The sequence below is a fragment of the Rhodococcus sp. BP-332 genome (assembly GCF_019836065.1).
Taxonomy (GTDB): Bacteria; Actinomycetota; Actinomycetes; order Mycobacteriales; family Mycobacteriaceae; genus Rhodococcoides.
Map to the genome: position 1 here is coordinate 514,940 of NZ_JABUEC010000002.1, position 56,029 is coordinate 570,968.

The window sequence follows — 56,029 nt, forward strand, 5'->3', positions numbered from 1 at the left end:
GCCGTCCTGGCGGAGCGGGTCGGCGTTCCGTCGGCCGCGCTGTTCGTCGCGCTCGCCGTGGCGACGGTGTTCGCGTTGTGCGGGTGGGGCCCGGGGAAGGTTCCGCGCACCGCGTCGATGGGCGCGCAGGCCGTGCTCGGCGTCGAGATCGGCACCCTGCTCGATCGGGACACGATGTCCTCGCTGGGGTCCGACTGGATCTGGGTGGTGGTCGTCTCGCTCGGCACCCTGGTGCTGTCCATCGCGGCCGGCGCTCTCCTCGGACTGCATCGTGACCTCGACGCCACCACCGGCGCCCTCGCACTCGTGGCCGGGGGTGCGTCCGGCATGGTCGCGATCGCCCGTGATCTGGGCGGCGACGAGCGGGTGGTCGCCGTGGTGCAGTACGTCCGGGTGCTGCTGGTCACCGCGTCGCTACCGTTCGTCGCCACGGTGGTCTTCTCGGCGGACACCGGACAGAGCGGATCGCTCGACACCGCCTCCGCCCCGCTCTGGACGGACGCGCTCTTCATCGCGGTGTGCCTGCTGGTGGGCATCCCGCTGGGCCGACTGATCCGCCTGCCCGCGCCCGCCCTGCTCGGACCGTTGCTGATCTCCGGTGCCGCGGACCTGCTGGGGTGGACGGGCGACGCCGGCGTGCCGTTTCTGCTGCTCCAGCTCGTCTACATCGTCATCGGGTGGCAGGCCGGCCTGCAGTTCACCCTCGACAGCCTGAAGTCCATCGGCCGCATCATCCCGTGGGCAGTACTGCTGATCATCGCCATCGCGGTGGGCTGCGCGCTGCTCGGCCTGATCCTGGTGGGCACCACCGGTATCACCCCGTACGAGGCCTACCTCGCCACGACGCCGGGCGGTATCTACGCGGTGCTCGCGCTGGCGGCGGCGAGCAGCGTGAACGTGACCTTCGTCGTGGCGGCCCAGGTGCTCCGGGTGTTCATGATGCTGCTGGTGGTCCCGCTGTTCACCCGGGCACGCGGGCGCGGCTAGCCGTTCGCGTCCTGCACGAGCCGCGCGACGACATCGGGTGTCAGGGTTCCGTCGCCGAAGGCCACCATGCGGGCGAGCGGGACGCTCGACAGGAAGACTGCCGTCTCCGGGTTGCCCATCATCGCCTGTGCCACCGACGGTCCGTCGCCGTCCTCGATGGCCGTCCGCAGCAGGTCACCGCCGCGCGGATCGTCCAGCCACTCGGTGACGGTCGACTCGGCCGTCAACGGCAGGCGGACGTCGTCGCCCGTCACGGAGACGATCGCGACGCTCCGGAGATCGCGCGACGATGCCGCCGCGGCCACGACGTACTCGCCCGGCGCCACGATCCAGGACGACACCCGGGTGTCCCAGTACGCCAGGTCGGCACGCCGGACGGTGAGAGTCACGGTCTCGGTCGCACCCGCGGCGATCTCGACCGACTCGAACGCCGCGAGCTCACGCGGAACACGGTGCGCGTCCTCGTCGGGCGCGGACACGTAGATCTGCACGACCTCCCGGCCGTCCCGGTTCCCGGTGTTGGTCACCGGCACCGTGACGTCGATGCCGTGCTCCCCCACCGTCGCGGTCACGTCGCCGTACTCGAACGTCGTGTACGACAGGCCCCACCCGAAGGGGTACGACACGTCGGTCTCGCGCGCATCGAAGCCGCGGTAGCCCACGTGGATGCCCTCGCCGTAGCGGACGACCCCGTGCTCACCGGGGAAGTCCAGGTAGGACGGGTGGTCCTCGAGCCGGAGCGGAACGGTCTCGGCGAGCCGTCCCGACGGGTTCACGACGCCGAACAGCACGTCGGCGATCGCTCCGCCGCCGGCCTGTCCCAGCAGCCACGTCTCGAGGATCGCGGGGACGTCGGTGTCCCACGGCGACGTCAGGACCACGCCGCCGTTCGACAGCACCACCACGGTGTTCTCGTTCACCGCGCGCACTCGCTCGACCAGGGCCAGATGGCCTTCCGGCAGCGCCAGCGTGGTGCGGTCCATGCCCTCGGTCTCGGGATCGTTGCCGACGAAGACGAGGGCGATGTCGTGCGTGCGAGCGAGCTCGACGGCCTCGTTCAGCAGTCCGTCGTCGGCGTCGGTCTCCTCGGTCGACGCGTGGTCGGCGTCGTACCCGGGCGCGAACGCCACCTCGCCCTGCGCGGCAGCGGTGATCGCCGACAGCGCGTCGTCCAACCGGGTCGGGGTGATCTGCGAACTACCGCCGCCCTGGTAGCGCGGGGTGCGGGCGATCTCGCCGAGCACGGCGATCGATCCGGAACCGGGCTCGAGCGGCAGCAGACCGTCGTTCTTCAGCAGGACGATCGCCCGGCTCGCGATCTCTCGGGCCAGCGCATGGTGGGCATCGTGATCGACGTCCACGGAACCGCTCGCGTCCTGCGCGCGCTCGATCAGTGCGCGCACGCGCGCCGCCGCAGTCTCGAGAGTGCCCGGATCGAGCGCACCGGACTCCGCCGCGTCGGCGACCCGCTGGTCACCGGCAGCGTCGGGTCCGGGCATCGTCAGGTCGAGGCCCGCGGCGATCGAGTCGACCCGGTCCACGACGGCGCCCCAGTCGGACACGACGGCGCCCTCGAAACCCCACTCGCCGCGCAGCACGTCCGTCAGGAGCCACCGGTTCCGCGAGGCGTGGACGCCGTTGATGCGGTTGTAGGAGCACATGACGGTCCACGGCTGCGACTGCTCCACCACACGCTGGAACGCCCGGAGGTAGATCTCGCGCAGGGTGCGTTCGTCCACCTCGGCGCTCACGCGCATGCGGTCGGTCTCCTGGCTGTTGACCGCGAAGTGCTTGAGCGAGGTGCCGACGCCCCGGCTCTGCACGCCCTGCACGTAGGCGGCGGCGAGCGTGCCCGTGAGCAACGGGTCCTCCGAGAAGTACTCGAAGTTGCGGCCACCGAGCGGGCTGCGCTTGATGTTGATGCCGGGTCCCAGCAGGACGGACACGTCCATCGACCGGGCCTCGGTGGCCAGCGCCTCTCCCATCCGCCGCAGCAGGTCGGGATCCCAGGTACTCGCGGTGGCGGTGGCCGGCGGGAAGCACGTCGCGGGTCGTCCGGAGAACATGTCGCTGTCGCTCGCCTGCATCCGCACGCCGTGCGGGCCGTCGGTCAGCGTGATCGCCGGGAGCCCGTCCTGCTGCTCGGTGCTCCAGAAGTTGCGTCCACTGGTGAGGGCTGCGAGATCGTTGCGTGGAGTCATGGCTCCATCATCGACGATCCGGCCCTCCGTGCGCCTTTCGCGCATCCGGGGACACGCGAAAGGCGCACGGGGGTCAGGCTGCGTACTTCTGCACCAGGGCGCCGACGCGCGGGAGAGCCTCGGTGACGTTCTTCTTCGCCGAGGGGCGGAGCGAGGAGTACGCCTTCTTGATGGTCGACTTGCTGGTCTCGTCGATGCGCGCGTCGGTGACGGACAGCAGCGCGTCGGACGCCTCGTCACCGTTCGCGGCGAGGAACTCACCGAACGTGCCGGTCGGCGCGGCCTGGTACCGCTGCCAGAACGGGTCGAGCTTCTCGACGAAGCTCGGCCACAGCTTGGCGACCGCATCGTCGACGACGCTGGGGCTCACCTTCTTCACGGCGCCGTATCCGCCCTTGACCGCCAGGCCGGAGGCGCCCTTCTTGTCGGAGACCTCGGCGTCGATCAGCGCGCGGACGTCCGCGCGCACGGCCGGTGCGGTGTTCTCGTCGAGGAGGGTGGTCTGCAGTGATGCCACGGGAAACAATCCTGTCGTCGGGAGTCAGGCCGGAGGCCGTTCTCTTGGTTGAGAGTCGGGCGCAAACGCCGTTCTCGGAGAAGGTTTCTGGTCGGCGCGACCCTACAACAGAGCGAGGGGATGGCACCGGGCGAGACGCTCCAGCCACCACGCCCGCCGATCGTCCGGGGCGGCGAGCTCGCGGAGTCGATCCGCATCGGGGACGACGGTGTCGACCCGCAGCCGACCGTCGACGAGTGCTCGCGGCTCGGCCACGTCGGTGACGAACAGTGCGCCGGTGCCCAGGCCGCACGCGGCACTCGACGGCAGGGCCGCCGCCGCAGCGAGTCCCGCGGACATGCCGATCGCCGAGTCGAGGGCGCTCGACACGACCACGGGGACGCCGTACTGCGCCAATTCCTCGGCGAGCCGCAGCACCGCCCGCACCCCGCCCAGCGGCGGCACCTTGACGACGGCCACGTCGGCGGCCCCGGCCCGCACCACGCGCAGCGGGTCCTCGGCTCGCCGGATGCTCTCGTCGGCGGCGATCGACACTCCGCGCACGCGTCTGCGCACCTCGGCGAGTTCCTCGACCGTCGCGCAGGGCTGCTCCGCGTACTCGAGGTCACCGTTCTCGGTGAGGGCGCGCAGGGCCGTCTCGGCCTCGTCGACCGTCCAGCCCCCGTTGGCGTCGACACGCACGGTGGGGACGAGCGCCCGGACCGCCTCGACGCGTGCGACGTCGTCGTCGAGGGTCTGGCCCTTCTCGGCGACCTTGACCTTCGCCGTGCGCGTGCCGGAATAGCGCGCGAGCACGGCGGGCACCTCGGCGGCGGGCACCGCGGGCACGGTGGCGTTGACTTCGACGTGGTCCCGCACCGGATCGGGCGCGCCCTGCCACGCCATCTCGATGCCGGCACGCAGCCACGCCGACGCCTCGGCGTCGTCGTACTCGGGGAAGGCGCCGAACTCGCCCCATCCGGCGGGTCCGGAGAACACCAGTACCTCCCGCGTCGTGATGCCGCGGAACCGGGTGCGCATGGGCAGCGACAGCACGTGGGCCGACGCGACGATCTCGTCGAGCCCGGGAGCGGGTGCCGCCGTCACTGCTGGCCGGGGAGCAACTGCACCATGAGGGCGTTGCTCTCGGCGACGAGCGTGCCGTCCTGCTTGGTCAACCGGGCCTCGATGAACGTCTTGCGGCCCTCGACCTTCGTCACGTGCCCCTCGGCGACGAGCTGCTCGTTCAACGGGGTCACGGCGCGGTAGTCGATGTGCAGGAAAGCGGTGCGGCTGATCGGGCGACCGTACGCGTGCTGGATCAGCCCGAAGAGGTCGTCGAACAGCAACGGCAGCGTGCCGCCGTGGGCTGCGCCGTTGCCGCCGAGATGGAACCGGCGGAACACACCGGTGGACCGCACGCCCTCGGCGCCGTATTTCTCGATGGTCCACGGCAGCATCAGCAGACTGCCGCGGCCCGGGAGCTCCAGCGCGCGGCCCGCCGGTGACAGACCCTCCGGCACCACGTACGGCGCCATGGTCGCAGCGAGTTTCTCCGCCTGGTCGGCGGCCAGGGCGAGCTGGTCGTCCGGCAGGTCCGTGGACACCGCGAGGTCCTGGACGGTGCGCAACGCCTCGATCAACCGGCCGTAGTCCGGCGGCGGCGTGGCCCTGGTGAACTTCGGGAATCCGCCGTGGGGGGAATCGTCGGTCATCGGACGACGGTAACGCGGAGTCCGATTCGGTCCGTCGTTAGGCTGTCGAGGGTGACCGATCAGACCTCGCCGTTCCAGCCCGAGCAGTGGACCGCGGTCCCCGGCTTCGAGGACCTGGTGGACATCACCTACCACCGCCACGTCACCGACGGCACCGTGCGCATCGCGTTCGATCGCCCCGAGGTACGCAACGCCTTCCGCCCCGGCACCGTCGACGAGCTGTACCGCACGCTCGACCACGCCCGGATGACCTCCGACGTCGGCGCCGTCCTCCTCACGGGCAACGGGCCCAGCGAGAAGGACGGCGGGTGGGCCTTCTGTTCCGGCGGCGACCAGCGCATCCGGGGGCGGTCCGGCTACCAGTACGCCAGCGGCGACACGGCCGAGACCGTGGACCGGGCGCGCGCGGGACGGCTCCACATCCTCGAGGTGCAGCGCCTGATCCGCACAATGCCCAAGGTCGTGATCTGCCTCGTCAACGGGTGGGCCGCGGGCGGCGGACACAGCCTGCACGTGGTCTGCGACCTGACTCTGGCGAGCCGGGAACACGCCCGCTTCAAGCAGACCGACGCCGACGTGGGCAGCTTCGACGGCGGATACGGCAGCGCGTACCTGGCGAAGATGGTGGGGCAGAAGTTCGCTCGCGAGATCTTCTTCCTCGGTGACACCTACACCGCCGAGGACATGCACCGGATGGGTGCTGTGAACAAGGTGGTCGATCACGCCGACCTCGAGACCGTCGCCATCGAGTGGGGGCGCACGATCAACGGCAAGTCCCCGCAGGCGCAGCGAATGCTCAAGTACGCGTTCAATCTTCAGGACGACGGGCTGGTGGGGCAGCAGCTGTTCGCGGGCGAGGCGACGCGGTTGGCCTACATGACCGACGAGGCCGTGGAGGGTCGCGACTCGTTCCTCGAGAAGCGTGAGCCGGACTGGTCTCCCTACCCCTGGTACTTCTGAGAGGCGACCGACGATGGAGGTGCTGGCGAGCCGGATCATTCTGCGGCCGAAAAACGTCGACGAGACACTGAGCTTCTATCGGGACCGGTTGCGGCTCGGCATCTTCCGCGAGTATCCCGGTGGCGTGGTGTTCTTCGCGGGGCAGTCGCTGATCGAGGTGGCCGGACACGGCGAGCCGACGGCGGGGGCGATGGCGTGGGCGACGATTCTGCTGCAGGTGCGTGACGTCGAGGCGGCGCGCGCCGAGCTCGAGGCGGCGGGCGTCGAGATCGTGCGGCCCCCGCAGACCGAGCCCTGGGGACTGACGGAGATGTGGATCGCCGACCCCGACGGCACACGCATCGTCGTGGTCGAGGTTCCGCCCGACCACCCGCAACGCCGTGGCTGATCTGACCGTCCTCCCGGTGCCCGGCGGCGACGCGGTGCTGGGTCTGCTGCCGCGACTGCGCGCCGTGCTCGACGGTACCGCCGAGCCGGTCCTGCCGGTCCCCGCCGACGACGATCGTGAGCGTCGACGCCTCGCCGACGCGCTGTCACCGGGCACTCCCGCGGAGCCGGGTACCGCGATGGTGCTCGCGACGTCCGGGTCGACGGGAACCCCGAAGGGGGCCCTGCTCGGGGCGGCCGCACTCCGGGCCAGCGCCGCCGCCACCCATGCCCGGCTGGGTGGGCCGGGACAGTGGTTGCTCGCGCTGCCGGCCCATCACATCGCCGGGATGCAGGTGGTGCTGCGCTCCCTAGCCGCCGGCCACGAACCCGCGGTGGTGGACGTGTCGACGGGATTCGACCCCGCGCACCTCGTCCGCGCGGTCGCGTCGATGAGCGGGCCCCGGCGCTACACCTCCCTCGTCCCCACCCAGATGGTGAAGGCGCTCGATCGTCCGGACGCCGTCGCGGCGCTCGCGTCCCTCGACGCCGTTCTGCTCGGCGGGGCCGCGACCCCGGCTCCCGTGCTCGACCGCGCACTCGCTGCGGGGATCACCGTGGTCCGCACCTACGGGATGAGCGAGACCTGCGGCGGGTGCGTCTACGACGGCCTTCCCCTGGACGGCGTGACCGTCGGCCTCGAGGCGGACGGCCGGGTGCGCCTCGGCGGACCCACACTGGCGAACGGTTACCGCGGAATGCCTGATCACCCGGCGTTCGCCGAGGCGGGGTGGTTCCGCACCGATGATCTCGGACGCCTGCAGGGCGACCGTCTGCAGATTCTCGGGAGGGCCGACGACGCCATCACCACGGGCGGACTCACCGTCGTACCGCGAGTGGTGGAAGACGCCGTCGCGGGGATCGACGGGGTCGCCGAGTGCGTCGTGGTCGGCGTTCCCGATCCGCGCCTGGGCGAACGGGTGGGCGCACTGGTGGTGCTGCGGCCCGGTGTCGAGCTGTCGCCGGAGTCTCTCCGGGCGGCCGTCGCCGACGCGCTCGGCCCTGCCGCGGCACCCCGGCAGGTGCTGTTCGTGGACGCGCTCCCGGCCCGCGGCCCGGGCAAGGTGGACCGCGCGGCGGCGCGAACGACCCTGGTCGCGTGTAGTCCGACCGAATGACATCTTCCCCCGCACGCCGAGGGGCGAGCCGCCCGAGACCGTGACGGTGAGTAAGGTCCTCCCGGTACATCCGGGTCGGGGGCTTGGTTGTTCGTGGGTTCGGAGGACAGTGACGATGGCGAGGCAGGCGACGGGAGCAGCTCCCGACGCGCACGACGGCTGGATCGTCGTGGAGACACTCGCCGAACCGCCCGACGGCGATGCCGGTCCCGTGGGGACCGTCGTCGCCAAGGACGGTCGGGCGAAGGACTGGACGGCGCTCTCCCGCGCGGTCGGCAGCAAGCGCATCGCGGACGCGGCGCGTGCGATGACCGCGTTCGTCGCGACCAGCGGCGAGGACGCGGCCGAGACCGTGCCGGGACTGAACGGTCCGCTGCGGGCCGTCGCGGTACCGGGTCCCCGGAAGGCCGTCCACGGTGTGATGCTGTACGCCGGTGACGATTCCGACGCACCGCCGCCCCTCGTCGTCGGCTACGACTGGTCCTCGTCACGTCGACAGTTCGCGTTCACGCCCGGCATCGCCGGCGTCACGGGCCGGGAGCCGGCATCGAAGCTCGCCGCACCGGCATTCGAGCTGTTCGACCACGCGGACGACGCCGACAGCGCGATGTATCTCCTCGTCGCACTGCTCGACGCGGAACCCGGAACCCGCTGGGACGGCACCGTGGCGCTGCGTACCCCGCGCGGTGCCCGGCCCCTGCGCAATGCGGTGCGGACGGTGCTCGACACCTCGTCCGCCGACGACGCCAGCCGGTACGTCGACACCGTGTCGCACGCGTTGGCGATCTCGCTCCGCGCGGACGAACTCGTGGTGGCCGGACCGTCGGTCGAGGCGTTCGCGCTGCGGTCGCTGACGCGCAACTCCCCCACCGCGATCGCACTCATCGACACCGAGCGCGTGCGCGTCGTCCGGTGGCTGACGGATCCGGTGGAGAACATCCTGTGGAAGGGGCAGGTCGATCAGCGCGACACCCCGCACCCCTCGGACATCGCCCGCATCGTGTCGGCCTATCGGCAGATGCACGAGTGGGCGGACCATCGCACCGAGATCCCCGGCGTGCGACTGCGCCGTGTCGACGGCGGGTGGACCGTCGTCGACCTGCGGGCGACACGTGTTCCGGGACAACGCTTCCTGATGGTGGAATTCCAACCGGTCGGATTCTCCGACGAGGACGATCCCGTCCCGCCCACCGACACCGGATACCCGGGTCGTGGGCCGCGCAGGCGGTCCAGCTGAGCCTCTTCTGGGGCTCGAGCGTGTCAGGTTCGCGGCATACCGCACCGGGCGGCGAGGCAGCGCTCGAGATCCTCGGTGACCGCCCAGGCCGTGTCGAGGTCACCGCCGAGCAGCAGTGACCGCTGGCGCAGTGTGAGCGCGCGGATGGCGCGGTCGAGTTCGACGTCCGTCATGGCCGCGACGGCGTCGTCGATCGTGGAACTGGTGATGTCGTCCATCGTTCATCCCCGGGGTGCGACAGGTGAACCGATCGAAGAACCGGTTCCGCATTCGTGTGCCACGTTCACGGCCGACGGCGACAAGCCTGTGAGAAACCCCCGAGGTCGAGGGCGCATCCGGAGTGTACGCCGGGAGCGGTGGGCCTCACAACACGACCGCGCGGGGCCGCATCGGCATGCGTAGGCAATGATCCACACATGGCGACAGCATCCCAGTGGCTCGAAGGCGCACGGCCGCGCACACTTCCGAACGCGATCGCACCGGTCGTGGCCGCGGCGGGTGCGGCAGCGGCGGCCGGCGACGTGACGTGGTGGAAGGCCCCGGTGGCACTGCTCGTGTCGGTCGCCCTCATCGTCGGCGTGAACTTCTCCAACGACTACTCCGACGGCATCCGCGGAACCGACGACGACCGCGTCGGACCGATCCGCCTCGTCGGCTCCCGGCTGGCGACGCCGTCGGCCGTCCGCGGCGCGGCCGTGGCGTGCTTCGCACTCGCTGCCGTCGCGGGGCTCGTCCTCGCCCTGACGACGGCCTGGTGGCTGGTTCTCGTCGGTGTCGTGTGCATCGCGGGAGCCTGGTACTACACGGGCGGATCGAAGCCCTACGGCTACAGCGGCCTCGGAGAGATCGCCGTCTTCGTCTTCTTCGGCCTCGTCGCCGTGCTCGGCACCCAGTTCGTGCTCACCGATCGCGTCGACCTCGTAGGACTCGCGTGCGCCGTCGCGATGGGCTGCTTCTCGAGCGCCGTCCTGGTGGCCAACAACATCCGCGACATTCCCACCGACACCGAGGCGGGCAAGCTCACCCTCGCGGTCCGGCTGGGCGACGCCCGGAGCCGCGGTCTGCACGCCGCGCTGCTCGGCGTGCCGTTCCTCGTCAGCCTGCTGCTGCTCCTGCACTCGCCGTGGGCCGTGCTGGGCGTCGTCGCCTTCCCGTTGGCCTGGCGTGCCAACGCCCCCGTCCGCACCCGGCAGCAGGGCCTCGCGCTCATTCCGGCGCTGCGCGACTCGGGTCTCGCGATGCTCGTCTGGGCGGTGGCGACCACCGTCGGCCTGCTGCTCGGATAGTCGCCGCGCGACGGATAATTCCGTTGCCGACGGTCATGATCTCCCTCTACGGTCGTCCCATGGACCCCGTGACCGAACCCGAGATCCGGGCATCGTTCGTCAACTGCTCGAAGGGCGAGGCGAAGCGCATCCCCGTCCCCACCGATCTGGACCGTCGCCCGTGGGACGACCTGGACTTCCTCGGCTGGAGCGACCCCGCGTATCCGGGCCGCAGCTTCCTCGTCGTGCCGACCGCGGATCGGCTCGTCGGAGTCGCCCTGCGTTCGGAGAGCAGTTCGCGCCGGTCTCAGATGTGCAGCATCTGCACCACCGGGCATCAGAACGGCGGTGTCACGCTGATGGTGGCCCGCAAGACCGGTGAGTCCGGCCGCCGCGGCAACACCGTCGGCACCTACCTGTGCTCGGACCTGGCCTGCTCCCTGTACGCGCGGCGGATCAAGACCCCGACGCTGGGACGGCAGTACCGCGACGACACCCCGGTCGAGGAGCGCGTCGGCAAGCTTCGCGAGACCATCACGGCACTCGTGGCGCGGCTGGACTGACCGCGGTCGGCGGCAGCCTCAGCGGCGCGCCGATCGCCGGTCCGGCACCAGTCCACCGAGAACCCAGTTGACGATGGACACGATCACCGCGCCCCAGAAGGCGGCCCCGAAACCGTCGACGGTGAGCCCGTACCCGGTGCTCTCGGTGATGGCGGCGGTGAGCAGCAGCATCAACGCGTTGATCACCAACAGGAACAGCCCGAGGGTCAGCACGATGAGGGGCAGCGACAACAACTGCACGATCGGCTTGACCAAGGCGTTGATCACGGTGAACACGGCGGCGATCCCGATCAGCACCACCAGGTCCCAGCCCTGCCCGCGCCCCGAACTCGCGATCGAGATGCCGTCCACCCAGGACGCCGCCAGCCAGATCGCGAACGCCGTGACGATCAATCTGAGCACCAGAATCATGCGCCCCATGATGGCACGGGTCGCCGCGACGGTGGTGTGTCGCGAGCCGCGCCTCCGGTGGTGTTGCATGAAGGTGTGAGTACCGCGAACCTGACCCGCGCCGAGACCGCCGACCGCGCCCGGGTGGTGTCCGACGTGCGATACGACGTGGCGCTGGACCTGACCGAGGCACGGACCCGAGCCGAGTTCGGCACCGTCACCACCGTGAGCTTCGCGGCCACCGCGTCGTCGACGTGGATGGACTTCCTCGGTGCCGGCGTGGACCGCGTGATCGTCAACGACCACGAACAGGAGGTGCAGTACGACGGTGCGCGGGTGCTGCTGCGTGATCTCGGGAGCCACAACATCGTGCGCATCCACGCCCGCGGCTGGTACAGCCGCACCGGTGAGGGCCTGCACCGATTCGTCGATCCGGCGGACGGCGAGACCTACCTCTACACGCAGTACGAGCCCGCCGACGCGCGGCGCGTCTTCGTGAACTTCGAGCAGCCGGACCTCAAGGGACCGTTCGTCTTCCGGGTGAGCGCACCGGACGAGTGGACGGTGCTGTCGAACGAGCGGGTGGAGGAGACCACCACCGACGACGCAGGGTCGTCCACCCGTGTCTTCGCCGCCACGCAGCCGATCTCCACGTACATCACGGCCGTCGTCGCGGGCCCGTACCACCGCGCCACGTCGGAGTACCGCCGCGGCGACCTCACCATCGAACTCGGCGCGTGGTGCCGTGCGTCGCTCGGCGAGCACCTCGACCACGACGACATCTTCGACGTCACGCGCGCCGGGCTCGACTTCTTCCACGATGCGTTCGAGTTCCCCTACCCCTTCGGGAAGTACGACCAGGTGTTCGTGCCCGAGTACAACCTCGGCGCCATGGAGAACCCAGGCTGCGTCACGTTCACGGAGTCGTACGTGTTCCGCAGCGCGGCCACCCGAGCGCAGTACGCACGGCGCGCGAACACGATCCTGCACGAGATGGCGCACATGTGGTTCGGCGATCTGGTGACCATGCAGTGGTGGGACGACCTGTGGCTCAAGGAGTCCCTCGCCGACTACCTGGGCGCGTACGCCTCGGTCGCGGCCACCCGGTTCACCGACGCGTGGGTGTCGTTCGCCCTGCGCCGCAAGGCCTGGGCCTACTCGCAGGACCAGCTCCCGACCACCCACCCCGTCGTCGCCGACATCGTCGACCTCGAGGCGGCCAAGCTCAACTTCGACGGCATCACCTACGCCAAGGGCGCCAGCGTGATCAAACAACTCGGGGCCTTCGTCGGTGACGAGGCCTTCTTCGAGGGCGCCCGCGCGTACTTCCGCGCTCGGGCCTTCGGGACGGCCACCCTGCGCGACCTTCTCGACGCCCTGGCCGCACCGGCCGGTCGGTCGCTCGACGACTGGTCAGCCGCCTGGCTCGAGACCACCGGCGTGTCGACCGTGCTGTACGACCGCACCAGAGGTGTTCTCACGCAGACGGATCCGCGTCCTCAGCGGTTGGACATCGCGTGCCTGTCGCCGGACGAGAACGGCCACCTCGTCGATGCGGAACCGATCTCGGTGCACATCACCGACGCGGAGACCCCGCTCGCACTGCCCGACGCCGCGGTGATCCTGCCGAACGACGGCGATCTCACGTACGCGAAGGTGCGCCTGGACGCGCGGTCGATGGAGGCGGCGATGCAGTCGCTGGACCGCATCCCCGACGACCTGCGCCGCGCGCTGGTGTGGTCCTCCTGGTGGAACGCGACGCGTGATGCCGAACTGCCTGCGCAGACGTACGTCGATCTCGCCGTCCGCTTCGCACCCACCGAGTCGCATCCGGCCGTGCTCGGATCGATTCTCGCGGACACCGCAGTCGCGGTGGAGCACTACGCCGCGGACCGGGACGGTGTCCGGCAGCGGTGGACCGCGACGACGGCCGAGCAGCTCGCCGGGGCGCCGGCCGGGTCGGACGCACAGCTCGAGTGGTTCCGGGCGTTCTCGGCCGCGGCGTCACACGAGCCGTCGCACGCCGGAAGGGTGCGCGCGTTGCTCTCCGGCGAGGACTCCGTCGACGGTCTCGAACTGGACGCCGAGCAGCGCTGGGGCCTGTGGTTCGCGCTGTCGGCGACCGGTCACACCGACGAGGCCGAGCTGGCGACGGTGCTCGAGTCCGACCGCACGGGGGCCGGTGAGGTGCAGTACGCCGCCGCGGTGGCGGCGCAGCCCGTCGCGTCGGTGAAGGAGGCGACCTGGGCCGCCCTGACCGGTTCGGACGCCCTGAGCAACGAGCGGGTGGGGGCGCTGATCCGCGGCTTCACCGCCGGACCGTCACGCACGCTGATCGAGCGCTTCGACGAGCAGTACTACGCCCTGCTGGAGACCTTCTGGCGGGAGCGGAGCATCGAGATCGCTCGACGACTCGTCATCGGGCTCTTCCCGTCGGCCGCCCACAGCGAGGACGCCGATCGCTGGCTCTCGGGTCACCCGGACGCACCCGCGGCTCTGCGACGGTGCGTGATCGAGCAGCGCGACCACCTGACCCGCGCTCTCGCCGCCCGGTCACTCTCCGCGCAGGCGTGAGTGCAGATCCTCGCGGTCGCGGCGACGCTTCTCGTCGACGGCGGCGATGTCCTCGTTGACGCGTCGGCGCAGTCCCTTGAAGAGCACGAGCGACAGGGGGAACGCGACGACCAGGGCGAACACCATGGCGATCAGCAGCGGCACGGTCACCCCGACCAGCGCGGCACCGAAGTAGATGACGGCCGCGACCACAGCGATGAGACCGAGCCGGGCGGCGGTGTAGAGGCCGAGATCGCGGACCAGTCGGCCCTTCGCCGACCCGCTCGGGGTGCTGCCGGTGGGGATGGGATCGGTCATGGACACAGATTACCGGAGCCGTTCGACGTATCCGATTTGTCCATTACCTCCCCTTTACCAACATTAGAAGAGTCGAGTACCCGGGGGTCTCGGTGCCACCATGGGCAACGGATGCGGACATACAGCCGCATTCGACCGAGATGAAGACTGTGTCCCTGGAGGATCGCGATGAGTGCACCGGCTTACACCCCCACGCAGGAGAACCTGCTCACCCCCGGCCAGGTGGCCGCACTCTTCCATGTCGATCCGAAGACCGTCACGCGCTGGGCCCACGCCGGCCGGCTCGGATCGCTCCGCACTCCCGGCGGCCACCGTCGCTTCCGCGAGTCCGAGGTCATGCAGCTCCTGACCTCGCTCACCACCGAGGCGCACCGCTGATCACGCGTCACCCCTAGAGCGCCACCCACTCGTCACCGAGTCGACCATCGGTCGCCACTCGCGGTGTTCGTGCCGGACACCAGTGCGTGCGAGCAGATTCTCAGGATCTTGCGAGCTCGACTCGAGTGCCCCGGCGCTCCGCCACGACTACGCTCGGTAGTGGAGGTGCGTGATGATCTATGTTCTGGCTCTGATCGGGCTCGTGGTCGTGATCGTGCTCCTCTGGAAGTCTTTCGGCCCCGAGACCGGGGCACCCAGAGGACGCGTCACCGGACCGGACGACGACCCGGAGTTCCTGTGGAAGATCAGGAACAACCCTGCACGTGATCGTGGCAACGGTCCCGAGCGTCCCGATGCGGGAACGCCCGGTTCCGTCGACTGAGTCCCGTCACGCGGTGCGGTGCGGTGCGGCGGACGACCGTCACCGCGTGACGTGGGGCGGGAACTCGGCGGTCATCGCTGCTGCCGTCTCGAGAAGCGACGTGCGCGTCGCCGGCGCGAGAGCGTCGAGGTCGACCTCCGCCCCCTGAGCGAGATGGTCGTCGTACGGGATCACCCGCACGGCGCGGCATCGCTGACCGAAGTGGTCGACGATCTTCGAGACGTCGATGACCTTCGACCCGGGCCGCACCATGTTGACCACTGTCAACGACTGCTCCACCAGATGCCGGTAACCGTGCGCGTCGAGCCAGTCCATCGTCGCCGATGCACTCCGCGCACCGTCCACCGATCCGCTGCTCACGATCACCAGCCCGTCGGCGCTGCGCAGGATCGCCCGCATCGCCGAGTGCAGAAGTCCCGTTCCGCAGTCGGTCAGCACGATGTTGTAGAACCGCTCCAGCACGGCCACCGTGGTCTCGTAGTCGTACGCGTCGAACGCCTCCGACATGGCCGGATCGGACTCCGACGCCAGCACTTCGAGCCGGTGGTGATTCTGGGACGTGAAGTCGCGGACCGCGCTGTACTTGTCGATGTCGCGGGCATCCTTCAGCAGGTCGCGCACCGTCTTCTCGGTCTCCAGCGGAACCCGGGAGCTCAACGTTCCGCGGTCGGGGTTCGCGTCCACGGCGATCACACGGTCGCCCCGGACCGACGAGAACGTCGATCCCAGCGCCGCCGCCACCGTGGTCTTCCCGACGCCTCCCTTGAGGCTCAGGATCGCGATGCGATGACACCCGTGCAACGGGTTGCCGACCTGACGGATCAACGCGAGCCGCCGCTGCTCCTTGGCGCTGTTGCCCACGTTCACCCGGCCACCGGTGACGTCGAAGAGCGTGCGGCGCCAGCCGCCCGTCGGTGGGGGCGGCGAGGTCCGCAGCAGCCGTGACGTCGAGAGGTCGTGCGCCGTGGGCGGTTGCATCGGCGAGGCAGGCACCTGCTGGATCGCCGGATCCGTCGGCGTCGACGCGGACGGGATCCGCCCGTCGTCCTGCGGGCCGGGCGACCACCCGTCCCAACGATCGTCCGTCACCGATTCCCCCCGGCGGTCATGTCGAGCCGACGGTCAGTTCAGACCCGCGTACGAGTGCAGACCGGAGACGACCATGTTGATGATGAAGAGATTGAACAGCATGGCGACGAAGCCCGCGACGTTGATCCACGCCGCGCGGGTGTTCCGCCAGCCCGACGTCGCCCGTGCGTGCAGGTACGCCGCGTAGACGACCCACGCGATGAAGGACACCGTCTCCTTGGGATCCCAGCCCCAGAAACGTCCCCACGCGGCCTCGGCCCAGATCGCACCGAGGATGACGCCGGCGCCGAACAGCGGGAAGCCGATGATCGTGGTCTTGTAGGCCAGGCGGTCGAGCGTGCGGGCGTCCGGAAGACGCTGGGCGAACCGGGCGAGTGCACCCGTGTTCGCGCCGTCCTCCGTGGCGGGGAAGCGCATCCGCAGCAGGAACAGCAGCGACGCGACGCCGGCCACCAGGAAGATTCCGCTGCCGATGCTGACGATGGTCACGTGGATCGGCAACCAGTACGAGCGCAGGGCCGGGACCACGGGGGCCGCGTCGGCGTAGAGGACCGTCGCCGCGAGGAACATCAGGATCATGACCGGGACGACCACGAAGATCAGCGTCGGGCGCATCTTCCGCAGCGCGATGATCGAGGTCGCCGTCGCGGCGGCCGTGGCCATCGTCACGAACTCGTACATGTTGCCGAGCGGGAACCGGTCGGTGGCGAATCCGCGCAGCACGATCGACGTGACCGTGAGCAGCAGACCGAGCACCACCAGCGCGTAGCCCATGCCGCCGTAGCGCTCGGACGCGGGACGCCGGGGCGCCTCCTCGATCCGACCGGGACCGGTGGGCCGCACGGGCGCCTTGCCCGCCGCGACGAGCTGCCGCTCGGACTTCTGCTCCGCAGCCGTGACGGTCTGCGTGGCGTACTGGGCGATGAGGAACACCGCCGCGAGCAGGTAGACACCGAACGCCGACCGGAAGGACCAGTCGCTGAACTGCGCGAGTGTGGCGTCGATCGGCATGGTCACTCCCTGTTGTTCGAGGTCGGTACGTCATCGGCGTCGGGTCGGTCGAGCACCCGCGCGGTGAGGCGGTCGAACTCGTCACCCCAGCCGGCCTGATCGGTCCGGGCGAGTCCGCCCACTTCTACTACGGTACGTCGTCGGTCGTCGTCCGTGCTCACGCGGACCCAGATGCGACGGCGCTTGATCACCAGGGACACCAGCAGACCGGCCATCATCGACAGCGCGAACACCAGCACCCACGTCTGCGCGGGGTCGTGCGAGACCTGCAGGTTGACGAATTCCTCGGCGCCGTCGAATCGCACCTGCGTGCCGTCGGACAGCGTCGTCGACTCCCCCGGTGTCAGGTTGACGCGATCCTGCTTCACCAGCCGGCCCTGCTCCACCAGCACCTGGCTCAGCGAGAACAGCGACTGTGGATTACCGGTGTCGAGGCCGGTGTCGCCCTTGTAGATGTCGACGGCCACCGCCGGATCGTTCGGGGCGGGGAAGCTCGACGACAACAGCGAGCCGTGGAAGAACGCGGTGGGCGCGAAAAGCCCCTCGATGGCGATCTGGTTCTGGCGGCGGACATCGGGATCCGGGTACAGACCTCCGGGCGGATCGAAGCGGTGCACTCCGCTGGAGAGGAACGTGGTGCCGTCCGTGGGCTCCCACTGGACCGTCTCGGTACGGGTCTCCCCGTTGGGGAACGTCACCGTGAACGTCGGCGCGTATCCGTGTCCCTGCAGGTAGACGCGGTCACCGGCGACCCGCAGCGGATGGTTGACCTGCAGGGTGTCCGGGCGCCAGGTGTTCGTGACCAGGTCGTCGCCGGCCTGGTACTCGATGTCGGACGTGAACTGCTCGGCCTGCCCGTTCTCGAGGTAGTCGGCCGTGAAGTTCTTCACCCGCACGCAGAGCGGGGTCATGCCCGTGCCGTCCTCGCTGTTGCCGGCGCGGAACGAGTCGAACTGGGCGGGCGAGGTGGTGCAGATGCCCGGGCCGTCGTTGGCGATGACGACGACGTTGCCCTCGTAGCTGAAGAGCTTCCCGACGGCGATGGCCACGAGCAGACCGACGAGCGACAGGTGGAACACCAGGTTGCCCGCCTCGCGCAGGTACCCCTTCTCCGCGGACAGCGTCAGGGCGCCGCTCTCCTCGGTGCGCCGCATCTTCCGCCAGCCGCGCATCCGGCCGTCGATCTCGTCGAGGAGAACGTCGGGTGCCGTGTCGACCTCGGTGCGCAGGTGGTGGGGCAGCCGCCCCAGGTTGCGCGGGGTGGCGACCGGCGGGGTGCGCAACGCGCGGGCGTGGTCGACGCAGCGCGGCAGGATGCAGCCGACCAGCGAGACGAACAGCAGGACGTAGATCGCCGTGAACCAGAAGCTGCCGAAGACGTCGAACAACTCCAGCCGGTCCATGACGGGCCCCAGGGACGGGCGGTCCGCGATGTACTGGTCCACCTTCCCCGAGTTGAGGCTGCGCTGCGGCAGCAGCGCACCCGGGATCGCGGCCAGGGCGAGGAGGAACAGGAGCACGAGTGCCGTGCGCATCGAGGTCAGGCCGCGCCAGGTGTTCCGGACTGCGGCGACGACGCGCCCCGCCGGAGACTGCCGCGGCGGGCGCGCCTCGGCGTCCGGGCGGGCCGACAGGTCAGTGCTCATATCTCTTTCTCGTCCACTAGATCGGCAGGGTCACGCTGGTCACCGCTCCGTCGCGGATCCAGCTGACGAACAGGTCCCAGGCGCCGGTCACCAGTGCGATGCCGACAGCCACCAGCATCAGACCGCCGAACACCTGGATGGCACGGGCGTTGCGGCGCAGCCATCCGACGCCGCGCAACGCGCTGACGGAGCCGAACGCCAGAACGACGAAGGGCAGTCCCAGTCCCAGGCAGTAGGCGACGATCAGCACCACACCGCGCGCCGCGGTGGTGCCCTCGGTACCGGCCGTCAGCGAGATGACGCCCGCCAGCGTGGGTCCGAGACACGGGGTCCATCCGAGCGCGAACACGCCACCGAGCAGCGGTGCCCCGAGGATGCTGCCGACGCGGCGCGGTTCGAAGCGCGTGTCGCGCTGCAGGGCGGGGATCAGACCGAGGAAGACGAGACCCATCGCGATGGTGACGACGCCGCCCACACGCTGCAGGATCTCGCGGTTCACCGACAGCACCGAGATGGCGCCGAAGACCGAGGCCGTGGCCAGGACGAACACCACGGTGAATCCGAGAACGAAGAGGGCCGCGGCACCGGCGACGCGGCTGCGACCCCGCACCAGAGTCTTGGTGGCCGCCTCGTCGGCGGTGACGGACGGGGAGTCCGCTCCGACGACTCCGGCCAGGTAGGACAGGTAACCCGGAACCAGGGGGACGACGCAGGGCGACGCGAAGGACACCAGACCGGCGAGCAGGCAGGCACCGAGAGCCAGGAACAGCGGCCCCGACGCGGCAGCCGACTGGAACGCCTCACCCATCGGACACGTCGGGTGGCTCGGCTGCGATGCGCTCGACCACGGGCTGCAGGTCACTCGCGAGGAGCTCCGTCAGGAACACCGCGGCGACGCGGTGCTCACGGTCGAGCACGATCGTGGTCGGGATGACGGTGGTCGGGTAGTTCGATCCGAGAGCGAGGAGGGTGCGCAGCGGCGGGTCGTAGATGGACGGGTACGTCACGTTGTTGTCGATGACGAAGTCCTGCGCCTTGTCCTGCTGGTTGTCGCGCACGTTGATGCCCAGGAACTGCACACCCTGGTCCTTCGTCGCCTCGAAGACCTGCTCGAGATCGTCGGCCTCACCGCGGCAGGGGCCACACCACTGACCCCAGATGTTGAGGACGACGACCTGGCCCTCGTAGTCGGACAGCGACGTCGTCGTGCCCTCGGTCATGAGGTCGGGTCCGGAGAGGTTCCCCACGGTGCCGCGGTCGGCGGGCGGGTCGTAGAAGATCGACGTCTTGCCGCCGGGTGAGACGAACTCGAAGGTCCCACCCTGTGCCACGGCGTCGGTACCCGTGGCGCACCCGGTGAGAACGGTGGCGGCCACGAGCAGCGGCGCGAGCAGGCGGGCGGGTCTCATGCGCCGGTCTGGAGGGGGTCCGACGCCCCTGCGGGCTCGGAGTAGACGATGTCGACGAGGGTGTCGCCCTCGTAGATCAGCGAGGTGAGCGACGCGAGGCCGCACTGGCGGTTGCGGGGGTCGTGCCACAACCGGTCGCCCTGCAGGAAGCGGCGCAGGGTCCACACGGGCAGCTGATGACTCACGCACACGGCCTCGTGGCCCACGGCCGCGACGCGAGCCGCGTTGACGGCGGCCAACATCCGGTGGGCGATCTGCAGGTACGGCTCGCCCCACGAGGGGGTGAACGGGTCACGCAGCTTGAGCCAGTGGCGGGGCCGGCGCAGCGCACCGTCTCCGACGGCGACCTTCAGACCCTCGAAGTCGTTCCCGGCCTCGATGAGGTTCTCGTCCGTCTCGATGGTGAGCCCGAACGCCGACGCGATGGGCGCCGCCGTCTCCTGGGCGCGCTGCAACGGGGAGGCGACGACGTGCGTGACGTCGTGCCCGGCGAGCACGTTCGCCACCGTGCGCGCCTGGGCCTGACCGTTCACCGACAACCGGAAGTTCGGGAGGCGCCCGTAGAGGATGCCCTTGGGGTTGTGCACCTCGCCGTGCCGCATCACGTGCACGATCGTGCGGGTGTCGGCGTGCGGGTGCCCGGAAGTGTCGATACCGGACGCGTCGCTGTTTGTCGGGTCGGTCGGGGACGACTCGGTCATGACGGTGCTTTCTGCTCGGCAGCGGCTGCTGCGGCGGCGGCGTGGGGAGCGGCCGCCTCGATGATCTCGAACGCGCGGTCGTCGAGCGCCGCGGAGACGAACCAGGCCTCGAACGCGCTCGGCGGCGGGTACACGCCGCGGCTCAGGAGCGCGTGGAAGAAGGCGGGGAAACGCCAGGTGGCGGCCGCCTTGGCGCCCGCGTAGTCGATCACCGGTTCCTCGGAGAAGAAGACGCTGACCATGTTGGCGGCGTACTGCACGCGGTGCGGGACGCCCGCCGCGGTGAGCGCGTCACCGAGGATGCCGCCCAGACGGGTGGAGTTCGCGTCGAGTGCCGCGTAGACGTCGGCGTCCGCCGCGCGCAGCGTCGCCAGACCCGCGGCGACGGCGACGGGGTTACCCGACAGGGTGCCGGCCTGGTAGACGGGGCCCGCGGGGGCGAGGTAGCTCATGATGTCGGACCGGCCACCGAACGCGGCCGCGGGCAGGCCGCCGCTCATGACCTTGCCGAAGGTGTAGAGGTCTCCGGCGATGCCGTCGACGCCGTACCACCCCGACGCGCTGACGCGGAAGCCTGTCATGACCTCGTCCATGATCAGCAGTGCGTCGTGCGCACGGGTCAGACGCTGCAGACCCTCGTTGAAGCCGGGCTGCGGCGCCACCGCACCCATGTTGCCCGCCGCGGCCTCGGTGATGACGCACGCGATCTGACCCGGGTGGTCGGCGAACGCCTTCGCGACCGCATCGAGGTCGTTGTAGGGAACGACGATGGTGTCGGCCGCCTGCGCACCCGTCACACCGGGCGACGTCGGCAGCCCGAGGGTGGCGACGCCCGAGCCGGCGTCGGCGAGCAGGGCGTCGACATGGCCGTGGTAGCAGCCGGAGAACTTGACGATCTTGCTGCGACCGGTGAACCCGCGGGCCAGACGCACCGCACTCATGGTCGCCTCTGTGCCCGAATTCACCAGGCGCACCTCGTCGACGGGATCGACGCGGCGCACGATCTCCTCCGCCAACTCGATCTCGCCGAGCGTGGGAGCGCCGAAGGACAGTCCCGTGGAGGCCGCCTTCTGCACCGCCTCGACCACGGCCGGGTGGGCATGACCGAGAATCATCGGTCCCCACGAGGAGATGAGGTCGACGTAGTTGTTGCCGTCGGCGTCGCGCAGGGTGTATCCGCTGGCCTCGGCCATGAACCGCGGGGTTCCGCCCACGGAGTGGAAGGCCCGCACGGGCGAGTTCACGCCACCGGGGATGACGGCGGACGCGCGTGCGAAGAGTTCTGCGGATCGGGCGGTGGGGACGCCGGTGTCGGTTCCGCTCGAAGGAGTCACGCCCTCCAGTGTTTCACAGGACGCGGAGTGCTCTTTCTGATAAGGAGCAGTCTCACACCGGCTGTCTCACGCCTCGATCAGGAGCTGCATCCAGGTCAGGTCGAGCCACCGCCCGAACTTGACGCCGACCTGCGGCATGACACCCACCACCGTGAAGCCGAACTTCGCGTGCAGGGCGATCGAGGTGGTGTTCGAGGACTCGATTCCCGCGACGATCGCGTGGACGTCCCCACGGCGGGAGCGCTCGATCAGTTCCGCCATCAACGCGGTCGCGACGCCGCGCCGATGGAAGCCGTCGGCGACGTACACGGAGTTCTCGACGGTGTGCCGGTAGCCGGACTTCGGACGGAACGGCCCGTAGGACGCGTAGCCCGCGACCCGCCCGTCGATCTCGGCGGTGAGGATCGGCAGGCCGGCGCCGGTGCGCTGGTCGAACCAGGCCTGCCGGTCCGCGAGTCCCACCTGCTCCTCGTCCCAGATCGCGGTCGTGTCCGCGATGGCGGCGTTGTGCACGGTGAGGATCTCGGGCAGGTCGGCGGGCACGGCGTCGCGAATCAGCACAGCGACACGGTAGTCGGCTGCAGGGAGGCACGATCGACGAGAATCGACTTGGTCGAAAGTGTTAAATCTGTGTTACACCGGGCATATCCTTCTGCCATGACGGCACCACACGAGCCCGACCGGCACCCGGGATCCCGACTGGCCTGGCCGGAGGGGTTCCGCGAGCACCTCGTCGAGCAGTGCGACGGCTTCAGCTCGATCATGTCGCGCGCCATTGCGGACAACGGCGCCTCGCTCTTCCGCGACGGCCCCTACGCCCCGTCGACCCCGCAGGCTGCGTCGATGGACGCCACGAGTGTGATGTTTCGCAAGATTCGCGCGGTGTGGCGTGAATTTCTGTGGCCGCGCTGACAAGTCCCTCCCGGGCACCTCGAGTTTTGGTTACCGTCGAGTATGACCACTACCGAGACCGGCACCACTGACACCGGCACGTCCTTCGACAACGCTGCTCAGCTGGCGAATCACCTGCGCAGGACTCTCGACGGACGGTGGCGCGACGTACGGAACCAGACGCGCGAGCAGCTCGCGCGTCACGAGTTCGCACCGCACTACACACCCAACACCGCGATCGCGCGGACCAAGGCCTTCGAGCAGTTGCGTGTGCTCGCCGCGGCCGGCGCCGCCGAGTCCGGCTTCGCCAAGGAAGTCGGCGGCACGGGCGACATCGGCGCCGCCGTCACGATGATCGAGATGCTCGCCATGTCGGATCTGTCACTCATGGTGAAAGCCGGCGTGCAGTGGGGCCTCTTCGGTGGCGCGATCGAGAACCTCGGCACCGAAAAGCATCACAAGGAGTTCATCAAGCCCCTGATCGATCTCGAGACGCTCGGCTGTTTCGCGATGTCGGAGACCGGCCACGGCAGCGACGTGCAGTCCATCGGCACCACCGCGACGTACGACCGCGAGACGCAGGAATTCGTGATCCACACGCCGGACAAGTCCTCGCGCAAGGACTACATCGGCGGCGCCGCCGAGTCGGCGAAGTACGCCGCCGTGTTCGCGCAGCTGATCACCGCCGGACCGGGTGAGGAGCCCGAGAGCAAGGGCGTGCACTGCTTCGTCGTCCAGATCCGCGACGAGAACTTCGGCAGCGACCTCCCCGGCGTCACCACGTTCGACATCGGCTACAAGGGCGGCCTGCCCGGCGTGGACAACGGCCGCATCATGTTCGACCACGTTCGCATCCCGCGCGAGAACATGCTCAACAAGATCGCGGACGTCGCGGCCGACGGCAGCTACTCCTCGGACATCGACAACCCGAACCGGCGCTTCTTCACCATGCTGGGCACCCTCATCCGCGGCCGCATCACCGTGGGCGGTTCGGCGGGCGCCGCGGCGCGCGTCGCGCTGACCATCGCGACGAAGTACGCGCTGCAGCGCAAGCAGTTCAGCGCGCCCGGGACCGACGACGAGGTCACGATCATGGACTACCTCGTCCACCAGCGTCGGCTGTTCCCGCTCATCGCCAAGTCGTACGCGCTGCAGTTCGCGCAGAACGAGCTCGTCTCGAAGATGCACGACATCCAGAGCGCCGAGGATCCCGACGCCACCGAGCAGCGGGAACTCGAGTCGCGCGCGGCCGGCCTGAAGGCAGCGAACACCTGGCACGCGACGAAGGCGATCCAGGAGTCCCGCGAGGCCTGCGGCGGCGCGGGCTACCTCGCGGAGAACCGACTCATCGCGCTCAAGGCGGACTCGGACGTCTTCACCACCTTCGAGGGCGACAACGTGGTGCTCACGCAGCTCGTCGCGAAGGAGCTGCTCACCGCGTACGCCCACGAGGTCCGCTCGTTCGGTGCGGCCGACTGGGTGAAGTTCGCCGCCGGCACGGTCGGCGACGTGGTGAAGAAGCGCACGGCGGCGGCGCCCATCATCCAGACCCTCGTCGACTCGCGTCAGGACAACGAGGAGGAGGGCAGCCTCTTCAACCGCGGCACCCAGATCTCGATGTTCGAGGAGCGCGAGGAGTACCTCATCTCCACGGCCGCGAAGCGTCTGAACGGGTTGTCCAAGAAGATGAGCCAGTTCGACGCGTTCAACGCGGTGCAGGACCACATCCTGCACGCGGCCACAGCGCACATCGATCGCGTGGTGCTCGAGGCGTTCGTCGCCGGCATCGACAACTGCGAGGACGACGACGCCAAGGAACTGCTCGGCGAGGTGTGCGACCTCTACGCGCTCACCACGATCGACGCCGACAAGGCCTGGTTCATCGAGCACCGCTACATCTCCACTGAGCGGTCGAAGGCCGTCACGCGCGGGATCAACGAGCGCTGCCGCACGCTGCGCCCGCACGCCCACACGCTGATCGACGCGTTCGGCGTTCCCGAGGCGCTGCTCGGTGCGGCGATGCTCGCCGACGACGAGCCGAGTGAAGTGAAGGAATCCGTCACCGCCGACTAGGCCGGCACCCCTTCGGCCCCCTCGCGAGTACGCCCAGGATGTCGTGATTCAGTGCTCCACAACGACACTATGGGCGTACTCGCCGGGGGCGGGGCTCAGGAACGGACGAGGCGAGCGATCGCCTCGGACGCCTCCCTGACCTTCGCGTCCGCTTCGGGTCCGCCCTCGCGGGCCGCGTCCACGACGCAGCCCGCGAGGTGGGCGTCCAGCAACTTCAGCGACACGGACTGCAGCGCCTTGGTGACGGCCGAGACCTGCGTCAGCACGTCGATGCAGTACCGGTCGTCGGCCACCATGCGAGAGATGCCGGCCACCTGTCCCTCGATGCGGCGCAGGCGCTTGAGGAGGTCGTCCTGATCGAAACTGCTCATGCGTCCAGAGTACCCCCAGGGGGTAACGGGTAGAGGTCAGCGCCGCCGCACGACGCGCATCACCAGGTACACCGCGACGGCCGCCGCGACCACGGAGAGAGCCGCCCAGGGCCCCGCGACACGGGTCGAGTCGTACGTGACCGAGAACCCCTCGAACGACGACGTGGTGGGGAACTGCTCGGTCACGGTGGTCGTGGTCCTCGACTGCACCCACAGCACCACGGCCACGACGGCGAGGACGACCGCGACCACCACCGGAGCGAACCGGCGCATCACGCGTCGGGCTCCGCGTCGGTGGCGGGCGCCACGAGTGCGAGCAGTTCCTCGCGGAGCGTCTCGTCGTCCTTCGCCCAGGCCTGGACCAGGCCGTTGCCCCGCAGCTTCAGGCCGACGCCGGTCCGCTTGCGCGGCACCCCGGACAGCTCCCCCAGCACTCGCGCGGCCTGCCACTTCTCCAGGGTGTTCCCGTTGGCGTCGTAGTCGGGCTCCGGGTACACCTCGAGGATGTCCGCGATGGCGACGTTCTCCGTGCCCTGGCTCAGCGTCGTCGGCGTCAGGATCACCGTGGCGTGCCGACGGGCGGCCACGATCTGCACGTAGGTGAAGGCCATGAGAACCAGTGCGATCACGACGAGCGCCACGTAGTGCACGACGGGTCCCGTGTAGATCTCGACGCCGAGAGCGATGAGACAGAAGATCGGCCCCCAGGCCAGGGCGCGCCACTTCGCGCCGTACTCGGCGAAGATCACCGGTTCGGTCTCGTCGCTCACGGGGCCTCCGGTGCCGCGAACCACGGCGCAGCGGACGGTCGGTACACGAGGACGCAGGCCACGAAGAAGAGGATCGCCCCGAGCGTCGCCAACAGGGGCACGATGGCGAAGCCGACGGTCACCGAGCCCAGAAGCACCAGCCCGAAGACGATCGACAGGACCGTCAGTGCCCGGCGGAACCGCGGATCGCCGCGTCGACACGCGGGCCCCGCGAGGAATCCGATGGCCAGTCCGACGATGATCTCGAGGACACCGACCGTGCGCAGCACCGTGATGACGCTCTCCACGGCATCCGGCTCGCCCCCGGTCTCGGTCAGCTGGGTCCGCAGCGAGTCGGCCGGGAACGTCAGAGAGATGAGGCCGAGCAGCACGACGAGGACGGCCCCGAGAACCCACACGGCGAACGCGACGGTGACGATCCGGGGACGGGCGGGCGACGCGGGCTCGGGCTTCTCGACGTTCACTCGACCATCCTGCCAAGACGCCTCCACACGGTGGAGTCCAGGCGTCTCTCGATCAGGTGAGGACGGCCGGCAGAAGCACTGCGGCAGCCATGAGGATGCCCGTGATCAGCACGATGGCGAGCAACCACAACTCACGTCGGCCACTGCTGCACTCGACGGTCTGCATACGAGTGCGAGGCGCCGTGGAACCGGCGGAGGTGGAGGAGAAATCGGCGGGCAACACTGTCTCCGTACTGATCAGAATGCTTGTGACAGTGGTCACGATACACCGATCGATGTTTGACGCAAAAAGACAGCCTGACCAGGCAGGACGGGCGTCTCAGGCGCCCGAGAAGCCGCTGGCGACGACGAGGACGACCACCACCACGGCAGACGTCAGGAGCAGCAGGGCGAACACCTCGGCGAGAGGGTTGCGGCGGTCGTTGGCGTCGTGCCCGACCGTCTGTCGTGGGGTCATGAAGATCCTCCGATCAGGGTGTGTCCGATCGTCAGAACCATAACGCCACTTCTGTAACTCAGGTCACATCTGTCACGGCGTGTCGCAGGTCAGCGCGGTGATCTCCGGGAGAGGAAGTACTCCGACGACTCGCGTCGATGCATCAGGTACACCGCACCCGCGGCCGCGACGGCCTGCAGGATCCCGAGCACCGCGGTGACCAGGGCGATCGCGCCTCCGGAACCGAGGCCGAACAGCGTGGGAATCGTGGTGACGACGATGACCACGCCGATCGCCGTGAGAACCGCGCGCGCCCAGAGCTTCCCGGCCCGCATCTTCCGCACCACCAGCAGGACGAGCCCAGCGATCAGCACCCCGACGATCAACGACAACACCATGGCCACGACGAGCACGGTGTCCGCGGTCTCGGGCGGCAGTGCCAACGACGGGTCCTGCGCCTCGAGGTCCGTCAGGAACGCGTCGAGAAAGGCGTCACGATCGGTGAACAGGGAGTAGAGCCCGATGAGCATCGAGAGCAGACCGATGCCGATCACGCCGAACCACAGGTGGCGCGCCGTCTCGATGTCGACCGGCGCCTCGCTGTTCTCCGGTGACCGCATCGGCTGCATCGCACTCGGGGGCAGACCCTCGGGGTGCCAGTTACCCTGCGGCTGCTGACCCCACTGCGGCTTCTGACCCCACTGCGGCTGCTGACCCCACTGCGGCTGACCCTGCGGATCGTGGGGGTCGTGGCGAGGGTCCTCCGGGTTGCCGCCCGGGCGCTGGTCGTTCACAGCCGCGTCGCGATCTCGGTGGCCCAGTAGGTGAGGACGATGTCGGCGCCGGCTCGGCGAATACTGGTGACGGACTCCATGATCGCCGCGTCGCGGTCGATCCACCCGTTCTGCGCGGCGGCGGTGATCATCGCGTACTCCCCCGAGATCTGATAGGCGGCGACGGGCACGGGCGACGCGTCGGCCACGTCGCGCAGGATGTCGAGGTAGCTCATCGCGGGCTTCACCATCACCATGTCGGCACCCTCGGCGATGTCGAGGTCGAGTTCGCGCATCGACTCGCGCCGATTGGCCGAATCCTGCTGATAGGTCCGGCGATCGCCGCGCAACGTCGACCCGACGGCCTCGCGGAACGGGCCGTAGAAAGCCGACGCGTACTTCGCCGTGTAGGCCAGCTGGCTCACGTCGGCGAATCCGGCGGTGTCGAGGCCCTCGCGGATCGCGCCGATCTGCCCGTCCATCATGCCGCTCGGGCCGAGCAGGTGAGCGCCCGATTCCGCCTGCGCCACAGCCATGTCCACGTAGCGCACCAGCGTCGCGTCGTTGTCGACGCTGCCGTCCGCGGCGAGGACGCCGCAGTGACCGTGGTCGGTGAACTCGTCGAGGCACGTGTCCGCCATCAGGACGGTGCTGTCGCCGAGGTCGTCCCGGAGCCGACGCAGACCTGTGTTCAGGATGCCGCCGGGATCCGAGGCCATCGACCCCTGTCCGTCCTTGTCCTCCGGACGCGGAACCCCGAAGAGCATCAGACCGCCGACTCCGGCCCGCACGGCCTCGTCGGCAGCGGCTGACAGCGAGTCCAGGGTGTGCTGGACGACGCCCGGCATGGAGCTGATCTCGCGCGGGGCATCGAGGCCGTCGGCCACGAACATCGGCAGCACCAGGTGCCGCGGTTCGAGCGACGTCTCCGCCACCAACCGGCGGATGGCTGGGGTACGACGCAGTCGCCGGGGACGGTCTACGGGGAACACGGAACCCTCACTTCGTTCGGCCGTGCGCCCTTTGCGTATCCCTGGATGCGCAAAGGGCGCACGGGCGGGTCAGCGCCTACGAGACTTCTTGCGCGGAGGCGGCAGTGCACCCTCGGCGCGCAGTCGTGCAGCGTGCTCGGCCAGTGCCTCGACCAGCGGTCCGACCTGAGCCGTCTCGGGCTGCACGTCGACACGCAGGCCGAACTCGACGGCCGTCTCGGCGGTCTTCGGTCCGATGCACGCCACGAGGGTGCGCGCGTGCGGCTTGCCGGCGATGCCGACGAGGTTGCGCACGGTGGAGCTCGACGTGAAGCACACGGCGTCGAAGCCGCCGGTCTTGATCATCTCGCGGGTCTCGGCGGCCGGCGGCGCAGCGCGCACCGTGCGGTACGCGGTGACGTCGTCGATCTCCCAGCCGCGCTCGCGGAGGCCCTCGGCGAGAGTCTCGGTCGCGATGTCGGCGCGCGGCAGCAGGACACGGTTGACGGGGTCGAAGACCTCGTCGTACGGCGGGAAGTCCTCGAGCAGCCCGGTGGAACTCTGCTCGCCGGACGGGACGAGCTCGGGGTTGATGCCGAACGAGCGGACCTTCTCGGCCGTCGCTTCGCCGACGCAGGCGATCTTGACGCCGGAGAACGCGCGAGCGTCGAGTCCGAACTCCTCGAACTTCTCCCACACCGCGCGCACCGCGTTGGTGGAGGTGAAGACGACCCACTGGTAGCGGCCGTCCACGAGTCCCTTGACCGAGCGCTCCATCTGCGCGGGGCTGCGCGGCGGCTCGACGGCGATGGTCGGCACCTCGATGGGGATGGCGCCGTGCGTCACCAGACGCTCGCTCATCTCGCCGGCCTGGTCCTTGGTGCGCGGCACGAGGACGGTCCAGCCGTACAGCGCGCGGCTCTCCCACCAGGACATCCGGCTACGCTGCGAGACGACCTTGCCGACCGTGACGATGAGTGATCCCACGAGCTCGGATCCCGCGTCGTTCAGCGTCGCGAGGGTCGCCTCGACGGTGCGCTGCTGACGCGTCGTACCGCGGACGGTGATGGCGACAGGCGTCTGCGGGGCCAGGCCGTGCTCGACGAGCGCACTGGCGGTCTCGGCGAGGTGGCCGGACGTCGCGTGCAGGACGAGCGGTCCGGGTGCCGCGGCGAGCGACGCCCAGTCGACGTCGCCCCGGACGTCTGCCTCGGTGTGCTCGGAGCCCAGTGCCATGCCGGCGTAGCTCGGCACCGCGGACCCCGCGGGAAGGCCGGGAACGACCTCGAACTGCACCTGGGTCCGCGCCACGGCGGTGACCTCGGCGATGACGGAGTCGGTGGTCAGCGGATCACCCGAGACGAGCCGCACCACGTCGTGGCCGTTCTTCGCCTCGGCGACCAGCGTCTTGGCCACCTCGGCGGGCTCGCCGAGCGCCGGACGCACGTCCACGCCGTTCTCGCCCGTCTCGGCGTCGGCCGGGACTGCGGTGCCCACCAGGGCGATGACACCCTTGTCGACGTCGGGATCGGTGAAGGCCATCTCGGCGATCGCCAGCGCGTCCCTCGCCCGGACGGTGAGCAGGGCCGGGTCGCCCGGTCCGGAGCCCACGAACAGGATCCGTCCCGGGGTGTTCTTGCGGACTCGGCTCATGATTCGTTCTCCAGTGCAGTCTGTTCCGCGTACTTGTCGCGGAAGCGGATCTCGATCTCGGTGGCGGGACCCCGCTTGGGGATCAACCGCGATGTGGCGATGCGCTCGTACCGTCCCGGACGGGGTGTCACGCGTCGCCCGGGCAGGCCGCCACGTCTGTGTCGGCTCGAGGTCCCGACGACGCTCAGCGCCCTTTGCTCACGCATCGATCGACTCGCCTTTCTCGGTACCGCCCGGTCTCTGGGTCGAGGCGGCGGTGGACGAACTGGAGGGCTCGGTGACGGCGACCAGGTCTCGGGCGCCGAGTTCGAGAAGTTCACGGGCGACACGGCGGCCGATGCCGTCGGCGTCGTCGACGGGCCCCACTGCGGAGGCTCGGATCACGTCGGAGCCGTCCACCGCGGCGGCGCAGCCGCGCAGGGACAGTTCCTCGAAGACTCGGCCGTCCTCGTCGATGGACTCGACGACCTCGGCGATGGCCCCGACCGGAGCGGTGCAGCCGGCCTCGAGCTCGGCGAGCAGGGCCCGCTCCGCCGTCACCGAGGCGCGGGCCGCGGGATCGTCGAGGGTCGCGAGCACGGAAGCCAGATCGTGGTCGTCGGAGCGGCACTCCACTGCGAGTGCCCCCTGAGCGGGAGCCGGCAGGAACTGCACCGGCTCGAGAGCCTCGGTGACGACGTCCAGACGGTCGATCCGCGCCAGTCCGGCACGGGCCACGACGACGGCGTCGAGCTCACCCTTGGTGACCTTGCCGATGCGGGTGTCGAGGTTGCCACGCAGGGGCTGCACGTCCAGGCCGAGGCCGAGTGCGCGCAGCTGGGCGATACGCCGCGGTGCGGACGTGCCGACGGTGGAACCGGCGGGCAGTTCGCCGAGCACCAGTCCGTCGCGCGCCACCAGGGCGTCACGCGCGTCCTCGCGCTGCGGGATCGCGCCGATGGTGAAACGCTCGTCCTCCGCCGTCGGAAGATCCTTGTAGGAGTGCACGGCGACGTCGATGGTCTTGTCCGCCAATGCTTCCCGGAGGGCGGCGGTGAAGACGCCCACGCCGATCTCCTGCACCGGTGCGGCCGACTTGTCGCCCGCGGTGGTCACGACGACCAGCTCGGTGCGGACACCGGCGGCCGTGATGGCAGCGCGGACGGTCTCGGCCTGCGTCGTGGCGAGCAGGCTGCCGCGGGTACCGATACGCACCACGCGATCACCCAGCGCAGCGGCGTTCGCGATCATTCCGTACCCCGCTCGTGGGAGAGGGTGAAGTCGTCCGCGAGGGCGGCGGTGGGATTGTCCGTGTCGACGGCGGTGGCGACCTCCATCGGCGACGCGACGGCCTGAACCGTGCTCGGCGAGAGCTCGAAGAGCTCCCGGAGCGCCTCGGCGTAGGAGTCGCCGCCCGGCGTGGTGGCCAGCTGCTTCACGCGCACGGTGGGCGCGTGCAGCAGCTTGTCGACGACGCGGCGCACGGTGCGGGCCACCTCGTCGCGCTGCGGGTCGGCCAGATCGGGCAGTCGTGAGTCGAGCCGCATGAGCTCCGACTCGACGACCTCGGCGGCCCGCTGACGCAGCGCCGTGACGGTCGGGGTGACCTCGGCGAGGCGCTGTCCGGACAGGTAGGAGGCGAGCTCGGCGGCCACGATGTCGCGGGCCGCACGCTCGTCGGACGCCGCGGCGCCGGCCGCGGGATCGTGCTGCAGCGACTCCATGTCCAGGACGGTCACGCCGGGCAGGCCGGCGACGGCGTGCTCGACGTCGCGAGGCAGGCCCAGGTCGCAGATCACCAGCGGGCGAGCCTGCGTGTCGCGCTGGGCGAGCGCACGATGGGCGTCGGCGATGGTCACGACGGCACCCACCGCACCGGTACAGGTGACGAGGATGTCGGCGTCCGCCACCGTCGCGGAGAGCTGGTCGAGTGTGATCGCGAACGACGTCACGCCGCCCGCGGCCGCGGTCTCGGACAGGTGCTGCGCGCGGCTCTGGGTGCGGTTGGCGACCGCGATGCTGCCGATGCCGGTGCGCGTCAGATGAGCGACGGAGAGACCGCCCATCGCGCCGGCGCCGAGCACGACGGCCTTCTTGCCCGCGAGACCACCGAGCACGTCGGAGGCGCGATCGAGCGCGACGGAGACCACGGAGGCTCCCGCCTTGTCGATGCCCGTCTCGGAGTGGACCTTCTTGCCCACGCGCAGCGCCTGCTGCGCCAGCTCGTGGAGCGCGCGGCCCGATGCCTGCTGAGCGTCCGACGCTGCGTAGGCGGCACGGATCTGCCCGAGGATCTGCTGCTCACCGATCACCATCGAGTCGAGTCCGCCGGCGACGGCGAACAGGTGCTCGGCCGCGGCCTCGCTGTAGCGCACGTAGGCGTACTTCGTGAGCTCGGCGAGCTCGAGACCGGAGTGCTCGGACAACAGTGCACCGAGATCGGTCAGGGCGCCGTGGAAGGCGTCGACCACCGCGTACACCTCGACGCGGTTGCACGTCGAGACGATCATGACCTCGGAGACATGCGGCGACATCATGATCTCGTCGGTCAGTTTCGGGCGTTCCGTGTCGCTGACGGCGATACGTTCGAGCACCGAGACGGGAGCGCTTCGATGCGAAATCCCGAGGAGAAGGACACTCACGGTGCTATCACCGATCCGTTTCTACTAGCGGGGGTGACCGTCCGGGGATCACGACAGACCGGGCGGGCGGGACGGATGCGCGGTGCCTTGTGGGCGTTCGCGAACGAGAGGACCTGCAGCTCCACGGCGAGATCGACGCGGCGGAGATCGACGTGCGGGGGGGTCACCGGATCGGTGGACGCGAAACTGAGGATGCAGTCGATGTCGGCCTCGACGAGGGCGTCGACGGCGGACTGGGCGGCAGCGTCCGGCGTGGCGACGACGCCGACGGTGGCGCCGAGCTCGGCGGCGACCTCGACCAGCCGATCGACGTGCAGAACGGTGAGCTGCGAGTAACCGTCGTCGGCGTTGCCGACGGTGATCTCGCGGCCCACGACGGCCGGATCGCTGTCGAACAGGGCGACCATCGTGAAACCGCGACGACTGAACCCGTCGTACCCGACCAGTGCGGTGCCGAGGTTGCCGGTGCCCACCAGCACGACGCGGTGACCGCGATCCAGACCGAGCGCCAGCTCGATGCGCGCCCGCAGGCGAGCGACGTCGTATCCCACTCCGCGAACACCCATCGGGCCGAGGAACGAGAGGTCCTTGCGCAGCGTGGCCGAACCGACCCCGGCGGCCGTCGCGAGGTCCTCGCTCGAGACGATCATCACTCGGGTGTCGGTCAGCGAACTCAGTACCCGGAGATACCCCGCGAATCGGGTGACCGTAGCCTGGGGCACAGCGCGAGAGACCGCACCACCGTCACGAGACACAGCACCACCGTCGCGGCCGGAGTCGGACACCGCGCCGGAGCGCGCGATACCGACGCCGGGCAGGCGGCGTTGTGAGGTCACGTCGAAGGCTCCTCGTCCGACGGCACGCCTGATGACAGGCATGCGGTCTCCACGGTCATCCGAGGATCGGCGGGCCACGCACAGGACCGTGGTACCTGTGACGCAGGGTTCGTCGCCGACCCCTTTCTTCTCTCCACGGTAACCTCTCGTGGAGGGATGAACAAAGTCGCCGACCCGTGTAGTACGATCCCGCGCCCGGTGATCCGACGGCCGCGCGCACCGACGGTGACGAGCGGCCCGGGTCAGTTCTCCAGATCGCGCCGCAGCCGGGGCACGTCGACGTCCCAGTAGCTGTGTTCGCGGCCGTCCAGCAGCACCACCGGCAGCCGGTCCCCGTACTCCGCCCGCAGGTCAGGGTCCTGCGCGGCCACCGCGTCGACGTCGACCGACTCGCAGGCCACGCCGTACTCCGCACACAGGGGAACGAGCACGCGCAGCGCGGCGTCGCACGCCCCGCATCCGGCGCGTGTCAGCAACGTCACGGTGCGTACCGGGCTGGTCATGAGTCGAGTGTCTCACCGCCTCGCGCACGCGGTTAGGGTGGATCGGCAGGACCGGGACGGCCCGCGCCCGTGGGACGACCGGTCGAGGTGGGGAGGTGCACCGTGCCCGATCAGCATGATCCGGACGACGCACATGCTGCTGTCACGCCCGATTCGGAACTCACCGAGTCGCCCGAGGTGATGGACGAGTCGCGGGAACGTCGACTCGTCGACCCGGAGGCGGCCGAGAAGCAGGTCCGTCGACGGATCCGCAATCCCCTCGGCCCCACCGCCGCCCAGATCCGCGCCAAGCTCGCCGGCGAGGCGAGCGCCGATGCCGCCATCGCGCTGCAGGCCGAGAGCGCCGAGGCCGCCGACGACCACGTCAGTACGGTTCCGCGTGATCTCACTGCCGCCGCGTTCTTCGACGTCGACAACACGATGGTGCAGGGCGCGTCGATCATCCACTTCGCCCGCGGGCTCGCGGCCCGCAAGTACTTCACGTCCAAGGACGTCTCCGAGTTCGCCTGGCAGCAGATCAAGTTCCGCGTGTCCGGCAAGGAGAACCTGGGCGACGTCAGCACCGGCCGCGAGAAGGCACTGTCCTTCGTCGAGGGCCGCTCGACCGCGGAGATCGTGCGGCTCGGCGAGGAGATCTTCGACGAGATCATCGCCGACCGCATCTGGGCCGGCACCCGTGCTCTCGCGCAGATGCACCTCGACGCCGGCCAGCAGGTGTGGCTCGTCACCGCCACCCCGGTGGAGCTGGCGTCCATCATCGCCAAACGCCTCGGCCTGACCGGCGCGTTGGGCACCGTCGCCGAGAGCAAGGACGGCGTCTTCACCGGGCGCCTCGTCGGCGACATCCTGCACGGTCGCGGCAAGGCCCACGCCGTGCGGACCCTCGCCGTGCGCGAGGGCCTCGACCTGCGACGCTGCACCGCCTACTCCGACAGCCACAACGACGTACCGATGCTGTCCCTCGTCGGGACGGCCGTCGCGGTCAATCCCGACGCGGACCTGCGCGAGCTCGCGAAGAACCGCGGGTGGGAGATCCGCGACTTCCGGACCGGCCGCAAGGCCGCCAAGATCGGCGTCCCCACCGCTCTCGCACTCGGTGCCGTCGGCGGCGGCGTCGCCGCGGTGCTCGGCCGACGCAACGTATGAACCGACCGGCCTCCGGCCTACCCGCCACCCGACCGGCCTCCGGCCTACCTGTGAGAGCAGTCGTCATCGGTGCGGGTGTCGGCGGACTCGCCACCGCCGCCCGCCTGGCCCACCGCGGTGTCGAGACCGTCGTGCTCGAGCAGTCGCACGATCTGGGCGGGAAGCTCGGCATCGTCCGGCGGGACGGCTTCTCGTTCGACACCGGGCCGTCACTGGTCACCATGCCGCACGTGTTCGACGATCTCTTCACGCAGACCGGTGGGCCGTCGGACCTCACGTTCGACCGGCTCCCGGTCGCGTGTCGCTACCGCTTTCCCGACGGCACCGAGCTGGACATGCCCGGTCGCGCGGAGGAGATCCCCGCCGCTCTGGACTCGGCGCTCGGAGCCGGTGCCGGTGCGCAGTGGTCCCGGTTCTCCGAGCGTGCCGAGCAGATCTGGGACGCCACCCACGAGGCGTTCCTCGCATCGCCCATCGGCCCCCGCGAACTGGTGTCGCTGTCGCGACGGGTGGGCGACCTCCGCACCATCAGCCCGTGGTCATCGTTGCGTGATCTGGGTCGGCAGTACCTCACCGATCCGCGGCTCGCGATGATGCTCGACCGCTACGCCACCTACACCGGCTCGGATCCGCGGCGCGCCCCGGCGGCCCTCGCCACGGTGCCCCACGTCGAGCAGCGCTGGGGATCGTGGCACGTTCCCGGTGGGCTGCACCGCATCGCCGAGGCCATCGCCGACCGCGCGACATCGCTCGGAGCGGAGATCCGCACGGGTGTCACGGTGACCGGCGTGCGCGTCGAGAACGGACGCACCACCGGCGTCGACACCACACACGGACCCGTCGCGGCCGACATCGTCGTCGCGAACGCCGATGCCGAGCAGGTCTACCGGTCTCTGGTTCCCGCCACGCGGCGCACCGCGCTCGCCCGGCGGCGCCTCGACGCGACCACCGCGAGCCTGTCCGGCTTCGTGATCCTGCTGGCTCTGCGGGGCCGCGACGCCGACACCCCGCACCACCGGGTGCTGTTCCCGGACGACTACGACGCCGAGTTCGACGCCGTCTTCGGCACCCGCACGCGGCCGGCGCACCCCGCCGACGCCCCGACCGTCTACGTCAGCGCCCCCGACGATCCGGCTCTGCGCCCGGACGACGACACCGAGGCCTGGTTCGTCCTGGTGAACGCCGCGCGACACGGCACCGGTTCCTCGGCACTGGTCGACTGGGACGCTCCCGAACTGTCGGAGGGCTACGCCGACCGCATCCTCGACGTCATGGCGGCGCGCGGAGTGGACGTGCGCGAGCGGGTGCTGTGGCGGGAGATCATCTCGCCGGCAGATCTGATGCGCCGCACCATGACTCCGGGCGGGTCCATCTACGGAACGTCGTCCAACGGGGCGACGGCCGCGTTCCTGCGCCCGGCCAATCGCTCGCCGATCCCCGGCCTGTTCCTGGTCGGTGGATCGTCGCACCCCGGCGGTGGACTCCCGCTGGTGACGCTCTCGGCACAGATCGTCGACGAGCTGATCGCCGACGTCACCGGGCTCTAGTCTGCGACAACGCGCGCAGAGCACTCAATTCTCCCCGAGAGTCGCACACGTATGATTCGTCACGGGTGGTGGTGACGCACACGTGCGGCAGAGGACTTCCGATCGTGAACACACACGAGGAATTCCGGGCGGCCACCCGGCACGACGAGAGGCGTCGAGTGATGTCGAGAACGGCGCACCACAGTTCCACGGACACCGAGCCCACACCGGACAGCCGTACGACCGAGTCCGGACACCCGCTCCGAGGAGACCTCACAGCTCTTCTCCTTACCGCACGCGGCCGCCTGCCCACGACAGATTACGGAATCGTCCTCCAGGATCCGTCGGGCGCAATCGTGGCGTGGACACCACCGGCCGAGGAGATCCTGAACATGACCGGGGACCAGATGCTCGGTCGTACCTCTGTCGATCCCCTCTGGTCGACCATCTCCGGAGATGGTGAACCCTTGCTCGGCGAGAATCACCCCGCGATGACCGTTCTGCGTACTCGCACACCCGTCACGGGGACCTTGATGGGAGTCCGCCGGGGCCGCAGTGCACATCTGGACTACGTGTGGATGATCATCGACAGCTACCCGGTGGACGTGCCCGGTCTGCCTCCGAGTGCGATCACGTGTTTCCACGTGGTGGAGGACGAGCAGACCGACCGCCTCCGTCTCCAGCATTCCGAGCGCATGTTCCGGCTCATCACGGAGCGTCTGCACGAGGTCGTCGGACTTCACGGCCTCGACTCCACCTGGCTGTGGGCGTCGCCGTCCACGGTCGAGGTCTTCGGCTACACCCCAGATGAGCTGATTGGCCTCAGCACCTTCGATCTCATTCTGCCGAGTCATCTGGACGCCGCGCGATCAGCGCTCGCCTCGATCCTGGACCGCCTGGGACCGGTGACCATCACGTTGCCCGTCCGACATCGGTCAGGATCGACGCGGTGGGTCGAGGTGATCGGGCAGCTCATCTGCGATCCTGCTGGGCGCCCCTATCAGGTGCAGTCGTCGTTCCGCGACGTCACCGACCGCGTCACTGCGCAGACCGAGCGGGATGCCGCGGTCGAGGTGTTCACGTCCATCCTTCGAACATCCCCGACAGGGATGATGCTCGTGGACGCCACCGGACGCATCACCCTGGCGAACGATGCCCTCCGCCGTCTGCTGGGAGCGCCGGAGGATTCCCGGATGACCGACATGGACATACTCGAGCTGGTTCACCCCGACTCGCGCGATCACGTCCTCTCCGAGCGCGCGGCCATCGCTGCAGACGGACATCAATCGATGAGGTATCAGGCGATGTGGAGCCTCCGGGCACAGACTGCCACCATCTGGATCGAATCGGTGACAGTTCCGATTCGTGACGGCGACGGCACCCTGAGCGCTGTACTCGAGCAGATCACCGACATCACAGCGGAGAAGTCCGCGGTGGCCGAACTTCGACGACGTGCGACTCGGGACGCCGTGACGGGACTACTGAATCGGGACACCTTCCTGGTATCGGTGGACGATGCCATCCACGCGAGTGTGGATGACGACTCACACGTGGCCATGATCTTCGTCGATGTCGACCACTTCAAGGCCATCAACGACACGTGGGGACACCACATCGGTGACGCAGCACTGCGCTCCATTGCCGACCGTCTCTCCGAGGCGGTGGGGGAACGTGGATGGATCGCGCGATACGGCGGTGACGAGTTCGCGGTAGCTCACCCTGCTGCACACGACGAGGTCGGTGCTGTGGTCGACACGGTGTCGGCGGTGTTCGACACACCGTTCACCCTGAGCTGCGACCTGACTCTCGAGATCTCGGCCAGCATCGGTCTCGCGCACGAGCGGACGGACGACGCCACCGAACTCGTGCGCGAAGCGGACAGGGCGATGTACCTGGTCAAACAACGCCGGCATGACAGCACGCGAACGCAAGACGACCTCGGACGCTGACGGAGCGGTCAGCCGAGGAAGACGTTCCGGCGACGGGTCAGCAGCCGGTAGAGCGTCTGCTGGATCGTCTCGCGCACGCGGTCGGTGACCTCGAACAGTTCCATCGGGTCGTCGGCGGCGGACGGCTCGTAAGACGTGGTCTCGATGGGCTCGCCGAACTCGATGTACCACTTCGACGGCAGCGGGACGAGACCCAGCGGACCGAAGTGCGGGAACAGCGGCGTGACCGGGAAGTACGGCATGCCGAGGACGCGTGCGAGCGTCGTCAGGTCACCGATCTTCGGGTAGATCTCCTCGGACCCGACGATCGAGCACGGGATGATGGGCGTCTGGGTGCGCAGCGCGGCGGAGACGAAGCCACCGCGGCCGAAGCGCTGCAGCTTGTAGCGCTCACTGAACGGCTTGCCGATGCCCTTGAACCCTTCCGGGAACACCGCCACGACCTCGCCGCCACGCAGTAGTCGCTCGGCGTCGGGTTGGCAGGCCAGGGTGTGGCCGGCGCGGCGCGCGATGCTGCCGACCAGCGGGGTCTCGAACGCGAGGTCCGCGGCGAGCATGCGCAGCGCGCGGTGCTGCGGGTGGTGATCCCGCATGGCGACCGAGGCCATGAGTCCGTCGATCGGGATGACACCCGCGTGGTTCGAGACCACCAGGGCGCCGCCCTCGGCGGGCACGTTCTCGATCCCGCGCACCTCGACGCGGAACCACTTCTCGAACAGCGGTCGCAACGCCGGAAGCCAGACGGAATCGGCGAAGTGGGGATCGTAACCGAACTCGTCGACCTCGTAGTCGCCCGACAGGCGCGTCCGCAGGAAGTCCGCTCCCCCGGCGACACGGTCGACGAGCGCACGCCGTACCGACTCGACGGCCGACGGGAACTCGCCGACGTCCGGCGTCGCATGCGGTGCTGCCGTCTCGGGCACGACCAGAGGCGTCGGCGCCTCGACACTCGGCACCATCGAGGGCGAGGGCGACGGGGACGCGTAGGACGAGGGGTGCCGACCGCGGACGTCCGCCGGGTCGCTGCCGGCGCGTGGCCCACCGTCGGGCGTGGACTGCCGGAGGCGATCGAACGACTTACCGTGCAGCGGAATCACTTTGGCCACGTCGGTCACCTTCCCGCTCCGGCCGGCAACGACACGGGCGACGGGTGCACCCCGGAGGTTGCACCGCCCAACAGTCCGATGACGCGGTTCTCGATCGCGTCGACCCATTCACGCCGAATCACGGGCGTCAGCGCGACTCCGCGCACGAAGTCGTCGAACGCCTGCACGGTGGTCCACCGTGGGGTGAATCCGAGGACGTTCTTCATCCTGGTGGTGTCCACCCCGCATCCGAAGTTGAAGTAGTCGAGCTGCTCCGCCGAGAAGTCGCGCATCAGCGATCCCATCACCGCCTTGCCGGTGGTGCGGAACAGGGCCATGGGCACCGGCAGCTCCACGCGGCCGGCTCGGCGGATGGCCTGCGACAGCATGATGATGCCGTCGGCCGCGATGTTGAAGGTGCCCGCGGGGCCGGCCAACGTGGCGCGTTCGAGTGCGGAGAGTGCGTCCTCCTCGTGCAGCAACTGCATGCGCGCATCGCGACCGAGGATCGACGGTGTGACCGGCGAGGTGAGGTAGCGCGAGACGGATCCGTTCAACCGGGGTCCGATCATGGGGGCGTTGCGCAGGATGCTGACGTCGATGTCCGGACGACGACGGCCCAGCCCACGGGCGTAGCCCTCGGTCTCGATGGCGTCGCGGGCGAAGCCGCCCTGCGGACGTGACCGCGCGCCCATCTCCTCGGTGAACTGCGCCGGATCCTTCGCACTGCAGCCGTACACCGCCGTCGACGAGCGCAGCACCACGTGCCGCACCGTCGGCGACTTCTGGCAGACGGCGAACAGCTGCATCGCCCCGAGCACGTTGAGGTCCTTCATCACCGTGCGGCCACCGCCGCTGGGCGGCCGGGACAGCAGCGACGCGTGCACGACGGTGTCGACGCCCGCGCTGCGGATGACCTTGCCGATCAACGGGTTACGGATGTCCGCCCGCACGAATTCGGCGCGACCCATCCGCCGGATCATGTCCTTGGTGGGTGCCACGGCATCGACGGCGACGACCCGCTCGATCGACGGGTTCTGCGCCAGTCGCATGGTGAGGTATCCGCCCAGGAATCGGCTCGCTCCCGTGACGAGCACGACGCGTGGAGCGTCGCGCCCGGTGTCGTCAGAGCTCACCAGACCCCCTCGGTTTCTCCCGTGGCCACCGCTCGCGCGGCGCCGCACACGCCATGGTGTCACGAACCCCGCGTGCGCGCTCCGGCACGAGAAGAACCGGCACGCGACACCCGCGGGACCGGATACGACAACGCCCGCGAGGACGGTCGAAACTCGATCCTCACGGGCGGAAGTCGTCGCGATCCCTAGCGGATCACTTACCCAATTTCCTGCGCTGAACGCGGGTGCGGCGAAGCAGCTTGCGGTGCTTCTTCTTCGACATGCGCTTGCGACGCTTCTTGATCACTGAACCCATGCGGGTGTCCTCGCGTTCTTTCGTCTCTGTACAGCTGCACTGCTGATACCGCTGCTGGTGCTGTTCGGTCGTCGGCGGACACGGCAGTGACGGGACTGCGCGCTCACGCGACTCAGCCCCATCATACCCAGCTCACACGACCACCCTCGACCGGCCTCCGCAGCAGCGGCGCACGCCCGAACCGTCCGATTCCGGTGAACCGTGCCGATGCCCTTCCCCGGACATGCACCGTTCCACGTGGAACAGACGGGACGAGGCGTGCGTCAGCCTGCGTCGAAGTAGGACGTCTCCAGGTAGTCGTGCACCGCCTTCGCATGCACTCGGAACGAACGGCCCACACGAACGGCGGGCAGCTCGCCACCGTGCACCAGGCGGTACACGGTCATCTTGGACACCCTCATCAGTGAGGCAACTTCTGCCACCGTGAGGAACTGGGTTCCGGCCACAGCCGGTTGGCCGTCGTGGGACGAGCTCTTGCTCGACCCGGACGGCTTGTTGACGGATTCCATAAATCCACATACCTCCGGCACGCCCGCGCTGCCGGCTTCCCCTCCGGCAGAACAGACACGCACGTGCTGCAGCGAGCTTAGCGGGACTCGAGTGACAAAAGCGACGGGTGGGGGGACCAATATTTATTCGACCGGTGAACCGAGAGCCGTTCCCCGCGCCTTGGCGGCGTCGATCGCGTCGAGAAGCGCAGCTCGGAAGCCCTTTCGCTCCAGCTGGGCGATGGCCGCCGCCGTGGTGCCGCCGGGAGACGTCACACCGGCGCGGAGCTCCTGCGGTGACTCGTCCGAGCGATCGAGCATCGCCGCGGAGCCCACCATCGTCTGGACGACCAGTGTCGTGGCGGTGTCGCGAGGCAGTCCGAGACCCACGGCGGCGTCGATCATGGCCTCGGCCATGAGGAAGAAGTAGGCGGGTCCGGATCCGGAGACGGCGGTGACCGCGTCGATCTTGTCCTCGGACACGACGGCCGTCTTCCCGACGGTGCCGAGCAGCTTGCGCACCGTCTCGATGTGCTCCGAGCGGGCATGGCGGCCGGGGGCCAGCACGCTCATCGCCTCGCCCACCAACATCGGGGTGTTGGGCATGACACGGACGATCGGGATGCCCGCGGGCAGCTTCGGCTCGTAGCGCGACGCGGTGACGCCGGCGGCCATCGTGACGATGATCTGCTCGCGCTCCCCGTTGAGCTCGGCCTTGGACATCTGGGTGATCACCGAGTCCACGTCGTCGGGCTTCACCGCGACGACGATGACGTCGGCGCCCTCGATCGCGTCGATCACGCTGGTGGTCCGGATGCCGAACTGGGTGGCCACCGCGTCCGCGCGTGCCGGGTACTTCTCCGCCAGCACCACGTTGCCGGTGGGCAACCCGCCCTCGATCAGTCCTGCGATCAACGCCTCACCGATCCGGCCGCCGCCGATCACCGCAATTCTCGTCATGCGCTCAGCGTGCCATGCCGCGGGTGGCGATCGGCAGGGTGTCGCGGTCCCTCGGTCGGGCTCAGGTCGCGAGCGGCACCATCGCCAGCTGTCGGCTCTGCACCACCACGGCACCGGTGGAGTCGACGATGGTGTGGTCCTCCTCGAACCAGGAACCGCCGAGCACGGTGCTCGACGACTTCACGCGCAGCCAGCCGGGTGCCGGGGTGTGACGCAGGTACGTCGTGAGCTGGACCGTCGGAGCCCAGCCGAAGAGGCCGCGATTCATCGTCACGGGCGGGCAGATGTCGCCGGCCATGATGGCGAACAGCGCCGCGGTGACGGGATCGTTCTCGTCGTCGGGCCGCGGCCGGACCCACATGCGGATCTCCGCCGACCCCTGCGCGCCGGTCAGGAAGTGCGCGGCGGTGGGATCGAGACGCATGTCGCAGCCCGTGGCGACGTGGACGACGTCCGCCATCGGGTGACCGGGCGCCACTCGAGCGGCCGAGTCCGGCGGCTCGACGGCCATGTCGAGGACCGACGCCAGGGACGACTCGTGCTCCTGGTGGACGGGCGCTCCGTTGTCCGGCGTGCCGAGCGTGACCACGCTCCGCACCGCGGGACGACCGTTCTGCAGCAACACCGCGTCGACGTGCACCACGCGCCGACCACGCTTGAGCACCGTCGTCTCGACCGTCACCGGGCCGGGATCGGGCGCCGCGAGGTAGCTGGCGCTGACTGCGAGCGGAGTGAGCTCGATCGGGTCGTCGTCCAGCGCGAGACGCTGAGTGGCGGCCGCGGCACAGACACTCATCATGGCGCCGCCGTGCACCTTGGGGCCGATGGTCCACGTCGGGTCGATGCTGCCCTCGAACAGATCCGTGTCGGTGCGATCGAGTGTGGTGAGGGTGCGGAACGGGGCGTCGGTCACTGGTCGCTCGAATCTGTCGTCGGGTGGGGCCGGTCGGGAAGGCCGGAGGCCGGCCGGGTGAGTCGGTCGGGAAGGCCGGTCGGGGCGAAGTGCTGCTGGGCGAGATCGTGGTGCGCGAGGCGGCGCAGGGCGGTGACCACCGGTTCGTAGAGCACCGTCCCGAGGACGGCGAAGCGCACGGCGGCGCGTGGCTCTGTGTGGTCGAGCACCCGCGCCCACTCCCCCTCCGCGATCACGCGGACGGCACGGGCGTATGCGACGACGTCGTCGTCGGAGAGCGGAACGCCCGCAGCGTCGGCGGCGGCGAGCGAGTGGTCGAGCTGACGAGCCGCAGAACTGTCGGTCGGGAGATCGGCGGCGGCGTGGCCGAGCCGTTCCAGGATCCGCGACGTACGCGGCGCCGGACCCGGGTCGACTCCGTCGTGCCCCGCGTCGTCGAGGTAGGGCGGGAGCGCACCGAGTGCCCGGCTCATCGCGGGATGGACGTCGCCGGTCGCCTCGTCGAGGGCCGCGAGCACCGTCCTGATCCGTCCGAGTGGAAGGGAGGCGCCGGTCAGGGCCTTGATCAACCGGAGGCGATCCAGGTGCTCGTCGGTGTACTCGGACACCGTCGCCGCGCCGACCCCGGGCATGAGGAGCCCTTCGCGGAGGTAGAACTTGATCGTGGGTCGCGGGACCCCGGATCGTTCGACCAGCTCGGACATGCGCACCGGTCGAACTCTAGACCACAGTGGATAGTGCCACTATCCCAGGTGCGAACTTCCGAGGGTGCGGGCTTCAGAGGTGCGGACTTCGGAGGTGAGGGACGTCAGAGGTGCTGCCGGGCGAACGCCAACGATCGTTCGAGTGCGGCCGACCGCTCGGTGGCGGTCCGCGCGTTCTGGGTGTTGATCTCGAGCACGGCCTGACCGTCGAAGCCCCGCGCGACCAGCGCCTGGCAGACCTCCGCGACCGGCTGCGTGCCGTCGCCGGGCACGAGGTGCTCGTCGACGGAGGCGCCGCGGCCGTCCGCGAGATGTAGATGCTTGAGCCCGGCGCCCATGCGCTCGGACAGCGCCACGGCATCGAGTCCGGACGTCGCGGTGTGCGAGAAGTCCAGCGTGTAGTGCTGGTGGCCCACGTCGGTCGGGTCGTAGGACGGCGCGAACGCGGTGAACCCGATGCCCGGCTTCCCGCCGCGCTTCTCGAGCCGCTTCACCGAGCCGGTGCCCGCACCGAAGAGCCGGTCCGCACGCATCGGGAACATGTTCTCGACGGCGACGACCATGCCCTCGTTGTCGGACTCGAGCTCGGCGACCTGGTCGGGAAAACCGTCGGCGTAGATGCGTTGCCAGCGAAACGGCGGGTGCACCACCACGGTGGACGCGCCGAGCGCCTCGGCAGCGTGGACCGAGCGCACCAGCTTCGAGACCGGATCCGAACCCCACACCCGCTGGGTGATCAGCAGGCACGGTGCGTGCAGCGCCAGAACCGGAACGCCGTACGCGCGGCTGAGCTGCTTGATCGCACCGACGTCCTGGCTGATCGGCTCGGCCCACACCATGAGCTCGATCCCGTCGAAGCCGAGTTCCGCGGCGAAGCGGAACGCGGACTCGGTGTTCTGCGGATAGACCGAGGCCGTGGACAACCCCACCGGAACGTGCCGGCGACCGGGCGTCGTCACGTGGTGCTGAGCATGAAGGCCAGCGGGCCCAGAGTGACGAATCCGCCCACGACCACCGCCAGCAGGATCGACACGATGTCGTCGGTGCGGCGCAGCACACGCACCACGGCCACGAGTCCGACGATGACGAAGAACGCGAGGACCAGGGCGACCCAGGGCAGCATCTCCCACAGTCGCTCGAACCCCTTGAACAGGAGCGCGCCGAGCACGATAGCCACGATGCCCTGGCCGATCAGCGACAACCACTGCTTGACCGGGCTGCGGGACTTCGACGGCGCCACCGGTGCGTCCTCGACGGGTTCCGCATCGGTGGGGGTCGCGAGATCGGCGACGTCGGCCGTGTCCGTGGCGATCGTGTCCGGGGTCTCGGAATCCTCGGTCACTGCCGGGACGATCGTGGTCACCGCGTCGTTCTCGGCCGTGACCTCGTCGGCGTCGACCTCCGGCTCGGCCGGCGTCGATCGCTGCTGCTCAGGAGTGCCGGGTCGATCGGAGGCGGGACGCTCCTGCGCCGGCCGCTCGGGTGCGAGCGCACGCTCCTCGGTGGAGGCACGCAGGCGGTCGACCGCCACGGACGGAGCGCCGGAGAACAGCGCGGGTTCGGGCCGAGCGGATCGGGCGGCACCGAACGCGGGGGTCGGGCGGGCCTGCTGCTCACGGCGGCGGTCGTCGATCCGGGGCGTGGTCCGTGTGGGCTCGGGTGCCGGGGCGGGCCGCTCGGGCTCGGCGTCGCGGGTCGACTCCTCGGCCTCGGCCTGCCGCGGCTGGTCCTGCGGCGACTCGGTCTCGGGCGACGCGTCGGTCTCGTCGTCGGGCGCCTCGGCCGGGGTCTCGTCGCGGACGATCGGGATCTCGCCGGTCAGCTCGGCGACGGAGATACCGCCGGCCATGCCGCGTCGACGTCGACCGCCACCGGACTGCGTGTCCACCTTGGCGCCGTTGCGCGCGAGCAGTTCCGCCACCGACACCTGTCCGGTGTCGGCCGCGCCACTTCCGTTGTTGTCGTCACTCATGTCTCTCGAGTCTCCACCACATCGCCGAACGTCTCCGTGTCCAGCTTGCGCAGGATCAATCCCTCACGCAGCGCCCACGGACAGATCTCCAACGAATCGATCGACAGCGCGCGCATGCTCGCCTCGGCGACCAGTGCTCCGGCCACCATCTGTCGTGATCGATCCGCGCTCACGCCTTCCAATTCTGCACGGTCCGCCGAGGTCATCCTCGAGATGAACGAGATGACCTGACGCAGACCGTCGGCCGTCAGGGTCCTGACGACACGGGGGCCGGCAGCCGACGGAGCGGCACCGGTCAATCGAGCCAACGAGCGGAAGGTCTTCGACGTTCCCACCGCCCGGTCGGGCAGCCCCGGCTCGAGCAGCTTCTTCGCCGGTTCGACGAGTTCCGCGTCGAGCCAGTCACGCAGCACGGCGACCCGCCGCTTGCCGGGAGGATCCTCGGCCAGCCAGTCGCGCGTCAGTCGGCCGGCCCCGAGGGGAAGCGACATCGCCACGTCCGGGTTCTCGTCGATCCCGGTGCTGAGCTCGAGGGATCCGCCGCCGATGTCGAGGTCGAGGATGCGCCCGGCACTCCAGCCGTACCACCGACGCACGGCCAGGAACGTCAGACGCGACTCGTCCTCGCCGGAGAGGACCTGCAGGCTCACGCCGGTCTCGTCACGCACTCGGTTCAGGACGGCGGTCGAATTGCGTGCGTCGCGGACAGCCGACGTGGCGAAGGCCATGAGCTCGCCGCAGCCCGACGATGTGGCGATCGACGAGAAGTCGGCGACCGTCCGCACCAGTCGGTCGGAGCCGGACTGAGTGATGTCACCGGCGTCGTCGGTGTTCTCCGCCAGGCGCAGGGCAGCCTTGGTGGAGCTCATCGGTGTCGGGTGACCGCCGCGGTGAGCGTCGACCACGAGCAGATGAACCGTGTTGCTTCCGACGTCGAGCACCCCTAACCGCACAGGGAACACCGTACTGGGTCTAGCGTCGTGGCTTGTGACACGTGCTGAGAAGGCGGTTAGGCCGGAGGCCGGCCGGGCCGCAAAGCAGACGACGAGCGTGGGCGACGAGGCCGGACGGCGGTCGGGCGAGGCCACCGGACGGCCCGCGGACGTGCTGGAACCCGCGGCGACCCACAAACTCGATCCCGCACCCGAGGTGGCGCCGGACTTCCCGCGCGAGTGGGTCGAGTTCGTCGATCCGACCAACCCCGAGCACGTCGTCCGCGCAGATCTGACGTGGTTGCTGTCGAGTTGGACGTGCGTCTTCGGAACTCCCGCGTGCCAGGGCACGGTGCCGGATCGGCCCGACGACGGGTGCTGCTCGCACGGAGCGTTCCTGTCGGACGACGACGACCACGCCAAGCTCGTCGCCTCCGTCGAGATGCTCACGCCGGACGACTGGCAGTTCTTCGACAAGGGACACGGCAAGAAGGGGTTCGTCGAGGTCGACGATCTCGAGGGCGAGCAGGCGCTGCGCACCCGCAAGTACAAGGGTGCGTGCATCTTCCTCAACCGACCGGGCTTCGAGGGCGGCATCGGGTGCGCACTGCACCGGATGGCGCTGCGCACCGGCGTCGAACCTCTCGAGGTGAAGCCCGACGTCTGCTGGCAGCTGCCCATCCGCCGCACCCAGGACTGGGTGACGCGCCCCGACGGTGTCGAGATCCTGCAGACCGTCGTCGGCGAGTACGACCGACGCGGCTGGGGTGAGGGCGGCGCCGACCTCAGTTGGTACTGCACCGCATCCCCCGACGCACACGTCGGCTCGAAGGCGGTCTGGCAGTCGTACGCGCCGGAGCTGACGGAGCTGCTCGGCAAGGACGTCTACACCGAACTCGCCGCGCTGTGTCGGCGTCGGCAAGGCTTGGGATTGATCGCCGTGCACCCCGCGACCCGCGAGGCTCAGCGCACGTAGTCCCATCAATGCCCCGCGAGTACGTCGAAAGGGCCGTGATCTCGGCGCTCGCCGCAGCACTTTCGACGTACTCGCCGGGGCTTGGTCACGCTTCATCCACAGGCACCCCGTCATCCCCACGGCACTGGCGAGTTGCTCGATCGACGCGGCGCCTGTCGGTGCAGCTCGTGACGGTCTGCGCCATGGACCCCACACTCGTCGACGCAATGAGAGCCAACGGCGGCTTCCTGCACACGACCGATCTCCTCCGACGCATGTCCCCGAGCCGCGTGCGGTGGCTGGTGCACACTCGTCAGCTGACCCGCGTACGGCACGGGCTGTACGCGGTCGGAACGCTCCCTGTCTCGGCGCGACTCGACGCTCTGAGCATCGAGCTCGGAACGCGGGTCGCCGCATCCATGGACACGGCGGCGGCGATACACGGTTTCGACCTCGACCAGACGCAGCAATTACATGTGGTGGAGCCGGACGATCGGCGCATCGAGAGCAGACCAGGGGTGGTGGTGCACCAGCGACGGGGTGCACCACTGGTGGAGGTCGGCACCCGATTGGTCGTGGCGCCGGCCTGGACTGCTGTCGAGGTCGCACGGCAACGTGCCCCTGGTCGCGCGCTCGCCGTTCTCGACGCCGCGGCCCGGGTGGGCTGCGAACCCGGATCGCTGGAACGAGCAGTCGATGCGCAACGGGGGCGGCGGGGCATCGTCGAGGTCCGCCGTCTGGCACCGCTCGTCGACCGAAGATCCGGCTCACCGATGGAGTCGGAGACCCGCCTGGTGCTGCACGACGGCCACCTTCCGGCACCCGAGTTGCAGTGGCCCGTGATGCACGGACTCGGCATCTTCTATCTCGACCTCGCTTGGCCAGCACGACGATTCGCGGTGGAATACGACGGCGACGAATTCCACGGAACGCCCGATAGCGTCCGACGCGACAAGGCCCGTCTTGCGCTGCTCGCTGATGAAGGCTGGCGCGTTCTGCAGATCACGTCGGACGATGTGCGGCGCGAACCTGATGTCCTGGTCAGTCGTGTCCGCCGGCTACTTGCCGCTTGATGTCCGCGAATACGCCGAAAGTGTCGTGATCAACGGATCCGCAGCGACACTTTCGACGTACTCGCCGAAACCGAACGGCCTCACTCCTCGAGCTTGTACCCCAGCCCACGCACCGTGACGAGGTGCACGGGCTTCGCGGGGTCCGTCTCGATCTTCGAGCGCAACCGCTTCACGTGGACGTCCAGCGTCTTCGTGTCGCCCACGTAGTCGGCGCCCCACACGCGGTCGATCAACTGTCCGCGGGTGAGCACTCGACCGGAGTTGCGGAGCAGGTACTCCAGCAGGTCGAACTCCTTGAGCGGCAACGTGATCTGCTGCCCGCCGACCATGACGACGTGGCGCTCCACGTCCATGCGTACCGGTCCGGCCTCGAGGATGCTGTTGTCGTCGATCTCCTCGGTGTCGGATCCACGGCGCAGGACCGCACGGATGCGCGCGATGAGTTCACGGGACGAGTACGGCTTGGTGACGTAGTCGTCGGCACCCAGTTCGAGTCCGACCACCTTGTCGATCTCGCTGTCGCGCGCGGTGACCATGATGACCGGCACACCGGAGCGGCTGCGCAGGTGCTTGCACACGTCGGTGCCGCTCATGCCCGGCAGCATGAGGTCGAGCAGGACGATGTCCGCTCCCACGCGATCGAACTCGGCGAGGGCGGAGGGGCCGTCGCCGACGACGGTCGCGTCGAACCCTTCCTTGCGCAGCAGGAACGCCAGCGGGTCGGCCAACGATTCTTCGTCTTCGACGATGAGCACGCTCGTCATGGGGTGTCCTTCTCGGTCATGACGGCTCGCCGTCGTCTTCGATGTGAGCAGGAATGAGGAGCGTGAAGGTCGAGCCCGTCCCGGGCTTGCTCCACAGCTCGATGCGGCCGTTGTGGTTGGCGGCGACGTGCTTGGCGATGGCCAGTCCCAGACCGGTGCCGCCGGTGGCCCGCGACCGCGCCTTGTCGACGCGGAAGAAGCGCTCGAACACGCGCTCCTGGTCCTCCTTGGCGATGCCGATGCCGCGGTCGGTGACCGAGAAGGCCACCATGCTCTGTGGGCCCGTCGCATCGTCGTCACGCAGGGACCGCGTCACCGACACGGGAGACCCCTTCGGGGAGTACGCGATGGCGTTCTCGACGAGGTTGGACAGTGCGGTGACCAGCAGGGTCTGATCGCCGAGCACCTCGAGTCCGCTCGGTCGGTCCGTCGTGACGACGATGCCCGTGGCCTCGGCCTTGAGAGCCGAACGCGAGAGCGCGCTCTTGACCACGGTGTCGACGTCGACGACGTCGAGATCGGGGAGCTTCTCGGCACCCTGCAGACGGGACAGCGAGATGAGTTCGCTGACCATGTTGCCCAGGCGCGTGGACTCGTCGAGCATCCGCTCACCGAATCGCTGGACCGACTCCGGATCGTCGCGCGACTGCAGCAGCGCCTCGGCCAGTAGGCTGATGGCGCCGACGGGGGTCTTGAGTTCGTGGCTGACGTTCGCGACGAAGTCCCGCCGCGTGGCCTCCATGCGGACCTGCTCGGAGTCGTCGTCGGCGAACAGGACGACGAACCGGCGATCCTCCTGGGAGAGCAGCTGCGCGTGCCCCTTCACGGCGATGCCGGCGCGCCCGCGGGCGTCGAGAACCGTGAGGTCGACCTCGACGTGGTCACCGGTCTCGAGGACCCTGGTGGCGGCCTTCCAGGCCCGATCGTCGAGCGACCGACCGCGGACGAGACCGAGCTCCTCGGCGCGCGGATTGAACAGCACGACGTCGTGGAACTGGTCGACGACGGCGATACCGCTGTGCGCGGCCAGCACGATGAGGTCGAGGACCTGGGACATCGTCAGCCCGTTGTCGCGGGTCTGACGCAGGACGTGGCGGGAGTTCAGATACGGGATCAGCACTCCACCGACGAGGTACCCACCGAACGCCGCGACGGCGGCGATCAGTACGACGGTCGGAGTGGTCACGGGCCGATCGTACGGTCACACGACCGTGCACCGACGCACGGTGGGCCGGGTTTTCCGGCCGTCACCGCACGTCCGGCGCACGTTCGCACCGCGTTCATCGAGTCGTTACTTCTTGCCCTGGTTCGCCACTGCCGCGGCTCCGGCCGCAGCGGCCTCCGGGTCGAGGTAGGTGCCGCCCGGCACGGTGGGAACGAGCTTGTCGCCCGACTCCGTGAGGTCGTACTGCAGCGGGATGCCGGTGGGGATGTTGAGCCCCGCGATGTCCGCGTCGGAGATGCCGTCGAGGTACTTGACGAGGGCGCGCAGCGAGTTGCCGTGGGCGGCGATCATGACCGTCTTCCCTGCCCGCAGCTCGGGGACGATGACATCCTCGTAGTACGGAACGAAGCGTTCGACGACGTCCTTCAGGCACTCGGTCAGCGGCACGCTGTCGAGATCGGCGTAGCGCGGATCGGCGTCCTGGCTGTACTCGGAGCCGACCTCGATGGGGGGCGGCGGGGTGTCGTAGCTACGACGCCACAGCATGAACTGCTCGTCGCCGTACTTCTCCTTGGTCGCCGCCTTGTCGAGACCCTGCAGTGCGCCGTAGTGCCGCTCGTTCAGACGCCAGTCGCGGACGACCGGAATCCAGTGCCGATCGGCCGCGTCGAGCGCGAGGTTCGCAGTGCTGATGGCGCGACGCAGAAGCGAGGTGTACAGCACGTCGGGAAGCACACCGGCCTCCTTGATCAGCTCGCCGGCACGCTTCCCCTCCGCCTCACCCTTGGCGGTCAGGCGCACGTCCTGCCATCCGGTGAACTGGTTGGACGCGTTCCACTCGCTCTCGCCGTGGCGGAGAAGGATCAGGGTTCCGATGCTCATGCCGCCCAGTTTCTCACGATGCCGTCGGCGGGACGACCGGTCGGGCGCGCCGCAGGTCGTGCGGGGTGCGCAGCGGGAACTGCGCTTCCGCCGAGCCGAACCGGCGTGACCGCTAGCCTCTGCTGATGAGAACCCGCTGGACAGTGGCGCTGGCGGCGTGCGCGTGGCTCGCGTGCGCGCCGACCGCCACGGCCGATCCGCTGCCCGTCGACTACAACTTCTTCAGTGGCTTCCCGGCGGAGATCGCGAACCCGGGCGGATCGCTGCCCGGAACCAACGACTTCTCGTGCGCGCCGACGGCGGAGCACCCGAATCCGGTGATCCTGGTGCACGGCACGGGGACCGGGCAGCAGACAGGGTGGGGCGTGTACGCGCCGCTGCTGAAGAACGAGGGGTACTGCGTCTTCGCTCCGACGTACGGTGCGCTGCCGGGTGCGTGGCCGATCAGCGCGATCGGTGGCCTCGGGCCGGTTCCCGAGAAGGGAGCGCAGTTCGCGGCATTCGTCGACGAGGTGCTGTCCGCGACGGGCGCCGAGAAGGTCGACATCGTCGGACACTCGCAGGGCACGGTGCTGCCCAACTACTACGCGCAGGTGCTCGGCGGAGCGGACGACATCGACAGGTACGTCTCGCTGGCCCCGCTGTGGAAGGGGTCGGGCCCGTCGCAGTTCGCGTGGCCCGACGCGTCGTATCGCTACGCGCCGGGCATCACGTACACGAACATCATGACCCGGTACGACGAGGTGGTGGTCCCGTACACGGACGGCTACGTCGAGGCTCCGAACGCGACCAACATCGTAGTACAGGACACGTGCGACGTCGACTTCTCCGAGCATGCCGGCATCGTCGGGTCGCCGAGGGCCGCGGCGTTCGTGCTGAACGCTCTCGACCCCGCGCACCCGCGACCCGTGCCCTGCGAGTTCGTCCCGCCCTTCACCGGCTAGCGCGCACCGTCCCACACCGTGCGGGTGTCGGGCCGCGGGTCGTTCACCACGGCCGGCTCCGTCCCGAACATCTTCACCGTGCGCTCGGACCCGTACTGCGCCCAGCCGGGATCACCGTCGCGCACGAAGTCGACCCAGACGCGGTGCATCTCGTCGGCGACCGCCTGCGGCGGGTTCGGCCCCGTGATGCGGGCGGTCTCGGGCTTGCCCAGCATGTCGAAGACGAACGGGATCTCGAGCGCGTGGCACGCGCCGAGGTTCCCGTCGAACAGCGGCGAGCGCCAGGTGAACTCGTAGACGTGGGCCGGGTGCGCCTCGGCGACGCGCACGGCGGGGATGCGGAAGAACCAGTCGGTCATGACCGCGATCATGAGTTCACCGGGCGAGGCGTCCGGATAGCGATCGCGGTACGTGTCGAGCACCGACGGGTCCAGTCGATACCCGGCGAGCACCGTCCGCAGGTAGTCCTCGGTGATGTGCGGAACGATGCCGGCGGGCACAAGGAAGAACGCGTGCTCCTCACTGGTGGTGCCGAGCAGGAGTTCGACGTCGGCGCCCGCACCGTCGGCGATGCGCGAATACGGCAGCGCAGGAACGACATCACCGTCGATGCGCGGCTCGAACGCCATCATGTTCAGTGCCACCTCACCCCACGCGCCGCTCGATGCCTCCGCGGCGATGCGATCGGACAGGGTGCGCTGGGCGTCGACGAGGGCGTCGACGGGTACCGAGCCGAGCCCCTCCACCGTCGCCGGAACGCCGAGGGCCGACGCCAGCGCGGCCGAGACGGTGCCCGCGGTCTCCGCCGAGATGACGTGATGGCCGGCGCCGCTCTGCAGGACCGCGCGGTGGAACAGCCCCTCCGCGCGGGGCATCGACAGCAGCGTGCCGACGCTCATGGCACCCGCGGACTCTCCCGCGACGGTCACCCGCGCCGGATCGCCGCCGTACGACGCGATGTGGTCCCGGACCCATTCGAGCGCCGCGACCTGGTCCAGCAGACCACGATTGGCGGGAGCGCCCTCGATCTGCGCGAAGCCGTCCACGCCGAGCCGGTAGTTGATCACCACGGCGACGACGCCGTCCCGCGCGAAGGCGGTGCCGTCGTAGGCGGGTACTGCGTTGCTGCCGTTCACGAAGGCGCCGCCGTGGATCCACACGAACACGGGCGCGGAGCCGGCGACGTCCGGCGAGTACACGGCGACGTTCAGGCACTCCTCGCCGGGCACCACGGGCTCGCTGAGGATCTCGCTGGTGGGCGGCCGGTACCCGACCTTCGGGACGGTGGCGCCGTGCTCGAGGGCGTCGCGCGTGCCGGACCACCGCGGCGGCGCGGTCGGCGCCTGGAATCGGTGCGGTCCGAACGGCGCCTCGGCATAGGGAACTCCGAGGAACGAGGCGATGCCGTTGTCGGTGCGACCGCGCACCTGGCCCTGGGCTGTGTCGACGGTGATCGTGTCCATGGCTCATGAGTACCACCCCGAGTGCCCCCACACCCCTCACATGACGCGAACACCCTCTCCAGCACGCTGGAGAGGGTGTTCGGGTGGTACAGGGAGTGTCAGCCGGCGGCAGGCTCGGCCGCCCGCAGATCCTTGCGCAGGATCTTGCCGGACGCCGACTTCGGCACCGTGTCGATGAACTGCACGCGGCGAACCTTCTTGTGCGGCGACACCTTCTCGGACACGAACGTCATGACGTCGTCCTCGGTGAGCTCGGCGCCCTGCTGCAGCACGACGAACGCCTTCGGTACCTCTTCGCCCTCGTCGTCGAGCACGCCGATGACGGCCGCGTCGGCGATCTGCGGGTGCGTGAGCAGCAGCGACTCGAGCTCGGCGGGCGGCACCTGGTAGCCCTTGTACTTGATCAGCTCCTTGAGCCGGTCCACGATGCTGACGCACCCACGACCGTCGACGACGGCGATGTCGCCGGTGTGCAGGTACCCGTCCGCGTCGAGCGTCTCGGCCGTCGCAGCGTCGTTGTTCAGGTATCCGGCCATGACGTTCGGGCCCTTGATCCACAGCTCACCGGGCTCGCTGACCTTGTCCGAGCCGGGCTCCGGGTAGGCCACCTCCTCGCCGGTGGCCGGATCGACGAGCTTGTTCTCCGAGTTGGCGACGGCGGTGCCGCAGCTGCTCAGCGGCATGTCGTCACCGTCGAACGGGATGGCGTGCGAGACGGGGCTCAGCTCGCTCATGCCGTAACCCTGACGCACCTTGGTCTTCAGTCGCTTCGCGACGGCGTTGCCCAGGTTCTCGTCGAGGGCGGCGGCACCGGAGAACACCATCCGCACGCTGGAGATGTCGTACTGGTCCACCATCGGGTGCTTGGCCAGTGCGACGGCGACGGGCGGCGCGATGAAGAGGTAGGTGATCTTCTTCTCGGTGGTGAGGCTCAGGAACTGTTCGAGATCGAAGCGCGGCATCGTGACCAGCGACGCGCGCACCTTGAGGCCGAGGTTGAGCAGCACGGTCATGCCGTAGATGTGGAAGAACGGCAGCACGGCGAGCAGGACGTCGTCCCGGTTCGCGCCCATGCGCGGCTCGATCTGCGACACATTGGCCACCAGGTTGCGGTGCGTGAGCATGACGCCCTTCGG

Annotated in this window: 62 protein-coding genes (2 of these 62 cut by a window edge); 18 read left to right on the plus strand and 44 right to left on the minus strand. The window is 69.4% G+C overall.

The genetic code is table 11. The annotated features are described in order from the left end of the window. A protein-coding gene (locus tag HQ314_RS08025) for an AbrB family transcriptional regulator (RefSeq protein ID WP_222645474.1) crosses the window boundary here: on the plus strand, positions 1-987 show its 3' portion. The gene continues 78 nt to the left of window position 1, outside the view; 987 of the gene's 1,065 nt are visible here — the last part of the coding sequence; its start codon lies beyond the left edge, outside the window; its stop codon occupies positions 985-987. On the opposite strand, the gene HQ314_RS08030 is transcribed toward HQ314_RS08025, so the two are convergent. The 4 genes from HQ314_RS08030 to HQ314_RS08045 form a co-directional block, all read right to left on the minus strand. Then, positions 984-3,188: a glycoside hydrolase family 3 C-terminal domain-containing protein gene (locus HQ314_RS08030; protein ID WP_222649780.1), complete on the minus strand. Its 2,205-nt coding sequence runs from the start codon at positions 3,186-3,188 to the stop codon at positions 984-986. The genes HQ314_RS08025 and HQ314_RS08030 overlap by 4 nt on opposite strands. Before the next feature lie 73 nt (positions 3,189-3,261). Beyond that, positions 3,262-3,705 carry a hypothetical protein gene (locus tag HQ314_RS08035; protein WP_037184699.1) on the minus strand — a complete coding sequence of 148 codons (444 nt, stop codon included), beginning with the start codon at positions 3,703-3,705 and terminating at the stop codon, positions 3,262-3,264. Between the two features lie 102 nt (positions 3,706-3,807). Further along, positions 3,808-4,791 carry an o-succinylbenzoate synthase gene (locus HQ314_RS08040; RefSeq protein ID WP_222649781.1) on the minus strand — a complete coding sequence of 328 codons (984 nt, stop codon included), beginning with the start codon at positions 4,789-4,791 and terminating at the stop codon, positions 3,808-3,810. Then, the gene (locus tag HQ314_RS08045; protein WP_027504536.1) at positions 4,788-5,399 is read right to left on the minus strand and encodes a PaaI family thioesterase; all 612 of its coding nucleotides are present in this window, start codon (positions 5,397-5,399) and stop codon (positions 4,788-4,790) included. The genes HQ314_RS08040 and HQ314_RS08045 overlap by 4 nt, the downstream gene beginning before the upstream one ends. Positions 5,400-5,450: 51 nt before the next feature. Between HQ314_RS08045 and HQ314_RS08050 the strand changes: the two genes are divergently transcribed. From HQ314_RS08050 to HQ314_RS08065, 4 genes are all read left to right on the plus strand, one after another. After that, entirely contained in the window at positions 5,451-6,359 is a 909-nt protein-coding gene (locus HQ314_RS08050; protein ID WP_373425200.1) for a 1,4-dihydroxy-2-naphthoyl-CoA synthase, read from the plus strand. Between the two features lie 13 nt (positions 6,360-6,372). Then, complete coding sequence (locus tag HQ314_RS08055) at positions 6,373-6,747, plus strand: VOC family protein (RefSeq protein ID WP_222649782.1); 375 nt, start codon at positions 6,373-6,375, stop codon at positions 6,745-6,747. Next, positions 6,740-7,903 carry an o-succinylbenzoate--CoA ligase gene (gene menE / locus HQ314_RS08060; protein ID WP_222649783.1) on the plus strand — a complete coding sequence of 388 codons (1,164 nt, stop codon included), beginning with the start codon at positions 6,740-6,742 and terminating at the stop codon, positions 7,901-7,903. Before HQ314_RS08055 ends, menE begins: the two co-directional genes overlap by 8 nt. Positions 7,904-8,018: 115 nt before the next feature. After that, positions 8,019-9,140 carry a GAF domain-containing protein gene (locus HQ314_RS08065; protein ID WP_155956939.1) on the plus strand — a complete coding sequence of 374 codons (1,122 nt, stop codon included), beginning with the start codon at positions 8,019-8,021 and terminating at the stop codon, positions 9,138-9,140. A 23-nt stretch (positions 9,141-9,163) separates the two neighbouring features. Here the strand turns inward: HQ314_RS08065 and HQ314_RS08070 are convergent, their stop codons facing one another. Continuing rightward, complete coding sequence (locus HQ314_RS08070) at positions 9,164-9,358, minus strand: hypothetical protein (protein ID WP_037184696.1); 195 nt, start codon at positions 9,356-9,358, stop codon at positions 9,164-9,166. Between the two features lie 198 nt (positions 9,359-9,556). Between HQ314_RS08070 and HQ314_RS08075 the strand changes: the two genes are divergently transcribed. Further along, positions 9,557-10,426, plus strand: a complete 870-nt coding sequence (locus HQ314_RS08075; protein ID WP_027504531.1) for a 1,4-dihydroxy-2-naphthoate polyprenyltransferase — start codon at positions 9,557-9,559, stop codon at positions 10,424-10,426. Between the two features lie 59 nt (positions 10,427-10,485). Further along, entirely contained in the window at positions 10,486-10,968 is a 483-nt protein-coding gene (locus HQ314_RS08080) for an FBP domain-containing protein (RefSeq protein WP_222649784.1), read from the plus strand. A gap of 18 nt (positions 10,969-10,986) precedes the next feature. Here the strand turns inward: HQ314_RS08080 and HQ314_RS08085 are convergent, their stop codons facing one another. Further along, entirely contained in the window at positions 10,987-11,379 is a 393-nt protein-coding gene (locus HQ314_RS08085) for a phage holin family protein (RefSeq protein WP_222650063.1), read from the minus strand. Positions 11,380-11,454: 75 nt separating this feature from the next. Here HQ314_RS08085 and pepN point away from each other — a divergent pair, with 75 nt between their 5' ends. Next, positions 11,455-13,932, plus strand: coding sequence for an aminopeptidase N (gene pepN / locus HQ314_RS08090; RefSeq protein ID WP_222649785.1), 2,478 nt, complete (start codon positions 11,455-11,457; stop codon positions 13,930-13,932). Here the strand turns inward: pepN and HQ314_RS08095 are convergent. Next, entirely contained in the window at positions 13,912-14,229 is a 318-nt protein-coding gene (locus tag HQ314_RS08095; RefSeq protein ID WP_027504527.1) for a DUF4229 domain-containing protein, read from the minus strand. The two genes, pepN and HQ314_RS08095, sit on opposite strands and share 21 nt — an antisense overlap. A 168-nt stretch (positions 14,230-14,397) precedes the next feature. Here HQ314_RS08095 and HQ314_RS08100 point away from each other — a divergent pair, with 168 nt between their 5' ends. Both HQ314_RS08100 and HQ314_RS08105 read left to right on the plus strand, forming a co-directional pair. Further along, positions 14,398-14,607: a BldC family transcriptional regulator gene (locus HQ314_RS08100; RefSeq protein WP_042574081.1), complete on the plus strand. Its 210-nt coding sequence runs from the start codon at positions 14,398-14,400 to the stop codon at positions 14,605-14,607. Positions 14,608-14,779: 172 nt separating this feature from the next. After that, entirely contained in the window at positions 14,780-14,989 is a 210-nt protein-coding gene (locus HQ314_RS08105; RefSeq protein WP_027504525.1) for a hypothetical protein, read from the plus strand. Positions 14,990-15,028: 39 nt separating this feature from the next. On the opposite strand, the gene HQ314_RS08110 is transcribed toward HQ314_RS08105, so the two are convergent. The 8 genes from HQ314_RS08110 to HQ314_RS08145 all read right to left on the minus strand — a co-directional run bounded on the left by HQ314_RS08110 (position 15,029) and on the right by HQ314_RS08145 (position 22,740). Then, on the minus strand, positions 15,029-16,078 hold the full coding sequence (locus tag HQ314_RS08110) for a MinD/ParA family protein (protein ID WP_308119310.1): 1,050 nt from the start codon (positions 16,076-16,078) through the stop codon (positions 15,029-15,031). A 33-nt stretch (positions 16,079-16,111) separates the two neighbouring features. Beyond that, positions 16,112-17,089, minus strand: a complete 978-nt coding sequence (gene ccsB, locus HQ314_RS08115; RefSeq protein ID WP_056441651.1) for a c-type cytochrome biogenesis protein CcsB — start codon at positions 17,087-17,089, stop codon at positions 16,112-16,114. A gap of 2 nt (positions 17,090-17,091) precedes the next feature. Further along, the gene (locus HQ314_RS08120) at positions 17,092-18,735 is read right to left on the minus strand and encodes a cytochrome c biogenesis protein ResB (protein WP_222645466.1); all 1,644 of its coding nucleotides are present in this window, start codon (positions 18,733-18,735) and stop codon (positions 17,092-17,094) included. Between the two features lie 16 nt (positions 18,736-18,751). Continuing rightward, entirely contained in the window at positions 18,752-19,543 is a 792-nt protein-coding gene (locus tag HQ314_RS08125) for a cytochrome c biogenesis CcdA family protein (RefSeq protein WP_027504522.1), read from the minus strand. Then, positions 19,536-20,144 (minus strand): TlpA disulfide reductase family protein, encoded by a 609-nt coding sequence (locus HQ314_RS08130; RefSeq protein WP_027504521.1) that lies wholly within the window; start codon positions 20,142-20,144, stop codon positions 19,536-19,538. The genes HQ314_RS08125 and HQ314_RS08130 overlap by 8 nt, the downstream gene beginning before the upstream one ends. Next, positions 20,141-20,746 carry a histidine phosphatase family protein gene (locus HQ314_RS08135; RefSeq protein WP_051613157.1) on the minus strand — a complete coding sequence of 202 codons (606 nt, stop codon included), beginning with the start codon at positions 20,744-20,746 and terminating at the stop codon, positions 20,141-20,143. The genes HQ314_RS08130 and HQ314_RS08135 overlap by 4 nt, the downstream gene beginning before the upstream one ends. Positions 20,747-20,841: 95 nt before the next feature. Then, on the minus strand, positions 20,842-22,179 hold the full coding sequence (gene hemL / locus HQ314_RS08140; RefSeq protein WP_056441647.1) for a glutamate-1-semialdehyde 2,1-aminomutase: 1,338 nt from the start codon (positions 22,177-22,179) through the stop codon (positions 20,842-20,844). Between the two features lie 66 nt (positions 22,180-22,245). Next, positions 22,246-22,740 carry a GNAT family N-acetyltransferase gene (locus HQ314_RS08145; protein WP_222649786.1) on the minus strand — a complete coding sequence of 165 codons (495 nt, stop codon included), beginning with the start codon at positions 22,738-22,740 and terminating at the stop codon, positions 22,246-22,248. Between the two features lie 96 nt (positions 22,741-22,836). Here HQ314_RS08145 and HQ314_RS08150 point away from each other — a divergent pair, with 96 nt between their 5' ends. Both HQ314_RS08150 and HQ314_RS08155 read left to right on the plus strand, forming a co-directional pair. Beyond that, positions 22,837-23,091, plus strand: coding sequence for a hypothetical protein (locus HQ314_RS08150; RefSeq protein ID WP_056441640.1), 255 nt, complete (start codon positions 22,837-22,839; stop codon positions 23,089-23,091). 42 nt (positions 23,092-23,133) lie between these two features. Beyond that, complete coding sequence (locus tag HQ314_RS08155) at positions 23,134-25,143, plus strand: acyl-CoA dehydrogenase (RefSeq protein WP_222649787.1); 2,010 nt, start codon at positions 23,134-23,136, stop codon at positions 25,141-25,143. A 95-nt stretch (positions 25,144-25,238) separates the two neighbouring features. On the opposite strand, the gene HQ314_RS08160 is transcribed toward HQ314_RS08155, so the two are convergent. From HQ314_RS08160 to HQ314_RS08220, 14 genes are all read right to left on the minus strand, one after another. Then, positions 25,239-25,514: a metal-sensitive transcriptional regulator gene (locus HQ314_RS08160; protein ID WP_027504515.1), complete on the minus strand. Its 276-nt coding sequence runs from the start codon at positions 25,512-25,514 to the stop codon at positions 25,239-25,241. Positions 25,515-25,550: 36 nt separating this feature from the next. Continuing rightward, the gene (locus tag HQ314_RS08165) at positions 25,551-25,790 is read right to left on the minus strand and encodes a hypothetical protein (protein ID WP_156380452.1); all 240 of its coding nucleotides are present in this window, start codon (positions 25,788-25,790) and stop codon (positions 25,551-25,553) included. Beyond that, positions 25,787-26,284 carry a hypothetical protein gene (locus HQ314_RS08170; protein ID WP_027504513.1) on the minus strand — a complete coding sequence of 166 codons (498 nt, stop codon included), beginning with the start codon at positions 26,282-26,284 and terminating at the stop codon, positions 25,787-25,789. Before HQ314_RS08170 ends, HQ314_RS08165 begins: the two co-directional genes overlap by 4 nt. Then, a complete protein-coding gene (locus tag HQ314_RS08175; RefSeq protein ID WP_051613085.1) occupies positions 26,281-26,748 on the minus strand; it encodes a hypothetical protein in 468 nt (155 codons plus the stop codon). The genes HQ314_RS08170 and HQ314_RS08175 overlap by 4 nt, the downstream gene beginning before the upstream one ends. A 52-nt stretch (positions 26,749-26,800) precedes the next feature. Next, a complete protein-coding gene (locus HQ314_RS08180) occupies positions 26,801-27,010 on the minus strand; it encodes a hypothetical protein (RefSeq protein WP_027504511.1) in 210 nt (69 codons plus the stop codon). 57 nt (positions 27,011-27,067) lie between these two features. Further along, on the minus strand, positions 27,068-27,205 hold the full coding sequence (locus HQ314_RS08185) for a hypothetical protein (RefSeq protein WP_155956937.1): 138 nt from the start codon (positions 27,203-27,205) through the stop codon (positions 27,068-27,070). 89 nt (positions 27,206-27,294) lie between these two features. Then, positions 27,295-27,978: a DUF5336 domain-containing protein gene (locus HQ314_RS08190; RefSeq protein ID WP_222649788.1), complete on the minus strand. Its 684-nt coding sequence runs from the start codon at positions 27,976-27,978 to the stop codon at positions 27,295-27,297. Continuing rightward, positions 27,975-28,949: a porphobilinogen synthase gene (gene hemB, locus HQ314_RS08195; protein WP_222649789.1), complete on the minus strand. Its 975-nt coding sequence runs from the start codon at positions 28,947-28,949 to the stop codon at positions 27,975-27,977. Before hemB ends, HQ314_RS08190 begins: the two co-directional genes overlap by 4 nt. Positions 28,950-29,018: 69 nt before the next feature. Continuing rightward, entirely contained in the window at positions 29,019-30,581 is a 1,563-nt protein-coding gene (locus HQ314_RS08200; protein WP_027504509.1) for a bifunctional uroporphyrinogen-III C-methyltransferase/uroporphyrinogen-III synthase, read from the minus strand. Beyond that, positions 30,578-30,712 carry a hypothetical protein gene (locus tag HQ314_RS21290; RefSeq protein ID WP_261781496.1) on the minus strand — a complete coding sequence of 45 codons (135 nt, stop codon included), beginning with the start codon at positions 30,710-30,712 and terminating at the stop codon, positions 30,578-30,580. The genes HQ314_RS08200 and HQ314_RS21290 overlap by 4 nt, the downstream gene beginning before the upstream one ends. Before the next feature lie 67 nt (positions 30,713-30,779). Beyond that, positions 30,780-31,778, minus strand: coding sequence for a hydroxymethylbilane synthase (gene hemC, locus HQ314_RS08205; protein WP_027504508.1), 999 nt, complete (start codon positions 31,776-31,778; stop codon positions 30,780-30,782). 29 nt (positions 31,779-31,807) lie between these two features. Beyond that, a complete protein-coding gene (locus HQ314_RS08210) occupies positions 31,808-33,202 on the minus strand; it encodes a glutamyl-tRNA reductase (protein ID WP_056441625.1) in 1,395 nt (464 codons plus the stop codon). Further along, positions 33,199-34,080 (minus strand): redox-sensing transcriptional repressor Rex, encoded by an 882-nt coding sequence (locus HQ314_RS08215; RefSeq protein ID WP_037184687.1) that lies wholly within the window; start codon positions 34,078-34,080, stop codon positions 33,199-33,201. The genes HQ314_RS08210 and HQ314_RS08215 overlap by 4 nt, the downstream gene beginning before the upstream one ends. Before the next feature lie 200 nt (positions 34,081-34,280). Then, a complete protein-coding gene (locus HQ314_RS08220) occupies positions 34,281-34,541 on the minus strand; it encodes a glutaredoxin family protein (RefSeq protein WP_027504505.1) in 261 nt (86 codons plus the stop codon). Positions 34,542-34,721: 180 nt separating this feature from the next. Here HQ314_RS08220 and HQ314_RS08225 point away from each other — a divergent pair, with 180 nt between their 5' ends. From HQ314_RS08225 to HQ314_RS08235, 3 genes are all read left to right on the plus strand, one after another. Then, entirely contained in the window at positions 34,722-35,687 is a 966-nt protein-coding gene (locus tag HQ314_RS08225; RefSeq protein WP_222631034.1) for an HAD family phosphatase, read from the plus strand. Between the two features lie 50 nt (positions 35,688-35,737). Further along, positions 35,738-37,234 (plus strand): phytoene desaturase family protein, encoded by a 1,497-nt coding sequence (locus HQ314_RS08230; protein ID WP_308119311.1) that lies wholly within the window; start codon positions 35,738-35,740, stop codon positions 37,232-37,234. 371 nt (positions 37,235-37,605) lie between these two features. Continuing rightward, positions 37,606-39,162: a sensor domain-containing diguanylate cyclase gene (locus HQ314_RS08235; RefSeq protein WP_222649791.1), complete on the plus strand. Its 1,557-nt coding sequence runs from the start codon at positions 37,606-37,608 to the stop codon at positions 39,160-39,162. Between the two features lie 8 nt (positions 39,163-39,170). Here HQ314_RS08235 and HQ314_RS08240 read toward each other — a convergent pair whose 3' ends face one another. From HQ314_RS08240 to HQ314_RS08285, 10 genes are all read right to left on the minus strand, one after another. Then, positions 39,171-40,277, minus strand: coding sequence for a lysophospholipid acyltransferase family protein (locus HQ314_RS08240; RefSeq protein WP_222649792.1), 1,107 nt, complete (start codon positions 40,275-40,277; stop codon positions 39,171-39,173). Further along, positions 40,274-41,386, minus strand: a complete 1,113-nt coding sequence (locus HQ314_RS08245) for an NAD-dependent epimerase/dehydratase family protein (protein ID WP_261769952.1) — start codon at positions 41,384-41,386, stop codon at positions 40,274-40,276. Before HQ314_RS08245 ends, HQ314_RS08240 begins: the two co-directional genes overlap by 4 nt. 190 nt (positions 41,387-41,576) lie before the next feature. Then, positions 41,577-41,678, minus strand: coding sequence for a 30S ribosomal protein bS22 (locus HQ314_RS08250; RefSeq protein ID WP_003402602.1), 102 nt, complete (start codon positions 41,676-41,678; stop codon positions 41,577-41,579). A gap of 263 nt (positions 41,679-41,941) precedes the next feature. Then, positions 41,942-42,187: a helix-turn-helix domain-containing protein gene (locus tag HQ314_RS08255; protein ID WP_027504502.1), complete on the minus strand. Its 246-nt coding sequence runs from the start codon at positions 42,185-42,187 to the stop codon at positions 41,942-41,944. A gap of 123 nt (positions 42,188-42,310) precedes the next feature. Beyond that, positions 42,311-43,126 (minus strand): pyrroline-5-carboxylate reductase, encoded by an 816-nt coding sequence (gene proC / locus HQ314_RS08260; RefSeq protein WP_056441616.1) that lies wholly within the window; start codon positions 43,124-43,126, stop codon positions 42,311-42,313. 61 nt (positions 43,127-43,187) lie between these two features. Next, positions 43,188-44,039, minus strand: coding sequence for a thioesterase family protein (locus HQ314_RS08265; RefSeq protein ID WP_222649793.1), 852 nt, complete (start codon positions 44,037-44,039; stop codon positions 43,188-43,190). Beyond that, a complete protein-coding gene (locus tag HQ314_RS08270; protein WP_261781563.1) occupies positions 44,036-44,743 on the minus strand; it encodes a MerR family transcriptional regulator in 708 nt (235 codons plus the stop codon). The genes HQ314_RS08265 and HQ314_RS08270 overlap by 4 nt, the downstream gene beginning before the upstream one ends. Before the next feature lie 104 nt (positions 44,744-44,847). Next, positions 44,848-45,702, minus strand: a complete 855-nt coding sequence (locus tag HQ314_RS08275) for a sugar phosphate isomerase/epimerase (RefSeq protein ID WP_231476212.1) — start codon at positions 45,700-45,702, stop codon at positions 44,848-44,850. Continuing rightward, positions 45,699-46,715: a Yip1 family protein gene (locus HQ314_RS08280; RefSeq protein WP_222649795.1), complete on the minus strand. Its 1,017-nt coding sequence runs from the start codon at positions 46,713-46,715 to the stop codon at positions 45,699-45,701. Before HQ314_RS08280 ends, HQ314_RS08275 begins: the two co-directional genes overlap by 4 nt. Further along, a complete protein-coding gene (locus tag HQ314_RS08285) occupies positions 46,712-47,668 on the minus strand; it encodes a Ppx/GppA phosphatase family protein (protein ID WP_027504497.1) in 957 nt (318 codons plus the stop codon). The genes HQ314_RS08280 and HQ314_RS08285 overlap by 4 nt, the downstream gene beginning before the upstream one ends. A gap of 154 nt (positions 47,669-47,822) precedes the next feature. Here HQ314_RS08285 and HQ314_RS08290 point away from each other — a divergent pair, with 154 nt between their 5' ends. Both HQ314_RS08290 and HQ314_RS08295 read left to right on the plus strand, forming a co-directional pair. Continuing rightward, positions 47,823-48,623 (plus strand): hypothetical protein, encoded by an 801-nt coding sequence (locus HQ314_RS08290; protein ID WP_027504496.1) that lies wholly within the window; start codon positions 47,823-47,825, stop codon positions 48,621-48,623. A 182-nt stretch (positions 48,624-48,805) separates the two neighbouring features. After that, on the plus strand, positions 48,806-49,675 hold the full coding sequence (locus tag HQ314_RS08295) for a DUF559 domain-containing protein (RefSeq protein ID WP_222649796.1): 870 nt from the start codon (positions 48,806-48,808) through the stop codon (positions 49,673-49,675). A gap of 80 nt (positions 49,676-49,755) precedes the next feature. Here HQ314_RS08295 and HQ314_RS08300 read toward each other — a convergent pair whose 3' ends face one another. From HQ314_RS08300 to HQ314_RS08310, 3 genes are all read right to left on the minus strand, one after another. After that, the gene (locus tag HQ314_RS08300) at positions 49,756-50,439 is read right to left on the minus strand and encodes a response regulator transcription factor (RefSeq protein WP_027504494.1); all 684 of its coding nucleotides are present in this window, start codon (positions 50,437-50,439) and stop codon (positions 49,756-49,758) included. Between the two features lie 16 nt (positions 50,440-50,455). Continuing rightward, positions 50,456-51,625, minus strand: coding sequence for a cell wall metabolism sensor histidine kinase WalK (locus HQ314_RS08305; RefSeq protein WP_027504493.1), 1,170 nt, complete (start codon positions 51,623-51,625; stop codon positions 50,456-50,458). Positions 51,626-51,730: 105 nt separating this feature from the next. Then, entirely contained in the window at positions 51,731-52,486 is a 756-nt protein-coding gene (locus HQ314_RS08310) for a phosphoglyceromutase (protein ID WP_027504492.1), read from the minus strand. Between the two features lie 125 nt (positions 52,487-52,611). Here HQ314_RS08310 and HQ314_RS08315 point away from each other — a divergent pair, with 125 nt between their 5' ends. Continuing rightward, positions 52,612-53,430 (plus strand): triacylglycerol lipase, encoded by an 819-nt coding sequence (locus HQ314_RS08315; RefSeq protein ID WP_222631915.1) that lies wholly within the window; start codon positions 52,612-52,614, stop codon positions 53,428-53,430. On the opposite strand, the gene HQ314_RS08320 is transcribed toward HQ314_RS08315, so the two are convergent. Together HQ314_RS08320 and HQ314_RS08325 are read right to left on the minus strand one after the other, a co-directional pair. Beyond that, positions 53,427-54,893 (minus strand): carboxylesterase/lipase family protein, encoded by a 1,467-nt coding sequence (locus HQ314_RS08320; RefSeq protein ID WP_222649797.1) that lies wholly within the window; start codon positions 54,891-54,893, stop codon positions 53,427-53,429. The genes HQ314_RS08315 and HQ314_RS08320 overlap by 4 nt on opposite strands. A 98-nt stretch (positions 54,894-54,991) precedes the next feature. Continuing rightward, positions 54,992-56,029 carry the 3' portion of an AMP-binding protein gene (locus tag HQ314_RS08325; protein WP_027506349.1) on the minus strand. It continues 564 nt past the right edge of the window, so only the last 1,038 of its 1,602 coding nucleotides appear in the window; its start codon lies beyond the right edge, outside the window; its stop codon occupies positions 54,992-54,994.

Excerpts from the sequence above, each read along its gene's own strand:
- HQ314_RS08030 (WP_222649780.1), bottom strand. The coding sequence starts at position 3,188 with ATGACTCCACGCAACGATCTCGCAGCCCTCACCAGTGGACGCAACTTC.
- HQ314_RS08045 (WP_027504536.1), bottom strand. The coding sequence starts at position 5,399 with ATGACCGACGATTCCCCCCACGGCGGATTCCCGAAGTTCACCAGGGCC.
- HQ314_RS08055 (WP_222649782.1), top strand. The coding sequence starts at position 6,373 with ATGGAGGTGCTGGCGAGCCGGATCATTCTGCGGCCGAAAAACGTCGAC.
- HQ314_RS08065 (WP_155956939.1), top strand. The coding sequence starts at position 8,019 with ATGGCGAGGCAGGCGACGGGAGCAGCTCCCGACGCGCACGACGGCTGG.
- HQ314_RS08070 (WP_037184696.1), bottom strand. The coding sequence starts at position 9,358 with ATGGACGACATCACCAGTTCCACGATCGACGACGCCGTCGCGGCCATG.
- HQ314_RS08075 (WP_027504531.1), top strand. The coding sequence starts at position 9,557 with ATGGCGACAGCATCCCAGTGGCTCGAAGGCGCACGGCCGCGCACACTT.
- HQ314_RS08080 (WP_222649784.1), top strand. The coding sequence starts at position 10,486 with ATGGACCCCGTGACCGAACCCGAGATCCGGGCATCGTTCGTCAACTGC.
- HQ314_RS08085 (WP_222650063.1), bottom strand. The coding sequence starts at position 11,379 with ATGATTCTGGTGCTCAGATTGATCGTCACGGCGTTCGCGATCTGGCTG.
- HQ314_RS08095 (WP_027504527.1), bottom strand. The coding sequence starts at position 14,229 with ATGACCGATCCCATCCCCACCGGCAGCACCCCGAGCGGGTCGGCGAAG.
- HQ314_RS08100 (WP_042574081.1), top strand. The coding sequence starts at position 14,398 with ATGAGTGCACCGGCTTACACCCCCACGCAGGAGAACCTGCTCACCCCC.
- HQ314_RS08105 (WP_027504525.1), top strand. The coding sequence starts at position 14,780 with ATGATCTATGTTCTGGCTCTGATCGGGCTCGTGGTCGTGATCGTGCTC.
- ccsB (WP_056441651.1), bottom strand. The coding sequence starts at position 17,089 with ATGCCGATCGACGCCACACTCGCGCAGTTCAGCGACTGGTCCTTCCGG.
- HQ314_RS08120 (WP_222645466.1), bottom strand. The coding sequence starts at position 18,735 with ATGAGCACTGACCTGTCGGCCCGCCCGGACGCCGAGGCGCGCCCGCCG.
- HQ314_RS08125 (WP_027504522.1), bottom strand. The coding sequence starts at position 19,543 with ATGGGTGAGGCGTTCCAGTCGGCTGCCGCGTCGGGGCCGCTGTTCCTG.
- HQ314_RS08130 (WP_027504521.1), bottom strand. The coding sequence starts at position 20,144 with ATGAGACCCGCCCGCCTGCTCGCGCCGCTGCTCGTGGCCGCCACCGTT.
- HQ314_RS08135 (WP_051613157.1), bottom strand. The coding sequence starts at position 20,746 with ATGCGGCACGGCGAGGTGCACAACCCCAAGGGCATCCTCTACGGGCGC.
- HQ314_RS08150 (WP_056441640.1), top strand. The coding sequence starts at position 22,837 with ATGACGGCACCACACGAGCCCGACCGGCACCCGGGATCCCGACTGGCC.
- HQ314_RS08155 (WP_222649787.1), top strand. The coding sequence starts at position 23,134 with ATGACCACTACCGAGACCGGCACCACTGACACCGGCACGTCCTTCGAC.
- HQ314_RS08160 (WP_027504515.1), bottom strand. The coding sequence starts at position 25,514 with ATGAGCAGTTTCGATCAGGACGACCTCCTCAAGCGCCTGCGCCGCATC.
- HQ314_RS08185 (WP_155956937.1), bottom strand. The coding sequence starts at position 27,205 with ATGACCCCACGACAGACGGTCGGGCACGACGCCAACGACCGCCGCAAC.
- HQ314_RS08200 (WP_027504509.1), bottom strand. The coding sequence starts at position 30,581 with ATGAGCCGAGTCCGCAAGAACACCCCGGGACGGATCCTGTTCGTGGGC.
- HQ314_RS08215 (WP_037184687.1), bottom strand. The coding sequence starts at position 34,080 with ATGCCTGTCATCAGGCGTGCCGTCGGACGAGGAGCCTTCGACGTGACC.
- HQ314_RS08220 (WP_027504505.1), bottom strand. The coding sequence starts at position 34,541 with ATGACCAGCCCGGTACGCACCGTGACGTTGCTGACACGCGCCGGATGC.
- HQ314_RS08225 (WP_222631034.1), top strand. The coding sequence starts at position 34,722 with ATGGACGAGTCGCGGGAACGTCGACTCGTCGACCCGGAGGCGGCCGAG.
- HQ314_RS08235 (WP_222649791.1), top strand. The coding sequence starts at position 37,606 with ATGACCGGGGACCAGATGCTCGGTCGTACCTCTGTCGATCCCCTCTGG.
- HQ314_RS08250 (WP_003402602.1), bottom strand. The coding sequence starts at position 41,678 with ATGGGTTCAGTGATCAAGAAGCGTCGCAAGCGCATGTCGAAGAAGAAG.
- HQ314_RS08255 (WP_027504502.1), bottom strand. The coding sequence starts at position 42,187 with ATGGAATCCGTCAACAAGCCGTCCGGGTCGAGCAAGAGCTCGTCCCAC.
- proC (WP_056441616.1), bottom strand. The coding sequence starts at position 43,126 with ATGACGAGAATTGCGGTGATCGGCGGCGGCCGGATCGGTGAGGCGTTG.
- HQ314_RS08270 (WP_261781563.1), bottom strand. The coding sequence starts at position 44,743 with ATGTCCGAGCTGGTCGAACGATCCGGGGTCCCGCGACCCACGATCAAG.
- HQ314_RS08280 (WP_222649795.1), bottom strand. The coding sequence starts at position 46,715 with ATGAGTGACGACAACAACGGAAGTGGCGCGGCCGACACCGGACAGGTG.
- HQ314_RS08295 (WP_222649796.1), top strand. The coding sequence starts at position 48,806 with ATGGACCCCACACTCGTCGACGCAATGAGAGCCAACGGCGGCTTCCTG.
- HQ314_RS08300 (WP_027504494.1), bottom strand. The coding sequence starts at position 50,439 with ATGACGAGCGTGCTCATCGTCGAAGACGAAGAATCGTTGGCCGACCCG.
- HQ314_RS08310 (WP_027504492.1), bottom strand. The coding sequence starts at position 52,486 with ATGAGCATCGGAACCCTGATCCTTCTCCGCCACGGCGAGAGCGAGTGG.
- HQ314_RS08315 (WP_222631915.1), top strand. The coding sequence starts at position 52,612 with ATGAGAACCCGCTGGACAGTGGCGCTGGCGGCGTGCGCGTGGCTCGCG.
- HQ314_RS08320 (WP_222649797.1), bottom strand. The coding sequence starts at position 54,893 with ATGGACACGATCACCGTCGACACAGCCCAGGGCCAGGTGCGCGGTCGC.